The 56,707-nt window shown below is 69.6% G+C and carries 50 protein-coding genes (2 of these 50 running past the window's edge); 24 read left to right on the top strand and 26 right to left on the bottom strand.

The annotated features are described in order from the left end of the window. From FHT26_RS12480 to FHT26_RS12460, 5 genes are all read left to right on the top strand, one after another. Positions 1-618 carry the 3' portion of a ferritin-like domain-containing protein gene (locus FHT26_RS12480; RefSeq protein ID WP_168560439.1) on the top strand. The gene continues 1,386 nt to the left of window position 1, outside the view, so the window shows 618 of its 2,004 coding nt (coding positions 1,387-2,004); its start codon lies off the left edge, out of view; its stop codon occupies positions 616-618. 10 nt (positions 619-628) lie between these two features. Further along, the gene (locus tag FHT26_RS12475) at positions 629-1,657 is read left to right on the top strand and encodes an MBL fold metallo-hydrolase (RefSeq protein ID WP_246867846.1); all 1,029 of its coding nucleotides are present in this window, start codon (positions 629-631) and stop codon (positions 1,655-1,657) included. 19 nt (positions 1,658-1,676) lie between these two features. Beyond that, complete coding sequence (locus tag FHT26_RS12470; protein ID WP_168560437.1) at positions 1,677-2,207, top strand: SRPBCC family protein; 531 nt, start codon at positions 1,677-1,679, stop codon at positions 2,205-2,207. Positions 2,208-2,292: 85 nt separating this feature from the next. Further along, complete coding sequence (locus tag FHT26_RS12465) at positions 2,293-3,153, top strand: alpha/beta fold hydrolase (protein WP_168560436.1); 861 nt, start codon at positions 2,293-2,295, stop codon at positions 3,151-3,153. Positions 3,154-3,210: 57 nt separating this feature from the next. Next, the gene (locus tag FHT26_RS12460) at positions 3,211-4,044 is read left to right on the top strand and encodes an alpha/beta hydrolase (RefSeq protein ID WP_168560435.1); all 834 of its coding nucleotides are present in this window, start codon (positions 3,211-3,213) and stop codon (positions 4,042-4,044) included. Here FHT26_RS12460 and FHT26_RS12455 read toward each other — a convergent pair whose 3' ends face one another. Continuing rightward, entirely contained in the window at positions 4,045-4,839 is a 795-nt protein-coding gene (locus FHT26_RS12455; RefSeq protein ID WP_168560434.1) for a DUF4399 domain-containing protein, read from the bottom strand. It lies immediately after the preceding gene. 103 nt (positions 4,840-4,942) lie between these two features. Here FHT26_RS12455 and FHT26_RS12450 point away from each other — a divergent pair, with 103 nt between their 5' ends. Together FHT26_RS12450 and FHT26_RS12445 are read left to right on the top strand one after the other, a co-directional pair. After that, positions 4,943-6,418, top strand: a complete 1,476-nt coding sequence (locus tag FHT26_RS12450) for a M20 family metallopeptidase (protein ID WP_168560433.1) — start codon at positions 4,943-4,945, stop codon at positions 6,416-6,418. 4 nt (positions 6,419-6,422) lie between these two features. Beyond that, positions 6,423-7,760: an amidohydrolase gene (locus tag FHT26_RS12445; protein ID WP_168560432.1), complete on the top strand. Its 1,338-nt coding sequence runs from the start codon at positions 6,423-6,425 to the stop codon at positions 7,758-7,760. Positions 7,761-7,790: 30 nt separating this feature from the next. Here the strand turns inward: FHT26_RS12445 and FHT26_RS12440 are convergent, their stop codons facing one another. From FHT26_RS12440 to FHT26_RS12430, 3 genes are all read right to left on the bottom strand, one after another. Next, positions 7,791-9,446, bottom strand: a complete 1,656-nt coding sequence (locus FHT26_RS12440; RefSeq protein WP_168560431.1) for an NAD(P)/FAD-dependent oxidoreductase — start codon at positions 9,444-9,446, stop codon at positions 7,791-7,793. A gap of 5 nt (positions 9,447-9,451) precedes the next feature. After that, the gene (locus FHT26_RS12435) at positions 9,452-11,398 is read right to left on the bottom strand and encodes an ABC transporter ATP-binding protein (RefSeq protein ID WP_168560430.1); all 1,947 of its coding nucleotides are present in this window, start codon (positions 11,396-11,398) and stop codon (positions 9,452-9,454) included. 167 nt (positions 11,399-11,565) lie between these two features. Further along, positions 11,566-12,000, bottom strand: coding sequence for a DUF4148 domain-containing protein (locus FHT26_RS12430; protein WP_168560429.1), 435 nt, complete (start codon positions 11,998-12,000; stop codon positions 11,566-11,568). A 197-nt stretch (positions 12,001-12,197) separates the two neighbouring features. Between FHT26_RS12430 and FHT26_RS12425 the strand changes: the two genes are divergently transcribed. Continuing rightward, on the top strand, positions 12,198-13,148 hold the full coding sequence (locus FHT26_RS12425) for a LysR family transcriptional regulator (protein ID WP_056813480.1): 951 nt from the start codon (positions 12,198-12,200) through the stop codon (positions 13,146-13,148). Between the two features lie 6 nt (positions 13,149-13,154). Here FHT26_RS12425 and FHT26_RS12420 read toward each other — a convergent pair whose 3' ends face one another. Beyond that, a complete protein-coding gene (locus tag FHT26_RS12420; protein WP_168560428.1) occupies positions 13,155-14,222 on the bottom strand; it encodes an aminoglycoside phosphotransferase family protein in 1,068 nt (355 codons plus the stop codon). A gap of 115 nt (positions 14,223-14,337) precedes the next feature. On the opposite strand from FHT26_RS12420, the gene FHT26_RS12415 reads away from it, so the two are divergent. The 3 genes from FHT26_RS12415 to rsmA are packed head-to-tail and all read left to right on the top strand — an operon-like array spanning position 14,338 to position 18,921. Then, on the top strand, positions 14,338-16,752 hold the full coding sequence (locus FHT26_RS12415) for an LPS-assembly protein LptD (RefSeq protein WP_246867845.1): 2,415 nt from the start codon (positions 14,338-14,340) through the stop codon (positions 16,750-16,752). Further along, positions 16,749-18,137, top strand: coding sequence for a peptidylprolyl isomerase (locus FHT26_RS12410; RefSeq protein ID WP_246867844.1), 1,389 nt, complete (start codon positions 16,749-16,751; stop codon positions 18,135-18,137). The genes FHT26_RS12415 and FHT26_RS12410 overlap by 4 nt, the downstream gene beginning before the upstream one ends. Positions 18,138-18,156: 19 nt before the next feature. Further along, positions 18,157-18,921 (top strand): 16S rRNA (adenine(1518)-N(6)/adenine(1519)-N(6))-dimethyltransferase RsmA, encoded by a 765-nt coding sequence (gene rsmA, locus FHT26_RS12405; protein WP_168560427.1) that lies wholly within the window; start codon positions 18,157-18,159, stop codon positions 18,919-18,921. A 1-nt stretch (position 18,922) separates the two neighbouring features. Here rsmA and FHT26_RS12400 read toward each other — a convergent pair whose 3' ends face one another. The 4 genes from FHT26_RS12400 to FHT26_RS12385 form a co-directional block, all read right to left on the bottom strand. Continuing rightward, entirely contained in the window at positions 18,923-19,516 is a 594-nt protein-coding gene (locus FHT26_RS12400; protein ID WP_168560426.1) for an outer membrane beta-barrel protein, read from the bottom strand. 303 nt (positions 19,517-19,819) lie between these two features. After that, a complete protein-coding gene (locus FHT26_RS12395; RefSeq protein WP_210427355.1) occupies positions 19,820-20,215 on the bottom strand; it encodes a barstar family protein in 396 nt (131 codons plus the stop codon). Positions 20,216-20,258: 43 nt separating this feature from the next. Next, positions 20,259-20,606: a guanyl-specific ribonuclease gene (locus FHT26_RS12390; protein WP_168560583.1), complete on the bottom strand. Its 348-nt coding sequence runs from the start codon at positions 20,604-20,606 to the stop codon at positions 20,259-20,261. Between the two features lie 371 nt (positions 20,607-20,977). Further along, complete coding sequence (locus tag FHT26_RS12385; protein WP_168560424.1) at positions 20,978-23,272, bottom strand: NADP-dependent malic enzyme; 2,295 nt, start codon at positions 23,270-23,272, stop codon at positions 20,978-20,980. 155 nt (positions 23,273-23,427) lie between these two features. Here FHT26_RS12385 and FHT26_RS12380 point away from each other — a divergent pair, with 155 nt between their 5' ends. Together FHT26_RS12380 and FHT26_RS12375 are read left to right on the top strand one after the other, a co-directional pair. Next, the gene (locus FHT26_RS12380) at positions 23,428-25,470 is read left to right on the top strand and encodes a sensor histidine kinase (RefSeq protein WP_168560423.1); all 2,043 of its coding nucleotides are present in this window, start codon (positions 23,428-23,430) and stop codon (positions 25,468-25,470) included. Between the two features lie 56 nt (positions 25,471-25,526). Beyond that, the gene (locus tag FHT26_RS12375) at positions 25,527-26,150 is read left to right on the top strand and encodes a response regulator transcription factor (protein ID WP_168560582.1); all 624 of its coding nucleotides are present in this window, start codon (positions 25,527-25,529) and stop codon (positions 26,148-26,150) included. A gap of 39 nt (positions 26,151-26,189) precedes the next feature. Here the strand turns inward: FHT26_RS12375 and FHT26_RS12370 are convergent, their stop codons facing one another. Beyond that, positions 26,190-26,783: a hypothetical protein gene (locus tag FHT26_RS12370; protein ID WP_168560422.1), complete on the bottom strand. Its 594-nt coding sequence runs from the start codon at positions 26,781-26,783 to the stop codon at positions 26,190-26,192. Positions 26,784-26,797: 14 nt separating this feature from the next. Beyond that, positions 26,798-27,367: a hypothetical protein gene (locus tag FHT26_RS12365; protein ID WP_168560421.1), complete on the bottom strand. Its 570-nt coding sequence runs from the start codon at positions 27,365-27,367 to the stop codon at positions 26,798-26,800. A gap of 135 nt (positions 27,368-27,502) precedes the next feature. Between FHT26_RS12365 and FHT26_RS12360 the strand changes: the two genes are divergently transcribed. The 5 genes from FHT26_RS12360 to FHT26_RS12340 are packed head-to-tail and all read left to right on the top strand — an operon-like array spanning position 27,503 to position 31,251. Beyond that, entirely contained in the window at positions 27,503-28,342 is an 840-nt protein-coding gene (locus tag FHT26_RS12360; protein WP_168560420.1) for an SPFH domain-containing protein, read from the top strand. A gap of 17 nt (positions 28,343-28,359) precedes the next feature. After that, positions 28,360-29,316, top strand: coding sequence for a thiamine-phosphate kinase (thiL, locus tag FHT26_RS12355; RefSeq protein ID WP_168560581.1), 957 nt, complete (start codon positions 28,360-28,362; stop codon positions 29,314-29,316). Next, on the top strand, positions 29,313-29,885 hold the full coding sequence (locus tag FHT26_RS12350) for a phosphatidylglycerophosphatase A family protein (protein ID WP_168560419.1): 573 nt from the start codon (positions 29,313-29,315) through the stop codon (positions 29,883-29,885). Before thiL ends, FHT26_RS12350 begins: the two co-directional genes overlap by 4 nt. Then, positions 29,882-30,364, top strand: a complete 483-nt coding sequence (locus FHT26_RS12345) for a CinA family protein (RefSeq protein ID WP_349238135.1) — start codon at positions 29,882-29,884, stop codon at positions 30,362-30,364. The genes FHT26_RS12350 and FHT26_RS12345 overlap by 4 nt, the downstream gene beginning before the upstream one ends. Further along, positions 30,361-31,251, top strand: coding sequence for an NAD(P)-dependent oxidoreductase (locus tag FHT26_RS12340; RefSeq protein ID WP_168560417.1), 891 nt, complete (start codon positions 30,361-30,363; stop codon positions 31,249-31,251). The genes FHT26_RS12345 and FHT26_RS12340 overlap by 4 nt, the downstream gene beginning before the upstream one ends. Before the next feature lie 23 nt (positions 31,252-31,274). On the opposite strand, the gene holA is transcribed toward FHT26_RS12340, so the two are convergent. From holA to leuS, 3 genes are read right to left on the bottom strand one after another with little or no spacing between them, the layout of a single operon-like run. After that, positions 31,275-32,387 (bottom strand): DNA polymerase III subunit delta, encoded by a 1,113-nt coding sequence (gene holA / locus FHT26_RS12335; protein ID WP_168560416.1) that lies wholly within the window; start codon positions 32,385-32,387, stop codon positions 31,275-31,277. 39 nt (positions 32,388-32,426) lie between these two features. Further along, positions 32,427-32,924, bottom strand: coding sequence for an LPS-assembly lipoprotein LptE (locus FHT26_RS12330; RefSeq protein ID WP_210427354.1), 498 nt, complete (start codon positions 32,922-32,924; stop codon positions 32,427-32,429). 2 nt (positions 32,925-32,926) lie between these two features. Continuing rightward, the gene (gene leuS, locus FHT26_RS12325; RefSeq protein WP_168560415.1) at positions 32,927-35,545 is read right to left on the bottom strand and encodes a leucine--tRNA ligase; all 2,619 of its coding nucleotides are present in this window, start codon (positions 35,543-35,545) and stop codon (positions 32,927-32,929) included. A 175-nt stretch (positions 35,546-35,720) separates the two neighbouring features. On the opposite strand from leuS, the gene FHT26_RS12320 reads away from it, so the two are divergent. Further along, on the top strand, positions 35,721-36,155 hold the full coding sequence (locus FHT26_RS12320) for a hypothetical protein (protein WP_168560414.1): 435 nt from the start codon (positions 35,721-35,723) through the stop codon (positions 36,153-36,155). A gap of 4 nt (positions 36,156-36,159) precedes the next feature. Here the strand turns inward: FHT26_RS12320 and FHT26_RS12315 are convergent, their stop codons facing one another. From FHT26_RS12315 to FHT26_RS12305, 3 genes are all read right to left on the bottom strand, one after another. After that, positions 36,160-37,065 carry a LysR family transcriptional regulator gene (locus FHT26_RS12315; protein ID WP_168560413.1) on the bottom strand — a complete coding sequence of 302 codons (906 nt, stop codon included), beginning with the start codon at positions 37,063-37,065 and terminating at the stop codon, positions 36,160-36,162. 21 nt (positions 37,066-37,086) lie between these two features. Further along, a complete protein-coding gene (locus FHT26_RS12310; RefSeq protein ID WP_168560412.1) occupies positions 37,087-38,130 on the bottom strand; it encodes a glycosyl hydrolase in 1,044 nt (347 codons plus the stop codon). Between the two features lie 210 nt (positions 38,131-38,340). Further along, positions 38,341-39,348, bottom strand: a complete 1,008-nt coding sequence (locus FHT26_RS12305; protein ID WP_168560411.1) for a LacI family DNA-binding transcriptional regulator — start codon at positions 39,346-39,348, stop codon at positions 38,341-38,343. A 251-nt stretch (positions 39,349-39,599) separates the two neighbouring features. On the opposite strand from FHT26_RS12305, the gene FHT26_RS12300 reads away from it, so the two are divergent. The 5 genes from FHT26_RS12300 to FHT26_RS12280 all read left to right on the top strand — a co-directional run bounded on the left by FHT26_RS12300 (position 39,600) and on the right by FHT26_RS12280 (position 45,393). Beyond that, the gene (locus FHT26_RS12300) at positions 39,600-40,979 is read left to right on the top strand and encodes a GH1 family beta-glucosidase (protein WP_349238134.1); all 1,380 of its coding nucleotides are present in this window, start codon (positions 39,600-39,602) and stop codon (positions 40,977-40,979) included. A gap of 128 nt (positions 40,980-41,107) precedes the next feature. Next, on the top strand, positions 41,108-42,310 hold the full coding sequence (locus FHT26_RS12295) for an ABC transporter substrate-binding protein (RefSeq protein ID WP_246867869.1): 1,203 nt from the start codon (positions 41,108-41,110) through the stop codon (positions 42,308-42,310). Between the two features lie 102 nt (positions 42,311-42,412). Continuing rightward, positions 42,413-43,309 (top strand): carbohydrate ABC transporter permease, encoded by an 897-nt coding sequence (locus FHT26_RS12290; protein ID WP_168560408.1) that lies wholly within the window; start codon positions 42,413-42,415, stop codon positions 43,307-43,309. Continuing rightward, positions 43,309-44,226 carry a carbohydrate ABC transporter permease gene (locus FHT26_RS12285; RefSeq protein WP_168560407.1) on the top strand — a complete coding sequence of 306 codons (918 nt, stop codon included), beginning with the start codon at positions 43,309-43,311 and terminating at the stop codon, positions 44,224-44,226. The genes FHT26_RS12290 and FHT26_RS12285 overlap by 1 nt, the downstream gene beginning before the upstream one ends. 18 nt (positions 44,227-44,244) lie before the next feature. After that, positions 44,245-45,393, top strand: a complete 1,149-nt coding sequence (locus FHT26_RS12280) for an ABC transporter ATP-binding protein (RefSeq protein WP_490362783.1) — start codon at positions 44,245-44,247, stop codon at positions 45,391-45,393. 173 nt (positions 45,394-45,566) lie between these two features. Here the strand turns inward: FHT26_RS12280 and FHT26_RS12275 are convergent, their stop codons facing one another. From FHT26_RS12275 to aceB, 9 genes are all read right to left on the bottom strand, one after another. Next, positions 45,567-46,325 carry a class II glutamine amidotransferase gene (locus tag FHT26_RS12275; RefSeq protein WP_168560406.1) on the bottom strand — a complete coding sequence of 253 codons (759 nt, stop codon included), beginning with the start codon at positions 46,323-46,325 and terminating at the stop codon, positions 45,567-45,569. A 7-nt stretch (positions 46,326-46,332) separates the two neighbouring features. Next, complete coding sequence (locus FHT26_RS12270) at positions 46,333-47,577, bottom strand: NAD(P)/FAD-dependent oxidoreductase (RefSeq protein ID WP_168560405.1); 1,245 nt, start codon at positions 47,575-47,577, stop codon at positions 46,333-46,335. A gap of 72 nt (positions 47,578-47,649) precedes the next feature. Beyond that, on the bottom strand, positions 47,650-49,806 hold the full coding sequence (locus FHT26_RS12265; RefSeq protein WP_168560404.1) for a xanthine dehydrogenase family protein molybdopterin-binding subunit: 2,157 nt from the start codon (positions 49,804-49,806) through the stop codon (positions 47,650-47,652). Between the two features lie 10 nt (positions 49,807-49,816). Then, positions 49,817-50,287 carry a 2Fe-2S iron-sulfur cluster-binding protein gene (locus FHT26_RS12260; RefSeq protein ID WP_168560403.1) on the bottom strand — a complete coding sequence of 157 codons (471 nt, stop codon included), beginning with the start codon at positions 50,285-50,287 and terminating at the stop codon, positions 49,817-49,819. 114 nt (positions 50,288-50,401) lie between these two features. After that, positions 50,402-51,841 carry a DHA2 family efflux MFS transporter permease subunit gene (locus FHT26_RS12255; protein WP_168560402.1) on the bottom strand — a complete coding sequence of 480 codons (1,440 nt, stop codon included), beginning with the start codon at positions 51,839-51,841 and terminating at the stop codon, positions 50,402-50,404. Between the two features lie 25 nt (positions 51,842-51,866). After that, the gene (locus tag FHT26_RS12250) at positions 51,867-53,789 is read right to left on the bottom strand and encodes a M13 family metallopeptidase (RefSeq protein WP_168560578.1); all 1,923 of its coding nucleotides are present in this window, start codon (positions 53,787-53,789) and stop codon (positions 51,867-51,869) included. Positions 53,790-54,013: 224 nt separating this feature from the next. Then, positions 54,014-54,970, bottom strand: coding sequence for a lipase secretion chaperone (locus FHT26_RS12245; RefSeq protein ID WP_168560401.1), 957 nt, complete (start codon positions 54,968-54,970; stop codon positions 54,014-54,016). Continuing rightward, positions 54,967-55,980: an esterase/lipase family protein gene (locus FHT26_RS12240; RefSeq protein ID WP_168560400.1), complete on the bottom strand. Its 1,014-nt coding sequence runs from the start codon at positions 55,978-55,980 to the stop codon at positions 54,967-54,969. The genes FHT26_RS12245 and FHT26_RS12240 overlap by 4 nt, the downstream gene beginning before the upstream one ends. Positions 55,981-56,310: 330 nt before the next feature. Further along, on the bottom strand, positions 56,311-56,707 hold the 3' portion of the coding sequence (gene aceB, locus FHT26_RS12235; protein WP_168560399.1) for a malate synthase A. The gene runs 1,187 nt beyond the window's last position; 397 of the gene's 1,584 nt are visible here — the last part of the coding sequence; its start codon lies beyond the right edge, outside the window; its stop codon occupies positions 56,311-56,313.

Genomic DNA, 56,707 nt, shown 5'->3' with positions numbered 1-56,707 from the left:
CTGCTCTTCGACACGCAGCGCTGCATCCATTCGCGCCACTGCGTGCTCGGCGAGCCGGCGGTGTTCCTCGCGAACACGCCGGGCGAGTGGCTGTACCCCGACCAGGCGACGCCGGAGCGCATCGCGATCGTCGCGCACAGCTGCCCGTCGGGCGCGATCACCTACGAGCGCCTGGACGGCGGCCCGAATGAGGCGCCGCCGCTCGTCAACGTCGCCCGGCTGCGCGAGAACGGGCCGCTGGCCTTCCATGCCGACCTGCAGCTGTCGGCCGCGCCGCCGAACGGCGGCTCGCGCCTGCGCGCCACGCTGTGCCGCTGCGGCCAGTCGGCCAACAAGCCGTATTGCGACGGCTCGCACAATGCCGCCGGCTTCAGGGCGACCGGCGAGCCGGCGACGCGCGAATCGCAACCGCTGGCGCTGCGCGGCGGCGCGCTGCGCGTCGACCCGCTGCGCAACGGCCCGCTCGAAGTCAGCGGCAACCTGGAGCTGTGCGCCGGCACCGGCCGCACCGTCGACCGGCTGACCAGCACCCGGCTGTGCCGCTGCGGCCAGTCGCAGAACAAGCCGTTCTGCGACAACTCGCATGCGGTGGTCGGCTTCGTCGCCGACGGCGTCTGACGCCCGCGCGATGACCTTCCGCAACAACTACGCCGGCTTCGAACCGAAGAGCCTGGCCGACGTGCTGCGCTGGCGCTGGGCGGCCCACCGCAACGGCGTGCCGCGGCCGCCGCGCGGGCCGATCCCGCAGGTCGCGCCCGATCTCGCGTTCCTGCAGGCCAACGCGCGCGCCGGCGCGGCGATGCAGCCCGCCGTCACCTGGATCGGCCACGCGACCGTGCTGGCCCAGCTCGGCGGCCTGACGCTGCTGACCGACCCGGTGTTCTCCGAGCGCGCCTCGCCGGTGCCGTTCGCCGGCCCGAAGCGGCACCAGCCGCCGGGCGTCGCGCTGGCCGACCTGCCGCACATCGACCTGGTGCTCGCGTCGCACAACCACTACGACCACCTCGACGGCGCGTCGGTCGATGCGCTGCAGCGCCAGCCGGGCGGCGCGCCGCTGTTCATCGTTCCGCTGGGCGTGAAGGCCTGGCTGGCCGAACGCGGCATCGCGAACGCGGTCGAGCTCGACTGGTGGACCTCGCACACCGTGCCGTCGCCGACCGGCCCGGTCGAGGTGACGCTGGTGCCGGCCCAGCACTGGTCGGGCCGCGGCCTGGCCGACCGCATGAAGACGCTGTGGGGCGGCTTCGCGGTGTTCGCGCCCGACTGCCACCTGTTCTACGCCGGCGACACCGCCTACTCGCGCGATTTCATCGATATCCAGGCGCACTTCGCCGAGCGGCAGTCGGCCGCCAACGGCGGCGGGTTCGACGTCGCGCTGCTGCCGATCGGCGCCTACGAGCCGCGCTGGTTCATGGCGCCGCAGCACGTCGACGTGGAGGAGGCGATCCGCATCCACCGCGACCTGCGCGCCAAGCGCTCGCTCGGCGTGCACTGGGGCACCTTCCAGCTGTCCGACGAGGCGCTCGACGACCCGCCGCACGCGCTCGCCGAGCAGCGCCGCTCGCAGGCGCTGTCCGACGAAGAATTCTTCGTGCTGGCGATCGGCGAGACACGACAATTCCCGCCTCGCCGGCCCGCAGCCGGTGGGCTCGGCTGACCTGCGGAGGACACACCCCATGTGGATGACCATCGCCCTCGTCGTGCTGCTGCTGATCGCGGCGGTGCTGTTGTTCGCGACGACGCGGCCCGACCGCTTCCTCGTCGAGCGCTCGCTCGCGATCAAGGCCCCGGCCGATCGGATCTTCCCGCTGCTCGACGATTTCCACCGCTGGCCCGAATGGTCGCCATGGGAGAAGCTCGACCCCGCCATGGCGCGCACGCACAGCGGTGCGGCGCACGGCGTCGGCGCCATCTACGAATGGCGCGGCAACGCGAAGGTCGGCCAGGGCCGCATGGAGATCACGCAGAGCACGCCGGCCCGGGCGCTCGCGATCAAGCTCGATTTCATCAAGCCGTTCGAAGGCCACAACATCGCCGAGTTCACGCTGAAGCCGCAGGACAACGCGACGCTGGTGCACTGGGCGATGCACGGACCGACGCCGTATGTGTCGAAACTGATGGGCCTGTTCCTGAGCATGGACACGCTGATCGGGCGCGATTTCGAGACCGGGCTCGCGAACCTGAAGGCGACCGCCGAGCAGGCGTAACGAATGAATCAATCGGCGCCGTCCGACGACACGGCGCCGATACCGCCACCGCGCATCCTGACCGCTCCGATCCGCTGGAGACGTCATGAAAGCGCCCCATCCCCATCCCGGCCGCCTGGTCGCCCGCTCGCAGGGCGACGGCCCGGTCGTGCTGTGCCTGCATTCGTCGACCGGCACGCATGCGCAATGGAACGGCCTGGCCGATGCGTTGAGCGCGCGCTGGCAGGTCGTCGCGCCGGACCTGCACGGCCATGGCCGCAGCCCGGCCTGGCCGTCGGCCGCGCTGGACACGCTGCACGTCGATGCGAACGCGGTCACGCAACTGGTGCAGCCGGCGTGGGGCCTGGTGCGGCGCGGCATCCACCTGGTCGGCCATTCGTATGGCGCAGCGGTCGCGATGCAGATCGCGCTGCGCCACCCGCAGTGGGTGCGCTCGCTGACGCTGTACGAGCCGGTCGCGTTCGGCATCGTCCGCCGTACGGCGCCGCAGGACCCGTCGCTCGCCGAGGTGCGCGAGATCGCGGCCCGCGTCGCGCGGTGGCTGGCTCAGGGCGACGCGCTGGCGGCGGCACGCGCGTTCACGAGCTACTGGGGCGGCGATGCGGCGTGGGACGGCCTGGGCGCGGCGCGCCGCGAGGCCATCGCGGCGCGCATGCCGGTGGTGCCGCATCACTTCGACGCGCTGTTCTCCGCCACCTGGGGCCCGCAGGTGCTGTCGCGGCTGACGATGCCGGTGCTGCTGATCCACGGCCAGCGCACCCGCGCGCCGGCGCGCCGCATCGTCGAGTTGCTGGCGCAGGCATTGCCGCAGGCGCAGCGCTGCGAGCTGGCCGGTGCCGGCCACCTCGGGCCGATCACGCATGCGGCCGAGGTCGTGCGCTGGATGGCGACGCACCTCGATCCGGTGGCAGCGTCGCGGCTCGACCTGCAACCCGAGGCGGCCTGAGTCGATCCTGGCAAGCCCGGTGGCCGGTGTCGCGGACACTGCCTAGACTGGCTCGCCATGGACACCTCGCTGCACACGACCGACGGACTCAAGCTGCACCTCTCCCACCACCCGGCGGGCACCGCGGCGCATGGCGTCGTCGTGCTGGTGCACGGCCTGGGCGAGCACCTCGGCCGCTACGCGCATGTGATCGCGCACCTGAACCGCTGGGGCTGGCATGTGCTGGCCTACGACCAGCGCGGCCACGGCCGCAGCGAGGGCGGCCGTGGGCAGCTCGCGACCGCGCACGACCTGCTGGACGACCTGTCGCACGTGGTCGACGCGGCGCGCAGCGCGCACCGCGGCCCGCTGGTGCTGCTCGGCCACAGCATGGGCGGGCTGGTGGTCTCGCGCTTCGCCGCCGACACGAAGGCGCCGTGGTGGCGGCCGGTCGACGGCTTGGTGATGTCGTCGCCTGCGCTCGACCCCGGCATGAACGGCGCGCAGAAACTGCTGCTCGCGCTGCTCGGCCCGATCGCGCCGTCGCTCGCGGTCGGCAACGGGCTGAAACCGGCCTGGATCTCGCGCGACCCGGCCGTCGTCGCCGCCTACGTGGCCGACCCGCTGGTGCACGACCGCGTGACGCCGCGGCTGGTGCGCTTCATCGTCGACGGCGGCGAGTGGGTGCGCGCCCGCGCCGCCAACTGGACCGTGCCGACGCTGCTGCTCTACGCCGGCAGCGACCGCTGCGTCGCGCCCGCCGGCAGCCGCGCGTTCGCGGCGGCGGCACCGGCGCAGGTCGTCACCGCGCAGGCCTTCGCACCGCTGTTCCACGAGATCTTCAACGAGCCCGAGCAGGCGCAGGTGTTCGCCGCGCTGCAGGCCGGGCTGCGCCGCTTCGCTCCGGTGTGATCACTTCGGCAGCACCGTGACCTCCTGCGGTGCCGCCGCGGCCAGCACCTTGGCCGGTGCCAGGTTGTCGACGAACTCCAGCTTCAGCTGGTAGCGGCCGGGCGGCGGCTTGATCCACGCCTCGGTCTGCCCACCGGGGAAGTCCAGCGTCTCGGGCTTCGCGCCGTCGCGCAACGCACTCAAGCGGAAGTGGCCGGTGCCCTTCTCCTGCAACGCGATGTGCGACACGTTGAGCCGCGACGCATGGAACTGCAACTGCAGCGGCTTGCCGGCCGCCGCCTCGGCCACCGGCAGCATCAGCTCGACGCCCGGCTGGCTGACGCTGGCCGGGTCGACGTCGGCATTCTTCTTCGTCACCGTGATGCGCATCGGCTTGCTGTAGACGAAGTTCGGGATGTGCTTGTCGTCGGCCAGCACCAGCCGCAGCTCGTAGTCGCCGGGCGCCAAGGTCAGCACCGTCTCCATCTGGCCCTTGCCGAAGTGCACGTACTGCTCGTTGAACGGCAGCGGCTTCGAGAAGTCGAGCGGCAGCTCGCGGTTGATCAGCAGGTGGTGGTGCCCGGTGCGCGCCTGCGGCCTGGTGATCGGTGCCAGCCCCATGCCGCTGAGCCCGAACTTCAGCAGGAACGGCGTCTCGATGCGCGCCCCCGAGCCCAGGTTGCTGAAATAGGTCTCCTTGCCCGCGCGCGGTGACGGAACCACCCACGGGTGCTGCGCCTCCTCGGCCTGGCCGGCGGTGGCGCCCAGCAGGACAACCGCAACCAGGCCTGCGGCCCGTGTGACGCCGTGGCGCATCTCCGTCTCCTCGTGTGTCTTGTGAAGCGGATCAGCATAGCCCGGGGCGGTCGGTTCTACACTCTCGGATTCCCCACAAGGGATTCCTTCCAGGAGAACCGGCATGAACGCTCGCGACCCCAACCTCCCGCTGCAACCCGACGAAGCCACCGCGATCGCCGAGTTTGCGAACCGCACCTGGGACGAAGAGATCGTTCCGGCGCTGACCGACTACATCGCGATCCCGGCGAAAAGCCCGATGTTCGATGCCGACTGGCAGCAGAACGGCCACATCGAGCGGGTGATCCGCGACGCCGCGAGCTGGGTCGAGGGCCGCAAGCTCGCCGGGCTGAAGCTCGAGGTGGTTCGACTCGAAGGCCGCACGCCGGTGATCTTCTTCGAGGTGCCGGCCACGAAGCCTGGCAGCACCGACACCATCTGCCTGTACGGCCACCTCGACAAGCAACCCGAATTCAACGGCTGGCGCAACGACCTCGGCCCGTGGACGCCGAAGTACGAGAACGGCCTGCTGTACGGCCGCGGCGGCGCCGACGACGGCTACGCGGTCTACGCGTCGCTGACGGCGATCATGGCGCTCGACCGGCAGGGCATCCCGCGCCCGCGCTGCGTCGGCATCATCGAGGCCTGCGAAGAAAGCGGCTCGTTCGACCTGCCGGCCTACCTCGACGTGCTGCGCGAGCGGCTGGGCAACGTCAGCCTGGTGGTCTGCCTCGACAGCGGCGCCGGCAACTACGACCAGCTGTGGCTCACGACCAGCCTGCGCGGCATGGTCAGCGGCGTGCTGAAGGTCGAGATCCTGACGGAGGGCATCCACTCGGGCGATTCGAGCGGCCTGGTGCCGTCGAGCTTCCGCATCCTGCGCCAGGTGCTCGACCGGCTCGAGGACAGCAAGACCGGCCGGCTGCTGCCGGACAGCTTCCATTGCGAGATTCCCGGCGACCGGCTCGCGCAGGCGCAGACCACCGCGCAGATCCTCGGCGACGAGGTCTGGAAACGCTTCCCGTGGGCCTGCGGCGCGGACGGCGGCCCGACGCTGCCGACCACGACCGACCCGACCGAGGCGCTGCTGAACCGCACCTGGCGTCCGACGCTGAGCGTCACCGGCGCCGACGGTTTCCCCGAGCTGAAGAACGCCGGCAACGTGCTGCGGCCGTACACCGCGTTCAAGCTGAGCCTGCGCCTGCCGCCGCTGATCGACGGCAACGAGGCGGCGCAGCGCCTGAAGACACTGCTCGAGGACAACGCGCCGTACAACGCGCGCGTCACGTTCGCGGCCGATGGCCGCGCCGGCGCGCATGGCGCGAGCGGCTGGAATGCGCCGAGCCTCGCGCCGTGGCTGGAGGATGCGTTGAACGGCGCGTCGCAGGCGCAGTTCGGCGCTCCCTGCGGCTATGTCGGCCAGGGCGGCACGATCCCGCTGATGAGCCTGCTGCAGAAGGGCTTCCCGAAGGCCCAGATGATGGTCTGCGGCGTGCTCGGCCCGAAGAGCAATGCGCACGGCCCGAACGAATTCCTGCACGTGCCCTACGGCAAGAAGCTGACGGCCGCGGTCGCGCAGGTGATGGCCGCCTGCCCGTGACGCGGTGAGTGCCCCCGCCCGCACGGCGGCCTGGTTGTTTGCCGCGTGCTGGGCGCTGCTGGGCGCCGGCGCGGCCGCGCAGCCGCAAGGCAGCGACCTCGCACCGCTCGACGCACGCCTCGCCGCGATCGCGCCGCACGTGGTCGCGTGGCGGCGCGACCTCCATGCCCACCCCGAGTTGTCGGGCCAGGAAGTGCGCACCGCCGCGCTCGTGGCCGGGCACCTGCGCCGGCTCGGCCTCGAGGTGAAGACCGGCGTCGGCGGCCTCGGCGTGGTCGGCCTGCTGCGCGGCGGTTTGCCGGGGAGCAAGGTGGTCGCGTTGCGCGCCGACATGGACGCGCTGCCGGTGGCCGAGGCGACCAACCTGCCGTTCGCGTCGCAACAGACCGGCCGCTACCAGGGCGCGCAGGTGCCGGTGATGCACGCCTGCGGGCACGACGGCCACACCGCGATGCTGATGGGCGTGGCCGAGCTGCTGGCCGGGCTGCGCGCGCAGCTCCCCGGCACGGTGAAGTTCATCTTCCAGCCGGCCGAGGAAGGCCTGGCCGACCTGCCGTCGACCGCCGCCGACAGCTGGGGCGCGCGGGCGATGGTCGAGGAAGGCGTGCTCGAGCGGCCGAAGGTCGACGCGGTGTTCGGCCTGCACCTGTCGCCGAACCTGGCCTCGGGCCTGCTCGGCGTGCGGGGCGGGCCGATGCTGGCCGGCGCCGATTCGCTGCGCATCACGGTGCGAGGCCGCGGGACGCACGGCGGCGCGCCGTGGGCCGGGGTCGACCCGATCGTCGTCGCGGCGCAGATCGTCACCGGCCTGCAGACCATCGTCAGCCGTCAGCTCAACATCAGCCACGAGCCGGCGGTGCTGAGCATCTCGTCGATCCACGGCGGCAACCGCGAGAACGTGCTGCCCGACAGCGTCGAGATGCGCGGCACGCTGCGCAGCTTCGACGAGGAGATGCGCGAGGATGCGAAGCGCCGCATCGTGACGACCGCTGAATCGATCGCCGCGGCCAGCGGTGCGCAGGCGAGCGTCAGTTTCGGGCCGACCACCTATGCGGTCACCGACAACCCGCGCGAGCTGCTGGCGCGGATGATGCCGTCGCTGCAGCGCGCGAGCGGCGACCGGGTGATCGAGCTGCCGAAGATCAGCGCGTCGGAGGACTTCTCGGAGTACCAGAAGCAGGTGCCGGGGCTGTTCTTCATCCTCGGCGCGACGCCGCCCGGCAAGACGCCGCAGAACGCGCCGCCGAACCACGCGCCGGAGTTCGACTTCGACGAAGGCGCGATGCGGTTGGGCGTGAAGGCGCTCGCGACGCTGGCGCTGGATTTCCTGGTGCAGCCGTAGCCCGGATGCCAATCCCGGATTGGCATCCGGCTACGAAAGCAGCGACGCTCCCAGCGCCTCGGCGACCTCGATGCCATCGACGCCGGCCGACATGATCCCGCCGGCATAGCCCGCGCCTTCGCCCGCCGGGTACAGGCCCTTCACGTTCAGGCTCTGGTAGTCCTTGCCGCGCGTGATGCGCAGCGGCGACGAGGTGCGCGTCTCGACGCCGGTGAGCACCGCATCGGGCATCGAGAAGCCCTTGATCTGCCGCTCGAAGGCCGGCAGCGCCTCGCGGATCGCGTCGATCGCATAGCCGGGCAAGCTGGGGTGCAGGTCGCCGAGCAGCACGCCCGGCTTGTACGACGGCTGCACGCTGCCGAGTTCGCGCGAACGCCGGCCGTGGATGAAATCGCCGACCAGCTGGCCCGGCGCCTCGTAGGTGCCGCCGCCCAGCTCGAAGGCGCGCGACTCGATCTGCCGCTGGAACGCGATGCCGTCCAGCGGCGAGACCGGGCCGGGCGCGTTCGGGTCCTGCGCGTAGTCCTTCGGCGCGATGCCGACCACGATGCCGGCGTTCGCGTTGCGCTCGTTGCGGGAGTACTGGCTCATGCCGTTGGTGACGACACGCCCGACCTCAGACGTCGCCGCGACGACCGTGCCGCCCGGGCACATGCAGAAGCTGTAGACCGAGCGGCCGTTCGCCGCATGGTGCACCAGCTTGTAGTCGGCCGCGCCGAGGATCGGGTTGCCGGCGTTCGGCCCGAAGCGCGCGCGGTCGATGATGGACTGCGGGTGCTCGATGCGAAAGCCCACCGAGAACGGCTTGGCTTCCATGTAGACGCCGCGCTCGTGCAGCATCGCGAAGGTGTCGCGCGCACTGTGGCCGAGCGCGAGCACGACGTGGTCGGCGCGCAGCTGCTCGCCGGACGCAAGCGTCACGCCGCGGATGTGCCGCCCGTCGGGCCCGGGCTCGATCAGCACGTCGGTGACGCGCTGCTCGAAGCGGATCTCGCCGCCCAGCGCCTCGATGTCGGCGCGCATCTTCTCGATCATGCCGACCAGCCGGAAGGTGCCGATGTGCGGCTTGCTGACGAACAGGATCTCGGCCGGCGCGCCGGCCTTGACGAACTCGGCCAGCACCTTGCGCGTCAGGTGGCGCGGGTCGCTGATCTGGCTCCACAGCTTGCCGTCGGAGAAGGTGCCGGCGCCGCCTTCGCCGAACTGCACGTTCGATTCGGGGTTCAGCACGTTCTTGCGCCACAGGCCCCAGGTGTCCTGGGTGCGCTGGCGCACTTCCTTGCCGCGCTCCAGCACGATCGGCCGCAGGCCCATCTGCGCGAGGATCAGCGCGGCGAACAGCCCGCACGGGCCGAAGCCGACGACCAGCGGACGCGGCCGGCCCGAGGCCTGGAAATCCGCCGGCGCATGGCCGACGAAGCGGTAGGCGGTATCGGGCGACGGCTTGACGTGCGGATCGGCCGCGAAGCGCTGCAGCAGCGCGGCCTCGCCGGCCGGGTCCGCGAGTTCGCAGTCGACCGTGTAGATCAGCACGATGGCGGCCTTCTTGCGCGCGTCGTAGCTGCGCTTGAAGACGGTGAAGGCCTTCAGCGCGGCATCGGCCAGGCCCAGGCGCTGCAGCACGGCCGGGCGCAGCGCGCCTTCGGCATGGTCGAGCGGCAGCCGCAGTTCGGTGATTCGGAGCATGGGCGCTATTGTCCCGCGGGCTCGGGCTGCTGCGCCGAGCGCAGCTCGTCGACCGGTGCGTCGTCGATCACGGCCTCGTCGTCGGCCACCGGCTCCCCGCTGGCACCTGCAGCGGCAGGCTGGTCGTACGGCAGGAAGCCGCCGGACTGGTGCTTCCACAGCATCGCGTAGTGGCCGTCGAGCCGCAGCAGCTCGTCGTGCGTGCCCTGCTCGACGATGCGGCCCTGCTCCAGCACGATCAGGCGGTCCATGCGGGCGATCGTCGACAGCCGGTGCGCGATCGCGAGCACCGTCTTGCCTTCCATCAGGTTCAGCAGCTGGTCCTGGATCGCCAGTTCGACCTCGCTGTCGAGCGCCGACGTGGCCTCGTCCAGCACCAGGATCGGCGCGTCCTTCAGCACGACGCGCGCGATCGCGATGCGCTGGCGCTGGCCGCCGGAGAGCTTCACGCCGCGCTCGCCGACGTGCGCCTCGTAGCCGGTGCGGCCCTTCCAGTCCTGCAGCTCCTCGATGAAGGCATGCGCCTGCGCCTTGCGCGCCGCCGCCTCGATCTCGGCCGCTGTCGCACCCGGGCGGCCATAGCCGATGTTGGCTGCGATCGAGCGGTGCAGCAGCGAGGTGTCCTGCGTCACCAGGCCGATCGCGCCGCGCAGGCTCTCCTGCGTGACCTGGGCGATGTCCTGGCCGTCGATGCGGATGCAGCCCTGCTCGACCTCGTGGAAGCGCAGCAGCAGGTTCACCAGCGTCGACTTGCCGGCGCCCGAGCGGCCGACCAGGCCGACCCGCTCGCCCGGCCTCACGACCAGGTCCAGGTCGTCGAGCACGCGCTTGCCGTCGCTGCGACCGTAGGTGAAGGTCAGGTGCTCGAAGCGGATCTCGCCGCGCGGCACCTCCAGTTCGCGCGCACCGGGCCGGTCGACCAGCGTGTGCGGCACCGCGATCGTCTCCATGCCCTCCTGCACCACGCCGACGTTCTCGAAGATGCCGGTCACCTCCCAGCTGACCCAGCCGGCGACGCTCGCGATCTGCCAGGCCAGCGGCAACGCGGTGGCCACCAGGCCGGCGGGAATCTGGCCGTGCGCCCACAGCAGCACGCCGATCGTCGCGGTGCTGACGAGGAACAGCGCGTTCATCGTCGACAGCGTCGCCATGAACTGCGTGGTCAGCCGCATGTGCGCGGCGATCGCGACGGTGTGCTCGTCGAGCGTCTCGCGCACGTAGGCGTCCTCGTCGCGCGCCCGGGCGAACAGCTTGACGGTGAGGATGTTGGTGTAGCTGTCGACCACCCGGCCCATCACCGCCGAGCGCAGCTCGGACGCGGCACGTGCCCGGTCGCGCATGCGCGGCACGAAATGGCGCAGGAAGACGACGTAGCCGGCGAACCAGAACACGGTGGGCAGCGCGAGCCGCCAGTCGGCGCTGGCCATCAGCACGAGCGAGGTCAGGCCGTAGATGATGATGTACCAGATGGCGCGGATCGAGCTGACGACGCTCTCGCGCAGCGCATTGCTGGTCTGCATCACGCGGTTGGCGATGCGGCCGGCGAAGTCGTTCTGGAAGAACGGCCAGCTCTGGCGCACCACGTGCCAATGGCTCTGCCAGCGGATCAGGCTGGTGACGCCGGGGATCACCGCGATGTTGCGCACGGTGGCGTCGAGGATCATCGCGAGCGGCCGGCCGACCAGCACCAGCGCGGCCATGCCGAGCAGCAGCGGCGTCGCGGCGCCGAAGGCCGCGGCGCGGTCGGGCGCCTGCATCAGCGTGACCAGCCGGCCGATGAAGACCGGCACCAGCGTGTCGATCAGCGCGACCGCGAGGCCGGTGACGAACATCGCGGCATAGAGCGGACGCGTCTGCCGGATGAAGTGCCAGTAGAAGGCCAGCAGGCCGGTCGGCGGCTCGCCCTGGGGCACGGCGGTCGGACGGATGCGGTTCACGAAGAAGGCTGACATGGCGGCGCCAATGGCAACGCGGCGCAGGCTGGTGGCGTGCGCCGCGTTGGGAGGGTGGGGGATGCGCCATTCTCGCGCGGAAACGACGGAAGCCGCCCGGAGGCGGCTTCTGCGGTGTCCCTCAACCGATGCGCCCCGACGGGCGCGTCAGCGATCCGTCGCGGCGATCAGTAGCCGGTCGACAGCGCGCCGTAGTTGGCGTCGCTCTTGTGCGTCTTGGCGGCTTCGATCGCCTCGGCGCGCACTTCGGCACGGGTACGGCTACCGGCACCGGCGACGACCGGCGTGGCGTAGCCATAGCTTTCCGAGTTCGGGACCAGGGTGCCGTCGACGCGGGCCCGGGCCAGTTCGGCGCGCACTTGCTCGCGGGTCTTGCCGCCGTCAGCGGTCGCTGCAGCCTGTGCCTTCGGCAGCGTGACCGACGCGTTGTTGTAGCCGTAGCTTTCCGAGTTCGGCAGCAACTCGCCGCTGGCACGGGCACGGGCCAGTTCGGCACGCACCTGCTCGCGGGTCAGGCCGGCATCGGCAGCGAACGCGGTGACGGAGGCACCGGCCAGGGCCAGCGCGACGGTGGCAAGGGCGGCGAAGTTCTTGGTGGTCATGATGAATTCCTTCAGAGGGTTGACGTTTCCAGGCAGGGCGGCTTCAGGGGTTGGTTCGAGCCGTCTTGTCCAGCCTCGGTGAGTCACTGTTGCGTTGGCCTCATCGATGGAGTGAACTGTAGACATTGCGCTTGAATCAATAAACAGCACGTGCTTCAATGCCCCATTGTCAAAACAGAAACAATGAGGGCGAAAGAATGGATCGGCTGCATTCGATGCGGGTGTTTTCCCGGGTGATTGAAGAAGGAAGCTTCGCGTCGGCGGCACGCCGGCTGAACCTGTCGCCGGCCGTCGTCACGCGGCTCGTCGCCGACCTCGAAGAGCACCTCGGCGCCCGGCTGATCAACCGCACGACGCGCCGCCTCGCGCTCACCGACACCGGCGAGCTCTACCTCGAACGGGTGCAGCAGATCCTGACCGAGGTCGAAGAGGCCGAGGCGCTCGCGAGTGCCGCCACTTCCGAGCCGCGCGGCCACCTGCGCGTGCTGGCGCCGCCGGCCTTCGCGGTGCACCAGATCGCCAAGCACCTGCCGAAATTCCGCACGCTGTTCCCGAAGGTCACGATCGAGCTGTCGTGCCCGGGCCCGGTGGAGGCGGTCGACGAGAACTTCGACGTCAGCATCCTGTCGGTCGGCGACCGCCCGCTCGACGGCGATTTCGTCGCGCGGCGGCTGGCGCGCTCCGAGGTCATCACCTGCGCATCGCCCGACTACCTGAACCGCCGCGGCCGCCCGGTGCACCCGTCGGAGCTGGCCGGCCACGAGGCGATGGTGCCGACCTTCCTGCGCGAGCTGACCTTCCACGAAGGCGTGTGGGGCGACGACGAACCGTCCGGCGAGTCGTACACGCTGACGCCCGGACGCCCGGCGCTCGGCACGACGCACATCGACACGATGTACGCCGCGGCGCTGGCCGGCATGGGCATTGCCGGGCTGCCGTCGTTCGTCGTCGAGGATGCGCTGATGGAGCACGCGCTCGAACGCGTGCTGCCGCGCTGGCACCTGCTGACCACCACGCTGTATGCCGCGATGCCGACGCGCAAGCACGTGCCGGCGCGCACGCGGGCGTTCATCGACTTCCTGCTGGAGACCTTCGGCGGCGCCGACGCCGACCCGTGGCTGGCGGCCGCGGGTTGCGAGACGAGGTGATCCGGGCTACCTGAAGACGTCCTGGCGCGTCTCGCCGACGAGGCGCTCCAGCAGCCGCGCCAGTGCGCCCAGCCCGTTGTAGCGGCTCGCGGTGCGGTGTGCATAGCGCCACACCCGCGGCAGGTGCGGCAGGTAGGCGTCCTTGCCGTCGCGGTGGTACAGCCGCGCGAAGATGCCGAGCACTTTCAGGTGGCGCTGCAGGCTCATCCACTCGAAATCGCGCCAGAACTCGCCGAAGTCCGCGTGCACCGGCAGGCCGGCCTTGCGGGCGCGTTCCCAGTGGCGCACCGCGAGGTCGATCTGCACGTCTTCCTCGAGCTCGACGTAGGCGTCGCGCAGCAGGCTGGCCAGGTCGTAGGTGATCGGGCCCCAGACGGCGTCCTGGAAATCGAGGATGCCGGGGTTGGTGGCCGCGCCTGCCGCCGGGCAGACCATCAGGTTGCGCGAGTGGTAGTCGCGGTGCACCAGCACCATCGGCTGGGCCAGGTTGTTCTGCACGATGCGCTCGACGCAGTCGGCCCACTGGCCCTGCTCTTCGGCCGTCAGCGCCTGGCCGGCGTGCTTCACGTACCAGTCGGGGAACAGCTGCATCTCGCGCATCAGCAGCGTGCGGTCGTAGGCCGGCAGCTGCGATGCCGCCTCGATGCCCTGCAGGCGCACCAGCGCCTGGCTGGCGTCGGCGTACAGCGCCGGGGCGCTGCGGTCGTCGAGCTGCGACAGGTAGGTGTGATCGCCCAGGTCGGACAGCAGCATGAAGCCGTCGTCGGCATGCCAGTCGAGCACCTCCGGCGCGTTCAGGCCGGCAGCGCGCAGCAGCGCGGCGACCTTCACGAACGGCCGGCAATCCTCTTTCTCGGGCGGCGCGTCCATCACGATGCGCGTGCCGGCCTCGGTGTCGACCCGCAGGTAGCGGCGGAAGCTCGCATCGGTGCTGGCCGGGCGCGCGCCGCTCGCATGGATGCCCCGGCCCGCCAATTGCCTGAGCCAGCTTTCGAAGGCGACGCGGCGGCTGTCGTCGGGCCAGGCGAGCTGGGGAGCGGTCGGTTCGGAGACCAGATCAGGAGTCGGGGGCATGTGGGGATACTGCTCGTGGATAATCGATTCTACAAATCGCCCTGGGCGCGCCGCCTGTCGTCGTGCCGGTGCCGCGGCGCCGAGCCGTCCCTCCGCCCTTGATGCCCTCGCTCCCTTGCTGCCGCCGTTCCCACTTCGACTCTGCGTCTGCGCGATCCGCCTGAGCCTCGCGGCCTCGGCCGCGGGCTGGCTGTCGAGCGGCTGGGCGCAGGCGGTGGTGCCGCCTGCCTCGCCGGCTTCAGCGGCTTCAGCGGCTTCGGCAGCCTCCGCGGCGTCGGCCGCCGCGGCAGCCCCGGCCGCATCCGCCGCGTCCGCGCCCGACAACACGATGGTGCTCGAAGCCGACGAGGTTCGCGCCCGCCCCGACCAGGACGTCATCGCCGAGGGCAACGCCAGGTTCCAGCGCGGCCCGATGCAGATCAGCGCCGATCGCATGACCTACGAGCAGGCGAGCGACCTGGCCCATGCCACCGGCAAGGTGCGCGTCACCCGCGACGGCAACGTCTACAGCGGCCCCGAGTTGCAGCTGAAGGTCGAACGCTTCGAAGGCTTCTTCCTGCGGCCGACCTACTTCTTCTCGCGCACCCAGGCCGGCGGCAGCGCCGAGCGGCTCGACTTCCTCGGCGACCAGTTGACGGTCGCCACCGGTGCCACCTACACCAGCTGCCGCGTCGACGACACCGACGGCAGCACGCCGGCGTGGATCCTGTCGACCGACCGCGTGAAGCTCGACTTCGCGAACAACGAAGGCATCGCGCAGGGCGCAGTGCTGCGCTTCTACGGCGTGCCGATCCTCGCGGCGCCGGTGCTGAGCTTCCCGCTGAGCGACGACCGCAAGTCCGGCTGGTTGCCACCGAGCATCGACATCGACAACAAGAGCGGCCTGCAGGTGGCCGTGCCGTATTACTGGAACATCGCGCCGAACCGCGATGCGACGCTGACGCCGGCCATCGTCTCCAAGCGCGGCGCGGCGCTCGACACCGAGTTCCGCTACCTCGAGCCGGGCCACGAAGGCCGCGTCGACCTGAACCTGCTGCCCAACGACCGCCAGGCCGGCATCACCCGCAGCGCGTTCAACCTGGAACAGGAAGGCGTGCTGCTCGGCAACACGCGCTACAGCACCAACGTCATGCGCGTCAGCGACGACGATTACTGGAAAGACCTGCCGCGCGGCATCAACAGCCTGACACCGCGCCTGCTGCTCGGCGACGCGCGGGTGGCCAGCGATTTCGGCCTGTGGACGACCTACGCGCGCGTCGAGCGCTGGCAGGTGCTGCAGGACGTCGACAGCCCGCTGGCGACGCCCTACGACCGGCTGCCGCAGGTCGGCGTGCGCACCTGGCAGCCGCTGGTCGGCGGCCTCGAGTTCGGCATGGAGGCCGAGGCGAACCGCTTCGTCAACCCGGAAGGCCACCGGGTCGGCATCGCGCCCGACGACACGGTGGCGAACCCGCGGCCGGTCGGCTCGCGGCTGCACGTGCTGGGCTCGCTCGCGTGGCCGTTCGGCACGCCCGGCTGGACGCTGACGCCGAAGGTGCTGGTGAACGCCGCCAGCTACCGGCTCGATGCCCCGATGGCCGACGGACGCGACCGCTTCCACCGCGTGATCCCGACCTTCAGCCTCGACAGCGCGTGGGTGCTGGAGCGCGACACGCAGCTGTTCGGCCGCCCGGCGCGCCAGACCATGGAGCCGCGCCTGTTCTACACGAAGACGCCGTACCGCGAGCAGAACGACCTGCCGAACTTCGACTCGGCCGAGAAGGACTTCAACTTCGATTCGATCTACACCGAGAACAGCTTCTCGGGCGTCGACCGGGTGTCGGATGCGCACCAGCTGACCGCCGGCGTCACCACCCGCATGCTCGACTCGGGCGACGGCTCCGAGCTGCTGCGCCTGGGGCTGGCGCAGCGCTACCTGTTCGAGGACCAGCGCATCACGCCGGACAAGCAGCCGATCTCGCAGAGCGTGTCCGACCTTCTGCTGACCGGCTCGTCGGGCCTGCTGAAGCACTGGCGCTTCGACGCCGCCGTGCAGTACAGCCCCGAGCAGCACCAGACGGTGCGCTCGATCCTCGGCGTGCGCTATGCGCCGGGTCCGTACCGCACGATCAACACCAACTACCGCTTCAACCGCAACGACAGCGTCACCGGGCTGCCGAGCGAGCAGTTCGAGGTGGGCTGGCAATGGCCGCTGTACGGCCGGCCCGGCCAGAGCAGCGACCGCGGCGGGCGCTGCACCGGCGCGTGGTACAGCGTCGGGCGCATGAGCTACAACGTGTCCGAGCGGCGGCTCACCGATTCGGTGGTGGGTTTCGAGTACGACGCCGGCTGCTGGATCGGCCGCGTGATCGCCAAGCGGCTGTCGACCAGCCAGCAGGAAGCGACCACGCAGCTCGGCTTCGAGCTGGAGCTGATCGGCCTGTCGCGCCTCGGGACCAACCCGCTGAAGGTCTTGAAGGACAATATCCCCGGTTACCGCCTGCTGCGCGACGATTCTGTCGCGCCCGCTGCGAGCCCCACGACACCATGATTGCATTCCAACGCCTTGCTTCCCGCGCGCTGATGTCGCTGCTGTCCGCGACCATCGCGACGCCGGCCGTGCAGGCCCAGACCACCCCGGCCGCTGCGGCCGCCTCTGCACCAGCACCAGCACCCGCACCAGCGCCCTCGCCGTCGTCGCGCTCTCGCACGCAGACCGCCGACTACATCGTCGCGATCGTCAACCAGGAGCTCGTCACCGCCGGCGAGGTGCAGCAGCGCATCGACCGCCTGCGCGAGGAGGCCCAGCGCAGCCAGGCCAAGCTGCCGCCGGACGACGAACTGCGCCACCAGGTGGTCGAGGCGCTGATCGACGAGCGCGTGCAGATCACCAACGCCCGCGACGTGGGCCAGCGCGTCGACGACGTCGAACTCGAGCGCGCAGTGGCCAACGTCGCGGCGCAGAACCAGCTGACGCCGGCCCAGCTGCGCGAGCGGCTCAAGAAGGAAGGCATCGACTACGTGCGATTCCGCAACAACGTGCGCGACCAGCTGCAGGTCGAGCGGGTGCGCGAACGCGAGGTGCAGGGCCGCATCAAGATCACCGACGCCGAGATCGACGCGGTGCTCGACAAGCAGCGCGCCGCGGCCGGCAGCGCGACCGAATACAACATCGCGCAGATCCTGGTCACGGTGCCCGAGAACGCGAGCGAGAGCCTGGTCGCCGAGCGCCGCACCAAGGCCGAGGCAGCGCTGAACCGGGTTCGCAGCAGCGCCCCGTTCGACGTGGTCGCGAAGGAAGTTTCGGAAGACGGCAACAAGGCGCGCGGCGGCGAGATCGGCATGCGCCCGGCCGACCGGCTGCCCGACATCTTCGTCGAGGCGGTGCGCGGCCTGAAGCCGGGCGAGATCGCGCCGACGCTGCTGCGCTCCGGTGCCGGCTTCCACGTGATGAAGCTGATCGACAAGCGCGAAGGCGGCGCCTTCTCGGTCACGCAGACGCGGGCCCGCCACATCCTGCTGCGTCCGTCGGCGCAGCTGTCGCAGGAGGCCGCGGTGCGGCGCCTGCAGGAGATGAAGCGGCAGATCCAGAGCGGCTCGCGCAATTTCGACCAGCTGGCACGCGACAACTCCGAAGACGGCAGCGCGGCGCAGGGCGGCGACCTCGGCTGGGTGTCGCCGGGCGGCTTCGTGCCGGAGTTCGAGGAGGCGATGAATGCGCTGCCGATCAACGGGCTGTCGGAGCCGGTGGTCTCGCGCTTCGGCGTGCACCTGATCCAGGTGATCGAGCGGCGCAAGACCTCGCTCGACCTGCGCCAGCAGCGCGAGCAGGCCCGCAACATCCTGCGCGAGCAGAAGTTCGAGGAGGCCTACGCCGAATGGGCGCGCGACCTGCGCGCGCGGGCCTACATCGAGATGCGCGAGGCACCGCAGTGAACAGGGCCCCGCCGGCCCCATGAAACACATTCCCCGCAAGCGCTTCGGGCAGCATTTCCTGTCCGATGGCGCGGTGATCGGCGCCATCGTCGACGCGATCGATCCGCGGCCGGGCCAGGCGCTGGTCGAGATCGGGCCGGGGCTCGGCGCGATGACCGATCCGCTGGTCGCGCGCAGCGAGCGCCTGACGGTGATCGAGCTCGACCGCGACCTGGCGGCGCGGCTGCGCAAGCGCGCCGAGCTGAACGTCGTCGAATCCGACGTCCTGAAGGTCGACTTCGCGGCGTTGGCCGCACAGGCCGGCCAGAAGCTGCGGGTCGTCGGCAACCTGCCGTACAACATCTCGACGCCCATCCTGTTCCACCTGCTCGATGCCGTCGACCAGGTGCAGGACCAGCATTTCATGCTGCAGAAGGAGGTCGTCGACCGCATGGCGGCATCGCCCGGCAACAAGGACTACGGCCGGCTGACCGTGATGCTGCAATGGCGCTATGACATCGAGTCTGTGCTCGACGTGCCGCCCGAATCGTTCGACCCGCCGCCCCGGGTCGATTCGGCGGTGGTGCGCATGCAGCCGCTGCCCGACGCCGCCGGCGTGCCGCAGGCGCTGCTCGGCGAGCTGGTGACAGTGGCGTTCTCGCAGCGTCGCAAGTTGCTGCGGCACACGCTGGGCCGTTGGCTAGACGAACGCGGCTTCGGCGGCAGCTTCGACGTGCAGCGCCGCGCCGAGGAGGTGCCGGTCGCGGACTACCTGGCGCTGGTTCAGGCCGTCCGGTCGCGTTAGCTCAGAAGCGGTAGCGCAGCGACAGCGTCGTCATGTTGGCGCCGCGCGTCTCATCGAAGACGTATTTCAGCTGCGATTCATACGATTCGACTTCCAGCAACGCCGACAGCTGCGGCTGCAGGTACCACTCGACACCGATCCCCAGCGTGGGTTCAGTGCCTTTCTCGTCCTGGTCGCGGGCGTCGAAACCGAAGAACGATTCGCTGCGGGCGGTGCGCCGGTAATAGGCCCCGATGCGGCCGAGCAGCGCGACATGGTCGCCGAGGTGAATGGCGCCTACCAGCGCGATGGCCGGGCCTGTTCGCCAGTCGGAGCCGAGCGACACGGCGCCGGCCTCCAGCCGCAGCGAACGGCGGAACTGGTACCCCAGCATCAGCTTGCCACCGTGTCCGGTCAGGGTCTCGTGGCCGTCCTGCCCGTTCGACACGCGGTACCGGCTCACACCGACGCCGCCGGACACATACCACCCGGAGGCCGACACGGCGACCGGCAGTTGCCCGGCGGCCGCGCCGCTCTCTTGTGCGCCTGCCGCGGCGGCGATGCCGAGCGTCAATGCCGTCGCGAGCCACGCTCGCGCACCACGACCGAATGCCATCGTTTCCCTCCCTCTCGTTGTGTGCGGCGCATTGTGTCGTCTCCGACACTGAAAGCAACCTCAAGGCTGACGATGAACGCGCATAAAAAAAGCCCGCCGAAGCGGGCTGTTGCCAGGGGCTCGATCGATCAGCTCAAGCTGCGTTCAGCCACATCGATGTGTCGAACGCGCTGCTCATCATCGGCATGTTCATTCCGAAGTTCGCGTTGGCCGCGCTCTTCGCCGCCGGCTTGGCCGGCTTGTTCTCTGCAATCTGGGCCGTTTCCGTCGCCCGCTCCCATGACCCTTGTTCCTGGGAGCGGGCTACTGAAAAGAATAGAAGCACCTGAATGGTATTTTTCGCTCCGCCCAGAAATCGGCGGCATCGCGGAAAACGTCGAGCAGTTGTTCGCGGGCCTCGCGGTCGAAACGCGGGTTGTCGGGCAGCTGCTCCAGCACCACGACGAAGCCGGGCTGCGTGCCCGACTTGTGCACCAGGTCGGTCATGCAGTCATACAGCGCATCGAGGTTCTTGCCGAAATGCGACGGGAACAGGAAGGACTCGGCAATGCTGTCCAGCACGTCCTGCTTGGACTGGGCGTGGGTCAGGTTCGCATAGAGGAAATGCTGGCCCACGCCTTGCGCGGCTTCCTGCAAATCCTCGACGCGGTAGGCGCGTATCGACTGGACGATGTTTGGACGGACGGTCTGCAAGAGCATGGTCTCGTTCCTCCTTGGTTCAAAAGAATCCATCAGCTGACCTTCACTTCACGATGCGGCGAAAACTCGCGTAGTGGTCGTCGGTGTAGTAACACGCCTGCGGTGTCGTGACCTGGTAGCCACCGCAGACGATGCGCTTGGCAGCGCGGTTCCTGGCCCCCGGGGTCGGCACGGTGTACTCGCGGTAGTAGCCGCGGCGCTGTGCCGGTAGCTGGCGCTCGCGGTTGCCGAACACACTGCCATCCTTCGGATACGGAAACGGGCCTCCGGTTCTGATCAGCCGCTCTGTCGCCTGGGCTTCGGCCGGCAGCGCCGCCAGGGCCACCGTGGCCAACTCGTCGGCGGCCGGCGGTGCTTCTTTTGCAGGCACCGACACCACGCTGGCCGCCATGACCGCCACCACGATCGCCGCGCGGCCCCAGCGGGCCCGGCCATCGAACTGACTTGCAAAACCGGCCAGCACACCGGAGAGAGACACGGGTTATCCCTGAATTCGGAAACCAGGATGGTACCGAATCAACCCGCAAAGCTCAAGCCGCTGCCTCAATTTGGGGCAGGGTGAGCTGAAAATCAGTAAATGCTCGCATTCGTCCAGGGCCATATGAGTCGGCACATCCGGACAGACTTCGGAGTCTCAAGCACCCCTGGCGGATCGATGACAAGGGCGTCACATGCCCGTGCAGGACCCCCGGGCATTTTTGGCGCACGCACCAAGCTGTGCTTGGTGCGTGGCCGGCGACCGTTCTTGTCAGATCGCCTCGCTCAGCGGGCCGCGTTCGCGTCGGCGACCGTCAGCGCGGTCATGTTGACGATGCGGCGCACGGTGGCCGACGGCGTCAGGATGTGCACCGGCTTGGCCGCGCCCAGCAGCACCGGGCCGATCGCGATGCCGCCGCCGGCAGCCGTCTTCAGCAGGTTGTAGCTGATGTTGGCGGCGTCGATGTTCGGCAGCACCAGCAGGTTGGCCTCGCCGGACAGCGTGCTCGTCGGCATCAGCTCGGCGCGGTAGCCGGGGTCGAGCGCGGCGTCGCCGTGCATCTCGCCGTCGACCTCCAGCCACGGCGCCTGCTCGTGCAGCAGCGCGAGCGCCTCGCGCATCTTGATCGCCGACGGCTGGTTGCTCGAGCCGAAGTTGCTGTGCGACAGCAGCGCCGCCTTCGGGCGCAGGCCGAAGCGCTTCATCTCCTCGGCCGCCATCACGGTGATCTCGGCCAGTTGGGCCGCGGTCGGGTCGTAGTTGACGTGCGTGTCGACCAGCATCACCTGCCGGTTCGGCAGGATCAGCCCGTTCATGCAGGCGTAGGTCTTGGTGCCCTTGCGCAGGCCGATCACCTGGTCGATGTACTGCAGGTGCATCGCGGTGTTGCCCCAGGTGCCGCACAGCATGCCGTCGACCTCGCCCTTGTGCAGCAGCATCGCGCCGATCAGGGTCAGGCGGCGGCGCATCTCGATCTTTGCGAGCTGCGCGGTCACGCCCTTGCGCGCCATCATGCGGTGGTAGGTCTGCCAGTAGTCGCGGTAGCGCTCGTCGTGCTCGGTGTTGACCAGGTCGTAGTCGTTGCCGGCCTTCAGGCGCAGCCCGAACTTCTCGATGCGCTGCGCGATGACCTCGGGCCGGCCGATCAGCGTCGGGCGGGCCAGGTTCTCGTCGACCACCACCTGCACCGCGCGCAGCACGCGCTCTTCCTCACCTTCGGCGAAGACCACGCGCTTGTGCTGGGCGCACTTGGCGAGCGTGAAGATCGGCTTCATCGTCGTGCCGGAGGCGTAGACGAAGCTCTGCAGCTTCTCGCGGTAGGCGTCCATGTCCTTGACCGGGCGCGTCGCGACACCGGAGTCGACCGCGGCCTGCGCCACCGCCGGCGCGATCTTCATCATCAGCCGCGGGTCGAACGGCTTCGGGATCAGGTACTCGGGGCCGAAGCTCAGCGTCGCGCCGGCATAGGCCGCCGCCACCACCTCGCTCTGCTCGGCCTGGGCCAGCTCGGCGATCGCGTGCACCGCGGCGATCTCCATCTCGATCGTGATGGTGGTCGCGCCGCTGTCGAGCGCGCCGCGGAAGATGTACGGGAAGCACAGGACGTTGTTGACCTGGTTCGGGTAGTCGGTGCGGCCGGTCGCGATGATCGCGTCGGCGCGCACTTCCTTGACCTCTTCCGGCAGGATCTCCGGCGTCGGGTTGGCCAGCGCCAGGATGATCGGCTTGGCCGCCATCGACGCCACCATCTCCTTCTTCAGCACGCCGCCGGCCGACAAGCCGAGGAAGATGTCGGCGCCTTCCATCACCTGGGCCAGCTTGCGGTGCGACGTTTTCTGCGCGAACTGGATCTTGTCCTCGTCCATCAGCTCGGTGCGGCCTTCGTAGACCACGCCGGCCAGGTCGGTGACCCAGATGTTCTCGCGCGGCACGCCGAGCTTGACCAGCAGCCCCAGGCAGGCGAGCGCCGCGGCACCGGCACCGGAGGTCACGAGCTTGACCTTGTCGATGTCCTTGCCGACCACCTTCAGCGCGTTCAGCACGGCCGCGCCGACGGTGATCGCGGTTCCGTGCTGGTCGTCGTGGAACACCGGGATGTGCATGCGCTCGCGCAGCTTGCGCTCGACGTAGAAGCAGTCCGGGGCCTTGATGTCCTCGAGGTTGATGCCGCCGAAGGTCGGCTCGAGCGCGGCGATGATGTCGACCAGCTTGTCGAGGTCGCGCTCGGCGAGCTCGATGTCGAACACGTCGATGCCGGCGAACTTCTTGAACAGCACGCCCTTGCCCTCCATCACCGGCTTCGACGCCAGCGGCCCGATGTCGCCGAGCCCGAGCACCGCGGTGCCGTTGGTGACGACGGCCACCAGGTTGCCGCGCGCGGTGTAGCGGAACGCGTTGGCCGGGTCGGCGACGATCTCTTCGCAGGCGGCGGCCACGCCGGGCGAGTACGCGAGGGCCAGGTCGCGCTGGTTGATCAGCTGCTTGGTCGCGGCGATCGCGATCTTGCCGGGCACCGGGAACTCGTGGTACTCCAGAGCCGCTCGGCGCAGTTCGGCATGCTTGTTGTCTGATGGGGCCATGGCGTGATCTCGTGGGTCCTCGAAGGGGAAAGCATTGTAGGAGGGCGCGAACCCCGCAGTGTTGCGCAGCGCGCCGCCGGCCCCCATGCGCGAAACTGCGTACCTCCGCGGCCGGCCCATTCGCAATACTGCAGGGTGGTCCCCGCGCCCGAGTGATGCTTTCGCCCCTGCTCCCACCGCCTGCCGCCCCCGAGTCCCTGCCGCCGCGGCGCTGGCGGCGCGCGCTGCCATGGGCGACGCTGGTGGCGCTGCTGCTGGTCGCCCAGTCGCTGCTGGTGTGGCTGACGCTCGGCTACGAGAGCAGCCGTGCGCAGGAGCAGGTCGACGCCACCGCCACCGCGGCGGCCGGCGACATCAAGCAGGCGCTCGGCCGCGACCTGCAGAGCCTGCAGGCGCTGCTGTGGAACAACCCGTCGATCCCGCTGTGGCGGCAGGATGCGGCTGCGCTGCTGCGCTCGCGCCGCGAGCTGCTGCGCATCGAGCGCCGCGATGCGCAGCTGGAGATCACCGACTCGGTCGACTCGCCGCTGCACGGTTCGGCCTTCACGCAGATCCACCGCGACGACATCGACCTCGAGACCGAGCTCGCGTGCACCACCGCGCGCCGCCAGGGCAGCCCGTCGTACTCGCGCAGCTACTTCGTGCCGCTGCCGGGGGGGCTGGGCCTGGAGGTGATGGACGTCTGCATCCCGATCGCCGGCAGCGGGCAGAACCTCGGCTTCATGGCCGCCACCTTCGCGCTCGGCCGGCTGCTGGACGAAACGGTGGGCAGCGAGGTGAAGCGGGTGCACGAGCTGTCGTTCATCGAAGGCGACGGCACGCGGCTCGCGCGTGCGGGCCTGCCGCGCGGTGCGGGCGCCTTCATCGCCGAGCGGCTGGTCGACCTGCCGGGCCTGAGCCTGCAGCTGCGGGTCGACAGCAGCGCCGGTCGCCCGCGGCTGATCCCCAACCTCAGCACCGCGCTGGTGCTCGGGCTGTCGCTCGCGCTCGGCGGCGTGGTGGTGCTGCTGGCGCGCGATGTGCGCAAGCGCGCCGGCGCCGAGGCGGCGCTCGCCGAGGCGCTGAGCTTCCGCAAGGCGATGGAGGATTCGCTGGTCACCGGGCTGCGCGCGCGCGACCCGCACGGCCGCATCACCTACGTGAACCCGGCCTTCTGCGAGATGGTGGGCTTCAGCGCGACCGAGCTGGTCGGGCAGACGACGCCGCCCTACTGGCCGCCGGAGCTCACGTCGGAATACACCAAGCGCCAGCAGGTGCGGCTGGCCGGCACGGTGCCGCCGCGCGAGGGCTACGAGACGGTGTTCATGCGGCGCAACGGCGAGCGCTTCGCGGTGATGATCTTCGAGGCGCCGCTGGTCGACGGCGCCGGTCGCCACACCGGCTGGATGAGCGCGGCGCTCGACGTCAGCGCGCAGCGCAAGATCGAGGAGGTATCGCGCCAGCAGCAGGAGCGGCTGCAGGCGACGGCGCGGCTGGCCACCGTCGGCGAGATGGCCTCGCTGCTGAGCCACGAGCTGAACCAGCCGCTGGCGGCGATCGCGAGCTATGCCGCCGGCTCGCTGAACCTGATGAACGACACCGAGGGCGACTGCGCCGAGACGCTGCCGCTGCTGCGACAGGCCTCGCAGCGCATCGCCGAGCAGGCCGAGCGGGCCGGCCGCGTGATCAAGAGCGTGCACGACTTCGTGCGGCGGCGCGAGCAGGCGCGCGAGCCGGTGCGCGCCGACCTGCTGATCGACGCGGTGCTGCCGCTGGTGCGGCTGCAGGCGCGCAAGAGCGGCGCGCGCATCGAGCTCGACCTGCCGAAGCCGATGCCGCGCGTGGTCTGCGACCGCACGATGCTCGAGCAGGTGCTGCTGAACCTGACGCGCAATGCGATCCAGGCAATGGAGTCGCACACCCCGGCCGCCGAGCGCGAACTGACCATCCGCGTGCGCCCGGTGGACGCCCGCTGGGTCTCGTTCGGCATCGTCGACCGCGGCACAGGCGTCGCCGACGAGGTCGCGCCGCGGCTGTTCACGCCATTCTTCACGACCCGGCCCGAGGGCATGGGGCTCGGGCTGAGCCTGTGCCGCACGGTGATCGAGCAGCACGGCGGCCTGCTGGTGTTCGAGAACCGCTTCGACGCCGGGCGGCGCGTGATCGGCGCAGAATTCAGGTTCACGCTGCCTGCCGACAGCAAGAACACCAGCCCATGAACAGCAGTCCCTCCCACGGCGGCACGCCGGCCGCACCCCCCCACCTCGGCCTGCCGATGGTCTACCTGGTCGACGACGAGGACGTCGTGCGCGAGGCGCTGGCCTGGCTGCTGCGCTCGCGCCGGCTGCTGTCCGAAGGCTTCGCGAGCGCCGAGGCCTTCGAGGCGATGCTGGCGCCGCGCCTGGCCGCCGCCACCGCCGCCGGCTGGCCGACGTCGCCGAGCTGCCTGGTGCTGGACGTGCGCATGCCCGGCACCAGCGGCCTCGCATTGTTCGAACGGCTGGCCGAGCGCGGGCTGCTGCAGGCGCTGCCGGTGATCTTCCTGACCGGCCACGGCGACGTGCCGACCGCGGTGGCCGCCGTCAAGCGCGGCGCGTTCGATTTCGTCGAGAAGCCGTTCTCGGACAACGCACTGGTCGACCGCGTGGAGCAGGCGCTCGCTCAGAGCACGCAGGCCATCCTGCGCCGGCGCGACCGCGTCGCGCTGCAGCAGCACCTGGCCGAACTCACCGAGCGCGAGCGCGAGGTGATGGAGCGGGTGATCGACGGCCGGCCCAACAAGCTGATCGCCGACGAGCTGAACATCAGCGTGCGCACGGTCGAGGTGCACCGCGCGCGGGTGTTCGAGAAGATGGACGTGAAGTCGGCGGTGGAGCTGGCCAACCGGATGCGAGACTGAAGCGCGGACGCGCCACGCTCCAGTCGCTCGCCGCGGCGCCTAGCGGCGCAGCGCCGGATCGGCCTCGAGGGCCTTGACGAGATTCACCAGCGCTTCCTGTGTCGCCCGGTTGGCCGACAGCGAGTGGTTGTTCTTGAACTCGTCGTACTCCGCGTGCCCCTTGCCGATGCCCTTGACTTCGGTGACGACCGCGCCGGCCGGGTCGGTGACCTTGCAGACCAGTTCGATCGAGAAGTCGGTGGGCGGCCAGGTGAGGGCGCTGCTCGACGACGAATTGGTGAAGATCTTCGGCAGGATCACGAGTCGCAACGGGCTGCCGGGCACGGCGGCCTCGTTGGCCGACTTCATCTTCGTCACGTTCGCGAACACCTCGGACAAGGCGCGGTACAGGCCGGGGTCGAGGTCGGCGTAAGGCTTGTAGCTCACCTTGTCGCCGCCGCCGCCGCCGGTGGTCACCTCGCGCTGCGCGTCTTCCGGCGCCACGAAGTAGCCGACCGACTTGCCGATGCGGGACGTGCCCGAGGCCTTGATCTGGCTCGCGTCGACCGGACCCACCGTGATCGGGTGGGCGCAGCCGGTGAACAGGGCCGAGACGCCGAGGGCAAGGGCCAGCAGGATCTGTTGGATGCGCATGGAACGGCTCCCGGTCAGCGGATGGCCGCCACGAAGTCGGCGTCTGCGTACAGCGCCGCCAGCATGTTCTGCACCAGCACCGGGTACTGTTGCGCGGCCTTCGGGATCGCGGTCGCACCGGCGAACGAGCCTTCCCATTCGGCCGTGCCGCGCTTGGTCTTCTCGTACTTCACCTGGCCGTCGCGACGCACGATGAAGCGCGCCTCGACCTCGCCGCTGTTGGTCGAGAAGCCGCCGGCAGCGATGTCGTTCTTCAACAGCACGCCGGTGATCTCGATCGTGGCCTTCGGGTCGAGCCGCTTGGCGAGGTCGAGTTCGGACTTCAGCGCGTCGGCGAGGTACTGGGCGTAGCTGCCCTTGTCCGTCGTCATGTCGGCAGCGCGCAACTGGATCGACGTGGCGGTCTTCAGGCCGGCCTGCACCGTGAAGGCGCCGACCGCCACCGGCGTGCTGCCGGCGGCCTTCAGCGTGCTGACGTTGGCGATGGACGGCTGGAACGTCGGGGCGGTCGTCGAACAACCGCTGACGAAGACGGCAACGGCGGCACTGGCCGCCAGCACGAATGCGGAACGAAACAAGCTCATGGGACTGCTCTCTGGTTGTGATGGATGGCGCGCGCCCTCCGACGCGCGGGCGGATTTTCACAGCGAACGCCGCTTCCGCCGCGATAATCGCGACCCGGGGCAAACCCGCATCACGCCACCCACAGGAGATCCACCGTGATCGTTCGCGTTGTTCTGGCTGCCATCGTCGTGCTGGGGCTGGTGTTCGCCGTGTCCAGCTGCGGCACCATCGAATCGGGCAACGTCGGCATCCGCACGACGCTCGGCAAGGTCAGCGCCGACGAGGTCGAGCCGGGCATCTACCTCGGCGTCCCGGGCATCAGCCGGGTGCAGGAGTTCTCGGCCAAGGAGATCGGGCTCGACCTGAACGACCTGACGCCGAAGGCCCGCGACAACCTGTCGCTGCGCGACCTGGACGTGACGGTCTACTACCGCGTGATGCCCGGCTCGGTCGCCGACCTGTACGTGAAGTACGCCGGCCAGCACACCCGCGACGAAGGCAGCCGCGTCTACCTGCCGGCCTACGCGTTGCTGCAGCGCGTCGCGCGCAACGCGATCTACCAGCAGGCTTCGCACATCGACAGCCTGGTGATGCACACCCAGCGCGAGGAGCTGGCGCAGGCGGTGCGCAAGTCGCTGCAGGGCGAGCTCGACGCCAACGACAAGGGCGTGTTCCAGATCACGCGCGTCGTGATCCGTTCGCTGACCACCGACCCGGCGATCGAGAAGGCGATCCAGGATTCGGTCGCGGCGCAGAAGCAGCTCGAGACGACGAAGCAGCGCATCGCGATCGCCGAAGCCGAGGCACAGGTCGAGGTCAAGAAGGCCGAGGGCATCGCGCGCGCCAACCAGATCATCAACCAGAGCCTGACGCGCGAGTACCTGCAGCACGAGTCGAACCTCGCGCTGCTGAAATTCGCCGAGAAGGGCGGCACGACCACCGTCGTGCTCCCGGCGAACATGCAGACGGCGCCATTGATCAACATCGGCAAGTGAGCGCGCCGATGTCGGTGATCGGCGAGTTCGACCTGATCGCGCGTTGGTTCACGCGGCCGGCGCGGCGCGCGGCGCTCGGCGTCGGCGACGACTGCGCGCTGCTGAACCTGGCGCCCGGCATGCAGCTCGCGACCTCCAGCGACATGCTGGTCGAGGGCCGGCACTTCCTGTCGACGGTCGCGCCGCAGCGGCTCGGCCACAAGGCGCTGGCCGTCAACCTGAGCGACCTCGCTGCCTGCGGCGCACAGCCGCTCGCGTTCACGCTGGCGCTGGCGCTGCCGCGCATCGACGAGGCGTTCCTCGAAGGCTTCTCGCGCGGCCTGCTGGCGCTGGCCGATGCGCACGGCTGCGAGCTGGTCGGCGGCGACACGACGCAAGGCCCGCTGAACCTGTGCATCACGGTGTTCGGCGAGGTACCGCCTGGCCAGGCGCTGCTGCGCTCGGGCGCGCGCGAGGGCGACGAGATCTGGGTCAGCGGCACGCTCGGCGACGCGCGGCTCGCGCTGGAGGTCTTTCGCGGCAGCGTCGCGCTGGCCGGCGACGGCTTCGAGCAGGTGCGCGCCGCGATGGAGCTGCCGACGCCGCGCGTTGCCCTCGGCACCGCGCTGCGCGGCATCGCGACCAGCGCGATCGACGTTTCCGACGGGCTGCTCGGCGACCTCGGCCACATCCTGAAGCGCTCGAACGCCGGCGCCACGCTGCAGGTCGATGCGCTGCCGCGCAGCGCGGTGCTGGCCGCACAGCCGCTCGCGCTGCAGCGCAACTGCACGCTGGCCGGCGGCGACGACTACGAGCTGGTGTTCACCGCGCCACCGTCGCAGGCCGCCGCCGTGCGCGCCGCCGCACAAGGCGCCGGTGTCGCGGCGACGCGCATCGGCCGCATCGAGCCGGCCGCGCACGGCCTGCGGCTGGTGGACGGCGACGGCGCGGCGGTCGACCAGCGCTTCGCGGCCTTCGATCATTTCAAGTCATGACGCCCGAGCCCCATCCTGATCCCGCTCGCGCGCCCGAACCGCCGCCGCTACGCCCGGCGCCGCGCCGCGCGACCATCGGCTTCATGTTCCGCCACCCGGCGCACGTCATCGCGCTCGGCTTCGGCAGCGGCTTGTCGCCGGTCGCGCCCGGCACGGTCGGCACGCTGTGGGCCTGGCTCGCGTTCGTCATCCTGCAGCCGCACCTGGGCGACCTGCAGTGGCTGCTGCTGCTGACGGTCGGCACGGGGGTCGGTTGGTGGGCCTGCACGGTGACCGCGCGCAACCTCAATGTCGCCGACCCGGGCAGCATCGTCTGGGACGAGGTGCTGGCGTTCTGGGCCGTGCTGTGGCTGGTGACGCCGGCTGGCCTGCTCGCGCAGGCGGTGGCCTTCGGCCTGTTCCGCTTCTTCGACGCGGTGAAGCCGGGCCCGGTCGGCTGGGCCGACGGCCGCTTCAAGCTGCGCCGCGGCCAACCGATCGGCTGGGCGCAAGGCTTCGGCATCCTGTTCGACGACTTCGTCGCGGCGCTGTGCGCGCTGCTGGTGATCGCGCTGTGGAGGTTCCTGTGAACGAGTTCGAGCCGGCGGTGCTGGCGCTGGCGCGCGTGCTGCGGCAGCGCGGCGGCTCGATCGCGACGGCCGAGTCCTGCACCGGTGGGCTGATCGCCGCGGCCTGCACGTCGGTCGCCGGCTCGAGCGACTGGTTCGAGCGCGGCTTCGTGACCTACAGCAACGACGCGAAGACGCAGATGCTCGGCGTGCCGGCGGCGCTGATCGCGCAGCACGGTGCGGTCAGCGAAGAGGTCGCGCGTGCGATGGCCGAAGGCGCGCTGCGGCACTCGCCGGCGCGCTTCGCTGTCGCGGTGACCGGCATCGCCGGCCCGGGCGGCGCGGTGCCGGGCAAGCCGGTCGGCACCGTGTGGCTCGCGTGGGCGCAACGCGACGGGGCGACGCAGGCCGAGCGGCTGCTGTTCGCCGGCGACCGCACGGCGGTGCGCGGACAGACGGTGTCGCAGGCGCTGATGCGCTTGCTGCAGGCGGCATCGTGAGCATCTTGCTGGCCGCCGACTTCGATGCCTCGGAATGGGCCGCCTGGCTGCCGGCGCTGCAGGCGGCCTTGCCCGGCGAGACGCTGCTGCGCGAGCGAACCGGCGACGACATCGACATCGCGATCGTCGCCAACCCGCCGGCCGGTGCGCTGCACGGCCTGCCGGGGCTGAAGCTGGTGCAATCGCTGTGGGCCGGTGTCGACAAGCTGCTGCGTGACCCGACGCTGCCGACCGGCGTGCCGCTCGCGCGCATGGTCGATCCGGCGATGAATGCCGCGATGGCCGAGACCGCGCTGTGGGCGGCGCTCGCGCTGCAGCGCGGCTTCTTCGACTACGCCGCGCAGCAACGCACCGGCGTCTGGCGGCAGCACGGCCAACGACGTGCCGACGAGACGCGGGTCGCGGTGCTCGGCCTCGGGCAGATGGGCCAGACAGTGGCCGCGCGGCTGGCGCAGCAGGGGTTCATCGTCAGCGGTTGGCGCACGGGCAGCGGCCCGGTCGACGGCGTGCTGGCCGAGGCCGACGTCGTGATCAGCCTGCTGCCGTTGACGCCGGCCACCAGTGGCTTTTTCGACCGCGCACGCTTCGCGCAGATGCGCCGCGGCGCGAGCTTCGTGAACCTGGCGCGCGGTGCGCAGGTGGTGGAGGCGGACCTGCTGTCAGCGCTCGACGACGGGCAGCTGTCGCGCGCCGTGCTCGACGTGTTCGCGACCGAGCCGCTGCCGACGACGCATCCGTTCTGGCAGCACCCGAAGGTGACGGTGTTGCCGCACGTCGCGGCGCAGACCGATCCGCGCAGCGCGGCCCAGGTGGTGGCGGCCAACATCCGCGCGCTGCGCTCAGGGCAACCGCTGCAGCACCTGGTCGATCGAAGCCGCGGGTATTGAATTCGTAGCCCGAGGATCGTCATTCACGCGCGCAGGACGAGCGACACCTTCGTCGCCGGCCCGCCACGCACCGTCCCCGGGGCCGGCGCCGCCTGCTGCGTGACCTGCTGCATCACCATCAGCACCAGCCGCCGCAGGCCCTGCCACGGCTCGAACGGCCAGTCGGCGTGCTTCAGCCCCTTGACCAGGCCGTCGCAGACCTGCGCCGCCTCGACCAGCTGCGACAGCCCGTCGTCGCTCAGCAGCGGCGCGGCGCGTTCGAACAACCGCTCCTTCGCCCCCCAGACCCGCGCATCGCGCAATGCGAGCGCGAGCGGCTTGCCGGCGTTCATCGCGTCCTTCACGCGGCGCAGCGCCAGGATGTCGTTGGCCAGCGTCCAGTGCACCAGCACCGCCGCCTCGCCCTCGGCCTCCAGCCCGTCGAGCATGCGCAGCGCGCGGCCGACCTGGCCGGCCAGCACCGCCTCGCCGAGCTTGAACACGTCGTAGCGCGCGACGTTCAGCACCGCCGATTCGATCTGTTCGAAGCCCAGCTCGCCCTGCGGGTACAGCAGCCCGAGCTTCTGCACCTCCTGGTGCGCGGCCAGCAGGTTGCCTTCGACACGGTCGGCGAAGAACGCCAGCGTCTGCTGCCCGGCCTCGCCGTCCTGCACGCGCTGGCCCTGCGCCGCGAGCCGCTGCGCGATCCAGGCCGGCAGTGCGCGGCGCTCGATCGGGTCGACGCGCAGCGTGACGCCGGCCGCATCGAGCGCGACGAACCAGCCGCTGGTCTGCTGCGTGCGGTCCAGCTTGGGCAACTGCACCAGCGTGACCACGTCGTCCGACAGCGTCTCGCAGTAGCGTTGCAGCGCTTGCGAGCCGTCCTTGCCCGGCTTGCCGGACGGGATGCGGATGTCGATCAGCTGCTTGTCGGCGAACAGGCTCAGCGCCTGCGAGGCCCCGAGCAGGCTGCTCCAGTCGAAGTGCGCCCCGGCCACGGTGTGCACCTGGCGCTCGGTATGGCCGGCCGCGCGCGCGGCGGCGCGGATCAGGTCGGCAGCTTCCTGCGCGAGCAGCGGCTCGTCGCCGTGGATCGTGTAGATGCGCTTCAGGCCCTGGCGCAGGTGGGTGGGGAGTTGGTCAGCGCGCAGCTGCATCGGGATCGCGAGTCAAGAGGCCGGGGGCAACGCCGGGGTTCACAGGGACTGGACCGACGCCAGCCGGCGCAGCACCTGCGACGCGATGTCGGTTTCCATCGCGCGGTAGAGCAGCGTTTCTTCATGCTCCTTCGCCAGCGCGATGCTTTCGTTGTAGGTCATGTCGCGCGCCAGCAGGATCTCGCTCGCCGGGATCAGCTCCTTGCCCATCGGCGTGCGCAGCCGGAAGCTGAAGCGCGAGCGCAGCTGCACTTCGAGCACCTGGCCGGCGGTGCCGGACGACACGACGCCCTTCTCGCGCACGTCGTTCAGCGACTCGAGCACCACCTCGGCCTGCGACGCGGCCTCGACGACGCGCGTCGCGTTGACCGACTGCAGCGCACGGCGCAGGTCGGCGGCCAGCGGCGACTGCGGTTTGAAGCCGGTCAGCTGGATGGCCTTGAAGTGCAGTTCCGGCGCTCGCCGCAGCTCGAAGCCGCAACCGGCGAGCGCGGCGACGAGCGTGGACAGCAGGACCGTGCGGCGCTGGATCGGCATGCTCAGACGACGACGTTGACGAGCCGGCCCGGCACCACGATCACCTTCTTCGGCGGCTTGCCCTCCGAGAACTTGACGAAGTCCGGGCTCGCGACGGCGGCAGCCTCGATCACGGCCTTGTCGGCAGCGGCTGCCACGGTGATCGCACCGCGCGTCTTGCCGTTGACCTGAAGCACCAGCTCGATCTCGTCCTGCACCAGGGCCGCCTCGTCGACCTGCGGCCACGGTGCGTCGAGCAGGTCGCCCAGGCCCTTCGCATAGCCCAGGTCGGACCACAGCTTCCAGGTGATGTGCGGGCAGGCCGGGTACAGCGCGCGCAGCAGGATGCCGAAGCCCTCGCGCACGACGGCCGGTGCATCGCCCTTGAAGCCTTCGAGCGCATTCAGCAGCTTCATCGCGCCGGAGGCCACGGTGTTGTACTGCATGCGCTCGTAGTCGTAGCTGACCTGGCGCAGCAGCGTGTGCACCTCGCGGCGCAGCGCCTGCGCGTCCTTCGCGACGGTGCCGGAGACCTCGCCGGCGCCGAGGATCGCGTCGGCATGCTTCGCGCCGAACGCCCACAGGCGGCGCAGGAAACGGTTCGCACCCTCGACGCCCTGGTCGTTCCATTCGAGCGTCTGCTCCGGCGGCGACGCGAACATCACGAACAGCCGCGCGGTGTCGGCACCGAACTTCTCGATCAGGTCCTGCGGATCGACGCCGTTGTTCTTGGACTTGGACATCGTCGTCCAGCCCTCGTAGACGACCGGCTTGCCGCTTTCCTTGTGCACCGCCGACAGCACGTGCGCATGGTCGTCGCGCTGGATGTCGAGCTCGTGCGCCCAGAAGTAGTCCTTGCCGGCGCCTTCGTGAGTCAGCGAGAAGGCTTCGTTCAGCACCATGCCCTGGGTCAGCAGCTTCGTGAACGGCTCGTCGACCTTGACCAGGTGCAGGTCGCGCATCACCTTGGTCCAGAAGCGGGCGTACAGCAGGTGCAGGATCGCGTGCTCGATGCCGCCGATGTATTGGTCCATCGGCATCCAGTACTGCGTGCCGGCGCCGACCATCGCCTTGTCGTTCGACGCATCGCAGTAGCGCATGAAGTACCACGAGCTGTCGACGAAGGTGTCCATCGTGTCGGTCTCGCGGCGCGCCGGCTTGCCGCAGGTCGGGCACGCGACGTTCAGGAAGTCGGCACGCTTGTTCAGCGGGTTGCCGCTGCCGTCGGGCACCACGTCTTCCGGCAGCACGACCGGCAGGTCCTTCTCGGGCACCGGCACCGCGCCGTGCTCGTCGCAATGGATGATCGGAATGGGCGTGCCCCAGTAGCGCTGGCGGCTGACGCCCCAGTCGCGCAGGCGCCAGGTCGTCTTCTTCTCGCCCAGCCCCTTGTGGGCCAGCGCCGCGGCCACCGCGTCGACCGCCTTCGCGTGGTCGAGCCCGCTGAAGTTGTCGGAGTTGATCGTGATGCCGCGCTGCTTGTCGGCGTACCACTCCTGCCAGTGGTCGTAGCTGAAGTGCTCGCCGTCGATCGTGACGACCTGCAGGATGCCCAGGCCGTACTTCTTCGCGAACGCGAAATCGCGCTCGTCGTGCGCCGGCACGCCCATCACCGCGCCGTCGCCGTAGCTCATCAGCACGTAGTTGCCGACCCACACCGGCACGTCTTCGCCGGTGATCGGGTGCTGCACGACCAGGCCGGTCGGCACGCCCTTCTTCTCCTGCGTGGCGAGCTCGGCCTCGGTGGTGCCGCCGGCCTTGGTTTCGTCGATGAAGGCGGCGACCGCCGGGTTCGTGGCCGCGGCATGCGTGGCCAGCGGGTGCTCGGGCGCGACGGCGCAGAAGGTCACGCCCATGATGGTATCGGCACGCGTCGTGAAGACGTAGAGACGGCCGCCGCCGATCGGCTGGCCGTCAGCCCCGGCGATGCGGTGCGGGAACGCGAAGCGCACGCCCTCGCTGCGGCCGATCCAGTTCTCCTGCATCAGCTTCACGCGCTCGGGCCAGCCGGGCAGTTGCTCCTGCACATAGTCGAGCAGTTCGCCGGCGTACTTCGTGATGTTCAGGTAGTAGCCGGGGATCTCGCGCTTCTCGACCGGCGCGCCGGAGCGCCAGCCCTTGCCGTCGATCACCTGCTCGTTGGCGAGCACGGTCTGGTCGACCGGGTCCCAGTTGACGACCTGGGTGCGGCGCTCGGCGATGCCGGCCTTCAGCATCTTCAGGAACAGCCACTGGTTCCAGCGGTAGTAGGCCGGCGAGCAGGTCGCGATCTCGCGGCTCCAGTCGATGGCCAGGCCCATCGCCTGCATCTGCCGCTTCATGTACGCGATGTTGTCGTAGGTCCACTTCGCCGGCGGCACCTTGTTCTTGATCGCCGCGTTCTCGGCCGGCAGCCCGAAGGCGTCCCAGCCCATCGGCATCAGGACATTCATTCCCTTCATGCGCAGCTGGCGCGTCAACATGTCGTTGATCGTGTAGTTGCGCACATGGCCCATGTGCAGTTTGCCGCTCGGGTACGGCAGCATCGAGCAGGCGTAGAACTTCGGCTTGCTGGCGTCTTCCGTCACGCGATAGGCATCGGCGGCGGTCCACGCGGCCTGAGCGGCGCGTTCGATCTCGGTGGGCTTGAAGTCGGGAGTCATCGGTGTCGGCGCCGTGGGTGGCTCGGGGGGCGAGGGGCGATTATAGGAACCGACCCCGGCGCGCGCCGGTATGTTCGTCTTGGAATCATTCGGGCGTCCCGGCCACTCATCCAGCGACGCGCTCCGTTCCTCCGGGGCCCTCGCCTCCTCCCTTCAACCTCGCGAAGCAGTCACCATGACCACGATTCAGCGCCCCGCCTCCAGTTCGCCGTCTGGTGTCGTGCTCGGTGCACCGAAAGCGTCCGACGGCGCCGTGCCGCTCGAGCAGAAACTGCTTGCGGAGAAACTGCTGGCGGTCCGCCGCGAAGCCCGGCTGTCCACGCCGGCGGCATCGGGACCGCTGCGAATCTTGTGTGCCGAAATCGACAACCTCAAGCTGCGGCTGTCGAGCGCGATCGAGACGCCTGGGGACCCGCAAGAATGGGCGACCCTGCTCGACACGGTGCGCAACAGCATTCCGCCCGATCACGGCAGCCTCGGGCTGGCCTTCACGAAGGCCTTGTCGCTGGCCGAAACATCGGCCTCGAAGGGCGACAAGGCGAACTACCTGCTCGGCGTGCGTCGCCTGTGGACTGCCTTCTCGATGCTGCAGTTGACCCTGTCGCTCTAGCGCCCTAAGCCCGGTCCGCCTCGGCCTGCTTCAGCCAATCCAGGAACCAGCGCGCGGCCGGCCCCGGCGGCGCATCCTTGCGGTGCACCGAGCGCATCGAGAACGACGGCGGCGCGAACGGCAGGCCTTCGACCTCCAGCGTCACCAGGCTGCGCTGGGCCAGGTCGGCCTCCACCTGCGGACGCGGCATGTGGCCCCAGCCGAAGCCGGCGCGCAGGAACGCATGCTTGGTGCCCAGGTCGGCCAGCCGCCAGGTGATCGGCGACACGACACCGTAATCGCGCCCGTCCGTCATGCGCGAGCGGTCGGTCAGCACCAGCTGCACATGCTGTTCGATCACCGCGCGCGGGATCGGCCCGTCGTGCGATGCGAGCGGGTGCGTCGGCGCCACCACCGTGACGGCGGCCACGTCCAGCAGCGGCTGCGATTCGAGCGTGTCGGGCACCTCCGGCAGGCTGCCGATCACCGCGATGCGGCACTGGCCGTCGAGCACCGGCTGCAGGATCGCCCCCATCGCGTCGACGTGCAGCCGCAGCGGCGTGCCGGGGAATTCGTGGCGGAACGCGCCGACCGCCTGGGTCAGCCAGTCCATCGGGAACAGCGCATCCATCGCGACCGACAGCTCCGGCTCGAGCCCGTCGGACAAGCTCTTGGCGCGCGCCTTGAACCCATCGACGCCGCGCGCGACGATGCGCGCGTCGGCCAGCAGCGCGCGGCCTTCGTCGGTCAGCGTCGGCAGGCGGCCGCTGCGGTCGAACAGCGTCACGCCGATCTGGCGCTCCAGCTGCGCGATGGCCTGGCTCACCACCGACTGGGTGCGGTGCAGCTTGCGCGCCGCACCTGAAAAACTACCTCGTTCGACGCAGGCGATGAAGATCTTCAGCTGGTCGAAGGTGACGGGGTCACGCATGGGACGGCAAGGCTCCGGGGATCAGAACGGCAACGACAGGTAGTACTGGCCGAGTTCGGTCAGCTTGCCGTCCTTCTTGCCGTCCGCGTTCGTGACGAGCAGGCTGCTGTAGTGGGTGTCGTTCTCCCAGCGGCCGGTGAACCACGCGTAGCGGAAGACGTCGGCGCGGCTTTCGAGCATCGCGACCATTTCCGCCATCTGCGCCTTCTGTTTGGCCACGGTGTCGATCTGCGCCGAGCCGTCGCCGTTGTGCCAGTTCGCGAACTCGGTGACCCAGAAGGTCTTGCCGTACTTCTTCAGGCGATCGAGCTGCGCCGCCAGGCCGTAGTCGTACCAGTGGAACGACAGCATGTCGATGCGCGGATCGCGCCCGCCGTTGGCGTTGCGGTAGGCGGTGTAGAAGGCATCCATCCAGACCACCGGGTCCGTGAAGCCGGTCAGGGTGCCCCAGGTGATCTGGGGGCCGACGATCTTCACGCCGGTCTTCGCCGCCAGCGCCTCGAGACGCGGCCAGGCCGCCGCCGCATCGGCCGGCGTCGTCGTCGCCTGGCCATAGAGGTTCGGCTCGTTGATCACCAGCAGGTACTTGTACTGCTGGTTGGCCTTCAGCAGCGCCTCGATCTCGGCGTCGTCGAACGCGAAGTTCCACACCATCGGCACGAAGTCGGTGCCGGTGGGCGGGGTCACCGCCGGCCGGGGCGACCAGTTGTACCACCACGACACGCCCGGCACGAGCGCGTTCAGGTCGGCGGTGGTCGACAGGTCATAGGCGATGCCGCGCTTGAAGCTCTTGGCAGCGGGCGCCGGAGCCGGGGCAGGCGACGGTGCGGGGCTCGGCGACGGCGAAGGACTCGGTGCGGGCGCCGGGGCCGGCGAAGGCGACGGAGCGGGGGACGGCGAGGGCGCAGGGGCCGGGGCCGGCGGCGTGCCGCCGACAGGCGCCGGCGACGGCGACGAATCGCTGCCACCGCCGCAAGCGGCCAGCGCCGCGGTGGCTGCGGACGCCAGGCTGGCGCCGATCAGGCGCCGGCGCAGCCGGCTGTCGAGGTCAGGGTGATCGTTCATCGAAGACTTTCGCTTGTTCCAACGGTGCAGGCAGGCGGTCGCCCATGGGGGAAACCGCGTTGCAGTTCGCATGCCACGGCCGCCGAACCCCGAAGTGGAACCGTTTATCACTTCCATCTGACGCAAACCGTCGATGCGCAGGCCAAACTTTGTCGGGCACCTCGCGCCGCGCCGACGCAATGCGCATCCCTCTTCGGAGGGCGGTGTATTTCAGGGAACTTTCACGACCGAGTCACGCCACACGAAGGTCGGCTCGAACATGTGGGTCACCGGCAGAGCACTGCCGTAGCAGGCGTTCAACAGGTAGCGCGACGCGTTCGACACCACGTCCTGGATCGGGATGCGCACGCAGGTGAGGCGGGGGTTGCTGTACGACGCCGGCTCGGAATCGTCGTAGCCGACCACCGACACCTGCTCGGGCACGCGCAGCCCGGCGTGCTGCAGGCGCGAGATCGCCGCGATCGCCATCACGTCGTTCGCGCCGAACAGCCCGGTGAACGGCACGCCCCGCTCCAGCAGCTGCGAGGCCGCGCGCCAGCCGCTTTCGGAACTGAAGTCGCCCTCGACCTGCGGCACCGTGTCGCGCGCGATGCCGTGGGCCGCCAGCTCGCCGTAGAAGCCTGCCAGGCGTGCCTCGTTGTCGGGCGCGGAATTCGGCCCCGAGATCACCGCGATCTGCCGGTGGCCGCGGCTCAGCAACGCCTGCGCCGCAAGCTGCCCGCCCACGCGGTGGTCGGCCGAGAAGCACTGCGCCTCGAGCGTCGGCACCCGCCGGTTCAGCACCGCCAGCCGCGGCTGCAGCCGGTGCAGCGCGAGCAGGTCCTCGTCGAGCAGCTCATTGCTCTGCAGCATCAGGCCGTCGCATTCGCGCTGGATCAGGAACGCGGTACCGTCCAGCGCCTGCTGGCGGCGGTCGCCGTGGCCGCAGCCGTTGGCGGCCACCATGTGGCGGTCGAACTCGCGCAGCTCGGCGTCCATCGTCTGCAGGATGCGGCCGAAGAACGGGCCGCTGAAATCGGGCACGAAGACGCCGATCATCCCTAGGGTGCGCGACGACAGCGCACGCGCGAGGCTCGACGGCCGGAAACCGAGCTGGCGCACCGCGCCCTGCACCCGCTCCACCGCCGCCGGCGACGCCGAGCCGCGGCCGGAGATCACCCGCGAGGCGGTGCCGACCCCCACACCCGCCAGCCGCGCCACGTCCTTGATGGTTGCCATTCGTCGCCCGTGAAAGAACCCGTCGCCGGAGAACCGCTCCCCGAACCGGGAATCATAGAAGCCGCACGGGACCGGGTTTCAAGCCTTTGTCTTTACGCTCCCGATTCGTCATCTGACCGGGTTTTCCCCAATGTTGGATGGCGGCGGAGATGCTGAAATGCGATCCGCTCTTTGGAACCGGTTCCAATTGGGCTGGCATTGTAGTGCCTGGACGATCCGTCAAGTCAAGCAGCAGTTGCGAAAGGTGTGGAGTGAGTACGAATTCGGCGAAGTACAGTGCAGCGCAGTTGGAGATTCCCGCGGATTCCAGGCTCTGGTCGCCCGACTTTCTGTTCGGTACTGCCACGGCGTCTTATCAGATCGAAGGCGCCATTCATGAAGACGACCGCATCCCGTCGATCTGGGATACCTATTCGAACACCCCCGGCATGGTATTGAACGGGGACACCGGCGAGTTTGCCTGCGACCACTACCACCGCTGGCCGCAGGACCTGGAAATCATCGAGGAACTGGGCGTGCAGGCGTATCGCCTGTCGATCGCCTGGCCGCGCGTAATGGACGCGAACAACCGGCCGAACCCGAAGGGCCTGGCCTTCTACAAGCGGCTGCTGGAGGCGCTGAAGGCCAAGGGCATCCAGACCTACGTGACGCTGTACCACTGGGACCTGCCGCAGTGGATCGAGGACCGCGGCGGCTGGACCAACCGCGAGGTGGTCTACCACTTTGCCGAATACGCCGACCTGGTGAGCCGCGAGTTCAAGGGCCTGGTGACCGCCTGGGCCACGCTGAACGAGCCGTGGTGCTCGGCCTTCCTGGGCTACGCCGTCGGCCGCCATGCGCCGGGCCGCCAGAACCTGCGCTACGCGACGCAGGCGATGCACCACCTGCTGCTGGCGCACGGCACCGCGGTGGCCGTCCTGCGCCGCAACGACCCGGGCGCGCAGGTCGGCATCGTCGCCAACGTCGGCGCCGCGGTGGCCGAGACGCCGTCGCCGCAGGACCAGGACGCCGCCTACCTGTTCGAGGTGCAGCACAACCACTGGATCCTCGACCCGCTGCTGAAGGGCAGCTACCCGGCCGACCTGTGGCGGCTGTGGCCCGGCGCCGAGCCGCTGGTGCTCGACGGCGACATGCAGACAATCGCCGCGCCGCTCGATTTCCTCGGCATCAACTATTACTTCCGCACGCAGGTGAAGAGCGACGGCCGGCATGGTTTCATCGAAACCGACATGCCCGGCGTCGAGCGCACGCAAATGGGCTGGGAGGTGTATCCGCAGGGGCTGGCCCGCTTGCTGAAGGGTTTCCACGCCAGCTACCGGAACCTGCCGCCGATCTACATCACCGAAAATGGCATGGCGTCGGACGACAAGGTCGTCGACGGACGCGTCGCCGATCCGTCGCGCATCAGTTTCATCGGCCGCCACCTGCTGGCGGTCGACGACGCGATGCGCCACGGCGTGGATATTCGCGGGTATTTCATCTGGTCGCTGCTGGACAATTTCGAATGGGCGTATGGGTATGAACGCCGCTTCGGCATCGTCCACGTCGACTACGAGACCCAGGCGCGCACCTGGAAGGACAGCGGCCGCGTCGTGCAGGCTTTCATGAAGGCGAGACAGTCGTCCGCTTGAATCGAGGCTGCAGCGTTTCACCGAGTCACCCGGGGAGCCGGGTTGTTCACCCCCCAATGAGCCGGAGTGCTCGAGTTTCACCACAGGAGACAGACATGGCGTTTCAATTGAAGGCAGTTCTCGCCGGCATGGTCGTGGGCTTCGGCGCACTGGGCACCGTTCAGGCCCAGGTCAAGGCCGAGGTGATCCACTGGTGGACCTCGGGCGGCGAATCGGCCGCCATCAAGGAATTCGCGAACGCCTACAAGGCGGCCGGCGGCACCTGGGTCGACAGCGCCGTGGCCGGCGCCGACAACGCGCGCGCCGCGGCCATCAACCGCATCGTCGGCGGCAACCCGCCGACCGCCGCGCAGTTCAACACCTCGAAGCAGTTCCACGACATCGTCGCCGAAGGCAAGCTGGCCGACCTGGACGAGGTCGCCGCGAAGGAGAACTGGGACAAGATCCTGCCGCAGCCGGTGCTGAACACCGTCAAGGTGAAGGGCCACTACTACGCGGTGCCGGTCAACGTGCACATGCCCGCCTGGTTCTGGTACTCGAAGGCCGCGTTCGCGAAAGCCGGCATCAAGGACGAGCCGAAGACCATCGACGAATTCTTCGCCGACCTCGACAAGCTGAAGGCCGCCGGCCTGGTACCGCTGGCACTGGGCGGCCAGTCGTGGCAGGAGCGCATCACGTTCAACGCCGTGCTGGCGCACGTCGGCGGCCCGGAGATGTTCCTGAAGTTCTACCGCGACAAGGACAGCGCGCTGGTCACCAGCGAGCCGTTCAAGAAGGTGCTCGCCACCTTCAAGCGCCTGCACAACTATGTCGACGCCGGCTCGCCGGGCCGCAACTGGAACGACGCGACCGCGATGGTGATCTCCGGCAAGGCCGGCGTGCAGATCATGGGCGACTGGGCGAAGGGCGAGTTCCAGGCCGCCAACCAGACGGCCGGCAAGGAGTTCGGCTGCTTCCCGGGCTTCGGGCCGAAGTCGCCGTACATCGTCGCCGGCGACGTGTTCGTGTTCCCGAAGACGACCAATGCCGATGCGATCAAGGCGCAGAAGCTGCTCGCGACGACGATGACCTCGCCGGCCGCGCAGGTCGCCTTCAACAACAAGAAGGGCTCGATCCCGATCCGCACCGACGTCGACACCTCGAAGATGGACATCTGCGCGCAAACCGGCGTTGCCATCATGAAGGACGCCTCGCGCCAGCTGCCGGATTCGGAAATGCTCGCGACGCCCGACACCATCGGCGCCGTGCAGGACGTGCTGACCAAGCTGTGGAACACCAACCAGTCGGTCGACGACGCCGCGAAGGCACTCGCCGTCGCGCTGAAGACCTGACCCGGCGGGTCGATCCGACCCAGGCGTCATCCCACGGTGGGCTGCGGCCCACCGTTTTTTTGTCTACCCTTGCCGCCTTGGCAAGGTTTTGAGGATTCCACGATGGAAGTCGGGCGCAGCCGACTGCGGCAACACTGGTCGGTCTACGCGGCGCTGCTGCCGATGGCCGCCACGGTGCTGTTCGCCTACATCGGCACGGTGCTGTGGTCGGTGCGCATCTCGCTGAGCAACTCGCGCACCTTCCCGAGCGACAGCTTCGTCGGGCTCGCGCAGTACGAGCGGTTGTTCGCCAGCGAGCGCTGGATGGTCTCGGTGCACAACGTGCTGATCTTCGGCGTGCTGTTCATCCTGGCCTGCCTGGTGATCGGCTTCCTGCTGGCGGTCTTCATCGACCAGAAGGTGGCCGGCGAGAGCGTGCTGCGCACCGTCTTCCTCTACCCCTACGCGATGAGCTTCGTCGCGACCGGGCTGGTGTGGCAGTGGATCCTGAACCCGGAGCTCGGCCTGCAGACCACGGTGCGCGGCTGGGGCTTCGAGAACTTCAGCTTCGACTGGATCGTCAGCCAGGACAAGGTCATCTACACCGTGGTGATCGCCGCGGTGTGGCAGGCCTCGGGCCTGGTGATGGCGCTGATGCTGGCCGGGCTGCGCGGCGTCGACGAAGAGATGTGGAAGGCCGCGCGCATCGACGGCATCCCACGCTGGCGCGTCTACGCGAGCATCGTGCTGCCGCAGCTCGGGCCGTCCTTCGCGACCGCGCTGGTGCTGCTGTCGGTCGGCGTCGTGAAGGTCTACGACGCGGTGATCGCGATGACCCAGGGCGGCCCCGGCATCGCGAGCGAGGTGCCGGCCAAGTTCATCATGGACTACCTGTTCGGCCGCGCCAACATCGGCCTCGCGTCGGCCGCGAGCACGGTGATGCTGCTGACGGTGCTGGCCGTGATCACGCCGTGGCTGTATGCACGCAGCCGCGCCAACCGCAACGCCCGGGAAGCCTGATGTCGACACCCTCCTCTGCCCTGCCCGCGGCGGCCGGCCTGCCGCGCGTGCGCTCGAAGCGCCCGCCGCGCGTCACGCCGGCACGCATCGGCGTCTACGCCTTCCTGCTGACCGGCGCAGCGTTCTTCCTGCTGCCGCTGTACGTGATGCTCGTCACCTCGGTGAAGCCGATGGGCGAAATCCGCCTCGGCAACCTGTTCGCGCTGCCGAACGCCTGGACCATCGAGCCGTGGATCGCCGCCTGGTCGCAGGCCTGCACCGGCCTCGATTGCAGCGGCATCCAGGTCGGCTTCTGGAACTCGGTGAAGATCGTGCTGCCGAGCACGGTGATCTCGATCTTCTTCGGTGCGCTGAACGGCTACGCGCTGTCGTTCTGGCGCGCGCGCGGTGCGAACCTGCTGTTCGGCGTGCTGATGATCGGCGCCTTCGTGCCCTACCAGGTGGTGATGTTCCCGCTGGTGCGCGCGTTCGCGGCGGCCGGCATCTTCAGCAGCCTGCCCGGCATCGTGCTGATCCACACCATCTTCGGCATGCCGGTGATGACGCTGCTCTTCCGCAACTACTACGCGTCGGTGCCGGGCGAGCTGTTCAAGGCGGCGCGCATCGACGGCGGCGGCTTCTTCCGGATCTTCTTCCAGCTGATGCTGCCGATGGCCACGCCGATCATCATCGTCGCGGTGATCATGCAGGTGACGGCGATCTGGAACGACTTCATCCTCGGGCTGGTGTTCGCCGGCCGCGACAACCTGCCGATGACGGTGCAGCTGAACAACGTGATCAACACGACCACCGGCGAGCGCCTGTACAACGTGAACATGGCGGCCACCGTGCTCACCTCGCTGGTTCCGCTGGCCATCTATCTCATTTCAGGCCGCTGGTTCGTGCGCGGCATTGCGGCTGGTGCCGTGAAGGGTTGATCCGTGTCTGCCATTGCCGTGAACTCCTCCGTCGAACCGTCTCCCGCATCGTCCGCCGCGTCGCCGGTGTCGCACGTGGCCTCGGCCAACGTCGACATCCGCCAGCTCGAGATCCGCCTGGGTGGCGTGCCGATCATCGCCGCGATGGACCTGCACGTGCAGGCCGGCGAGTTCCTGGTGCTGCTCGGGCCGTCGGGTTGCGGCAAGTCGACGCTGCTGCATTCGATCGCCGGCCTGCTGGACGTGCATGAAGGCAGCATCGAGATCGGCGGGCGCGACGTGACCTGGGCCGATCCGAAGGACCGCTCGATCGGCATGGTGTTCCAGTCGTACGCGCTGTACCCGACGATGAGCGTCGAGCGCAACATGTCGTTCGGGCTGCGGGTGAACGGCACGCCCCGGGTCGAGATCGAGAGGCGCGTGGCGCGCGCCGCCGAGATCCTGCACCTGCAGGAGCTGCTGAAGCGCAAGCCCTCGCAGCTGTCCGGCGGGCAGCGCCAGCGGGTCGCGATCGGCCGCGCGCTGGTGCGCGACGTCGGCGTGTTCCTGTTCGACGAGCCGCTGTCGAACCTCGACGCGAAGCTGCGGGCCGAGCTGCGCCGCGAGCTGAAGCAGCTGCACAAGAACATCGGCACGACGATGGTCTACGTCACGCACGACCAGGTCGAGGCGATGACGCTCGCAACGCGCATCGCGGTGATGAACAAGGGCCGCATCCAGCAGATCGGCGCGCCGGGCGAGATCTACAACCGGCCGGCCAACGTGTTCGTCGCCGGCTTCCTCGGCTCGCCGAGCATGAACTTCGCCGAAGGCACGCTGCAGGTGGCGGGCGGTGCGGTGATGTTCCGGCGCGCCGGGCTGTCGGTCGACGTGACGCGCTACGCGTTCGCGCAGGCGCCGCGCGACGGGCAGCCGGTGCTGCTGGGCATCCGCCCGGAAGACATCGCGCTGCACCTGGACGGCGCGGCTGCCGGCGACGGCACCGGCACGGTCGCGCTGGTGGAGCCGATGGGTGCGCAGACCATCGTCTGGATGGACGTGCAGGGCCAGCAGATCAGCGCGATGCTGAGCGGCCATGCGGAGCCGGTGGTCGGCCAGCAGGCGCCGTTCCGGATCGCGGCGGAGAAGGTGTCGTTGTTCGAGCCGGGGTCGCAGGAGCGGCTTTGAGCATCCCAAGCCCATGACCGCGCGCGACGTTCACGAAGAAAACCGTTCGGACTGAGCTTGTCGAAGTCCCGTGCGCCTCTGAAAACACCCTTCGACGGACGGGCCCTCGACAAGCTCGGTCCCTGCTCAGGGCGAACGGATGTGTGCGACGCGCCCGGACAGTTGAGGCTCGTTCAGCGCTCCACCACCGCCCCGTTCACGAACACCTTCAACTCCCCCGGCGCGAACGCCCGCCACGCCTCGTCCGCCGTCAACGGCTCGGTCACCACCACCGCGACGCGATCGGCCTGCGTCGTCAGCTCGGCGAAGTCGACGCTGATGTCTTCGTCCTGCAGCCGCGCCTTGCGGAACGGGTGCTCGCGCACCAGCCAGCTCAGCTTCGTCGAGCAATGCGCCCACAGCGCCTGGCCGTTGCTCAGCATGAAGTTGAAGCTGCCGTGCGCCGCGATGCGCGGCACCAGCTCGGCCAGCGTCGCCGTCAGCTCGCCGACCGGCGGCAGGTCGGCATGCGCCTTCGAGAGCTCCTGCATCAACCAGCAGAACGCGCGCTCGCTGTCGGTGCTGCCCACCGGGTGGAACGCCGCATGCAGCCGCGGCTGGTAGTCCTTCAGGTCGCCGTTGTGGGCGAATACCCAGTAGCGGCCCCACAGCTCGCGCACGAACGGGTGGGTGTTCTCCAGCGCCACCACCCCCTGCGTCGCCTTGCGGATGTGCGCGATGACGTTGTGGCTGCGGATCGGGTAGTGCCGGACCATCTCGGCCACCGGCGACAGCCGCGCGCTCTGCGCATCGACGAACAGCCGCGTGCCCGCACCTTCGAAGAACGCGATGCCGAAGCCGTCCTTGTGCTCCTCCGCCCGCGTCGAGAAGCCGGTGAAGCTGAACATCAGGTCGGTCGGCACGTTGGCATTCATGCCCAGCAGCTGGCACATAACGTTGCTACTCCAGGAACAGTCGCTTGACGCCCTTCAGGCTCAGCAGGGTACCTGGATTGCTGGTCTCGTTCAGCACGCCGCTCATGCGCTCGCGCAGCCGAGCACTGCGCTGCGCGCGCCAGATCACGAGGTCGGCCAGCCACGGGTGGGCGTTGATGCCGTTCGCCCGCTCGTACAGCGCGAAGCGCGGCTGCAGCGCGCGCAACGCCGCCTCGTAGCGGTCGCGCACCGCGGCATCGTCGGCGCGCCGTCCGGCCAGCACCGATTCGGCCGCCAGCAGGCCGGTCTCCATCGCCTTGCCGATGCCTTCGCCGGTGAACGAATAGGTGCTGCCGGCCGCCTCGCCGGTCACCAGCAGGCCGGGGCGCGAGAACGCCGATCCCTTCAGCGTGCAGCGCAGCGGCGCGCCCTTCAGCGGGCCCTGCAGCTCGCCGCCGGCCAGCAGCTCGCGGGCCGGTTCGTAGAACTCGCAGAAGCTCGCGAACATCTGCCGCAGGTTCACGTCGAGCTTGTGGTGCCGGCCGTCGGCCCCGCTGCGGTGGCTGTTCGCGACCCCGACACCGATGTTGAACACGCCGTCGCGGCACGGAAAGATCCAGCCGTAGCCGGGGCGCAGCCGGCGGTCCCACACCACATCGAGCGCGCGCAGCCGCTCGGCCATCGCCGGGTTGCGGATGTAGGTGCGCATCGCGATGCCGCTCGGCGTCTGGCGCTCGCAGACACCCGCGGCGATCAGCGCCTGCGGCACCGCGCCGGTGGCCAGCAGCACCCAGCGGGCGCGGATCTCGCGCCGGTCGGAGCCGTGGCTCAGCGTGGCGCCGCTCACGCGGCCCTGCGCATCGTTCAGCGTCGCCTCGAAATGGGCCGGGGCAAACATCTTCGCGCCAGCCCGCAGCGCGGCCCGGCACAGGATCTGGTCGAGCTCGCGGCGCGGCAGCACCGCCAGCGTGCCCGGCACGTCGACGCGCCCGCCGCGCGGACCGATGCAGCCGACATGCTGCGCCGGTTGCGCCTGGTCCATCACCTCGTCGAGCACGCCGAGCCGCGCGAGCGCCGCGTGCGCATCGGGGATCAGCCCGTCGCCGCAGACCTTGTCGCGCGGGAAGCGGTGCTGGTCGACCAGCACCACGTCGACACCGGCCCGCGCCAGCCACTGCGCCGCCGCACTGCCGGCCGGGCCCGCCCCGACGACGAGCACCTCGCAGCGTTCGGGCAGGTCGGTCAGCGGGCGGTTCTGGATCGGCGACATCGGGCGGCAGGCAGGCTCGGAAGAGCCCGCAAGGATACCCGCGCCCCCGCCCGCACCCCGTTGCTCGCGCGCTCAGGCGCTTTGGATGTTCTCCGGCGTGAACGGCATCCGGCGCAGCCGCTTGCCGGTGGCCGCGAACACCGCATTGCCGACCGCCGGCCCGATCAGCGCGGTCGCCGGCTCGCCGATGCCGCCCGGCTTCTCGGTGCTCGGCACCAGCGTGATGTCGATCGCCGGCGCCTCGTTCAGCCGCAGCAGCCGGTATTGGTGGAAGTTGGTCTGCTGCACCCGCCCCTTCTCGAGCGTGATCTCGCCGAACAAAGCGGCCGTCAGCCCGAACACGATGCTCGACTGGATCTGCGCCTCCACCGTGTCGGGGTTGACCATGCGCCCGAGGTCGGCGGCCACCGTCACCTTGTGCACCTGCACCTCGCCGTTGGCGACCGAGATCTCGGCGACCTGGGCCATGTAGGTGTCATAGCCCTCCATCAGCGCAATGCCGCGGAAGCGCCCGGCCGGTGCCGCACTGGCCCAGCCGGCCCTGTCGGTCGCGATCTTCAGCACGTTGGCGAAGCGCGGCTGGCCGGCCAGCAGCGACATCCGGTAGGCGAGCGGATCCTGCCCCGCCGCGACCGCCAGCTCGTCGATGAAGGTCTCGTTCGCAAACGCGTTCAGCGCATGGCTGACCGAGCGCCAGTAGCCGACGCGCAAGCCCGCATCGTGCTTGACGATGTCGTGCCGCGAGGCCGGCACCGCGTAGCCGGCCACTGCCGCCTCGGTCATCAGCGGGTCCTGCACGTCGGCCGGCAGCCCGAACACCCGGCCGGTGACCGACTGCGAGCTCATCCGGAAGGTCATCGCGGTCGGCTTGCCGTCGGGTCCGATCGCCGCCGCCAGCTGGTGCACCGACTGCGGCCGGTAGAAGTCGTGCGTCATGTCGTCTTCGCGCGTCCACAGCAGCTTCACCGGCTTGCGGACCGCCTTCGAGATCTGCGCTGCCTGGATGATGAAGTCGATGTCGATGCGCCGGCCGAAACCGCCGCCGAGGAAGGTGGTGCGCAGGCTGACGTTCTCCGGCGGCACACCGACCACCTTGGCGACCGTCGCGGCCGCGGCGTCCTGCCACTGCGTCGGGCCGATCAGGTCGACCCGGTTGTCGTGCACGTGCGCGGTGAAGTTCATCGGCTCCAGCGGCGAGTGCGACAGCAGCGGCATCATGTACTCGGCGCGGATCACCTTGCCGGACGCCTTCTCCACCTTCGCGATCTCGGCATCGGCATCGCCCACCGCCTTCAGAGGCAGCACCTTGCCCGACGACAGCGCGGCGCGCGTGCCCTCGGTCATCGCTGTGTGCGTCAGCGCCGCGCCGGGGCCTTCGTCCCAGACGACGGCGAGGCCCTCGCGCGCTTTGCGGGCATGCCACCAGGTGTCGGCGACGATCGCGACGCCGTCCGGGATCTGCACCACGTCGATCACGCCGGGCATGGCCTTCGCCTTGCCGGCGTCGAAGCTCTTCACCGTGCCGCCGATCACCGGGCACTGCTCGAGCGACGCGTAGACCATGCCGGGCAGCTTCACGTCGATGCCGAACTCGGCTGTGCCGTTCACCTTGGCCGGCGTGTCGAGCCGGCGCGTCGGCTTGCCGACGATCTTGAAATCCTTCGGGTCCTTCAGCACCACCTTGTCGGGCACCGGCAGCTTCGAGGCCGCCGCGGCCAGCTGGCCGTAGGTCGCCTTGCGACCCTTCGGGCCGACGATGCGGCCGTTCTCGGCGCGCAGCTGCGACTCCGGGATGTTCCATTTTTGAGCAGCCGCGCTGATCAGCATCATGCGCACCTGTGCGCCGGCGATGCGCAGCTTCTCCCAGCCGTCGCGCACCGAGCTCGATCCGCCGGTGAGCTGCGGGCCGCCGAGCAGCGCGTTGCCGTAGAGCTTCTGGTTCGGCGGCGCGATCGAGACCTTGATCGCGCGGATGTCGACGTCCAGTTCCTCGGCGATCAGCATCGGCATCGAGGTGTAGACGCCCTGGCCCATCTCGGAGCGGGCCGACAGCAGCGTGATGGTGTTGTCGTCGGCGATGTGCACCCAGGCATTCGGCGTGTACAGCATGCCGGCGGCGTTGGCATCGGAGACGGCACCGGGCAGCGCGATGCCGAGCATCAGGCCGCCGCTGGTCAGCGCCGAGCTCTGCAGGAAGCCGCGCCGGGTGAGGTCGGTGGGTTGGGTCATCGCGGTCTCCTCAGGCCTTGTGGTGCTGCATGTCGGCCGCCGCGCTCTTGATCGCGGCGCGGATGCGCGGGTAGGTGCCGCAGCGGCAGATGTTGCCGCTCATCGCGGCGTCGATCTCGGCATCGCTCGGGTTCTTGTTCTCCTTCAGCAGCGCGGCCGCGCTCATCAGCTGGCCGGACTGGCAGTAGCCGCATTGCGGCACGTCGTGCTTGATCCACGCGACCTGCAGCGGATGGCTGTTGTTGCGCGACAGGCTCTCGACGGTCGCGACCGACTTGCCGGCCACCGCCGACACCGGCGTCTGGCAGGAGCGCACCGGCTGGCCGTCCAGGTGCACGGTGCAGGCGCCGCACAGCGCCATGCCGCAGCCGTACTTGGTGCCGGTCAGGCCGATCTCGTCGCGGATCACCCACAGCAGCGGGGTGTCGGGCTCGGCCTTCACGTCGACCGCCTTGCCGTTGATCTTGAAACGTGTGCTCACGGGCGTCTCCTGGGGTTCGAGTGCAAGAGCACCCAGGATCCCGCCGCGCCCGGTCGCCGTCTGCCCGCGGGAAACCCGTAGCCCGGAGGCCAGTCCGGGAGCAGCGGACCCGTGTCAACCCGGATCGGCATCCCGGCGGCGAGGCGCCATCCGCCACGCGGCGACCACCGCCAGCGCGCTGATCGCCCCCAGCAACCCGAAGGTCTCGTGGAAGGCCCGCAGCGGTGCATCCGCATGCACCCCCAACCGCCACTGCAGCACGATGCCGACGATGCTGATGCCGACCGCGCCGCCGAGCTGGCGCAGGAAGTTGATCGTGCTCGACCCGTGCGAGATCAGCTCGGTCGGCAGCCCGCGCATCGCGCCGAGGTTCAGCGACGGCAGCACCAGCCCGAGCCCGATGCGCCCGACCACCGCCCACAGCGTGATCACCCACAGCGCGGTCGCGAAGCCGACCGTCAGCATCAGCCAGAACGACGCCGCCAGCAGCAGCACGCCGGCCGCGACGACGCGGCTGACCGGCAGCTTGTCGGCCAGTCGCCCGGCCAGCGGGATCGTGATCGCCAGCACGATGCCGGCCGGCAGCAACACCGCGCCGGCCTGCGACGGCGGCAGCTTCAGCGCGAGCTGCATGAACACCGGCACCAGGTAGGTCGAGCCGAACAGCGCCATGCCGTAGATGAACGCGACCCAGCCGCCCATCGAGAACGAGCGGAAGTCGAACAGCGCGAGCCGCATGATCGGGTTGGCGCTGCGGCGCTGGCGCACGACGAACACGAGGCCGGTGCCGATCGCCAACGCCAGCAGCACGACCGCCGCCCCGTGCGCCGCGTCGTGCAGGTGCACGAGGCCGTTCAGCAGCGCGAGCACCGCCACCGTCAGCAACGCGAGCCCGCCGACGTCGAGCGGGCGGCCATGCCGGTTCACCTGCGTGCCGCCCGGCGAGCTGTGCGGCAGGTAGCGCCAGGCCATCGCGAGCGCCGCAAGGCAGAACGGCACGACGACGAAGAAGATCGAGCGCCAGCCGAAGGCCTCGACCAGCACACCGCCGATGCTCGGTCCGATGGCCGGCGCGAGCACCACGCCGAAGCCGAAGATGCCCATCGCCTTGCCCTGCTCGTGGCGCTGGAACGCATGCAGCACGATGATCGCGGGGATCGGCTGCAGCACGCCGGCCGACAGGCCTTCGAGCACCCGCATCGCGAGCACCCAGTCGAAGCTGGTGCCGAGCCCGCCGCCGATGCCGCCGAGCATCAGCAGCAGCACCGCGCCGATGTAGCTGCTGCGGTAGCCGAAACGGTCGAGCACCCAGGGCGTGACCAGCATCGACACCGTCATCGCGGCCATGAAGCCGGCCGACAGCCACTGCGCGCGCTCCTGGCCGAGCCCGAAGCGCTGGCTGATGTCGGGCACCGCGACGTTGATGATGGTCGACGCCATGATCGACGCCATCGTTCCGATCATCACCGTCAGCAGCACCCTCCACCGGTAGCGCTCGCCGAAGCGCTCCCTCAGCTGGACCAGGGAGATGGGCGCATCGGGAGGGCTGCTCATGCGCCCCAGTGTCTCACCGGCGGAATCACCAGATCGAGACGCGCTTTTCCGGCGGCAGGTACATCTTGTCGCCGGCCTTCACGCCGAAGGTCGAGTAGTAGCCCGGGTGGTTGCGCACCGTGCCGTTGGCGCGGATCTCTTCCGGCGAGTGCGGGTCGGACTTCAGCTGCTGGATCATCGCCTGCTCGCGCGCCTTGCCGCGCCACACCTGCGCGAAGCCGAGGAAGAAGCGCTCGTCGCCGCTCAGCCCGTCGATCGCGAGCGGCGGCTGGCCGTTCAGCGACAGGTGGTAGGCCTTGTAGGCGATCTCCAGGCCCGAGTTGTCGGCGATGTTCTCGCCCAGCGTCAGTTCGCCGTTGACCTTGTAGCCGGCCACCGGCTCGAACGCGCCGTACTGCTCGACCAGCACCCGCGTCTTCGCCTCGAAGCGCTCGCGGTCTTCCTTGGTCCACCATTCGCGCAGGTTGCCCAGCCCGTCGAAGCGGCTGCCCTCGTCGTCGAAGCCGTGGCTGATCTCGTGGCCGATCACCGCACCGATGCCGCCGTAGTTGGCCGCGTCGTCGGCGGTCGCGTCGAAGAACGGCGGCTGCAGGATCGACGCCGGGAACACGATCTCGTTCATCGCCGGGTTGTAGTAGGCGTTGACGGTCTGCGGCGTCATGAACCATTCGTCGCGGTCGACCGGCTTGCCGAGCTTGGCCACCTCGCGTGCGTCGGCCAGCAGGCGCGCGCGCATCACGTTGCCGACCAGGTCATCGCGGCTGATCTGCAGCCGGCTGTAGTCCTTCCACTTCTTCGGGTAGCCGATCTTCGGCGCGAAGGTCGCGAGCTTGGCCTGCGCCTGCTTCTTGGTGTCGTCGCCCATCCAGTCGAGCGTGTCGATGCTCTGCTTGTAGGCGGCCAGCAGGTTGCCGACCAGCTTCTCCATCTTGTCCTTCGACTCGGGCGGGAAATACTTCGCGACGTAGACCTTGCCGAGGCTCTCGCCGATCGAGCGCTCGACGATCGCGACGCCGCGCTTCCAGCGCGGGCGGTTCTCGGTGGTGCCCAACAGCACCGTGCCGTTGAAGGCGAACTGGGCGTCGACGAAGTCCTTGCTCAGGTACGGCGCGAACGAGATCAGCAGCCGCGTCTTCGCATAGGCCTTCCAGGTCGACAGCGGCTGCGACTGCAGCAGCGCGCTCATGCCCTTGAAGTAGCTCGGCTGGCGCACGATCACGTCGGCGGTCTTGCCGGCGATGCCGGCATCGGCGAGCCAGGCCTTCCAGTCGACAGCCGGCGCGAGCTTCGGCAGGTCTTTCTGCAGCACCGGGTTGTAGCTCTTGACCGCATCGCGGTTCTCGACGCGCGTCCATTGGACGCGGGCCATCTCGGTCTCGAGCGCGAGCACCGCGCGAGCGCTGGCCTCGGTGTTCGATTCGCCGGCCAGGCTCAGCAGTTTCGCGACCAGCTCGACGTACTTCGCGCGCGCTTCCTTGAAGCGGGCGTCGTCTTCCTTCAGGTAGTAGTCGCGGTCGGGCAGGCCGAGGCCGCCCTGGCTCAGGTAGGTGACGTAGCGGGTCGAGTCCTTGGCATCCTGGTCGATCTCGCCGTTCACCGCCGACGGGATGCCGAGCCGGCCATGGCGGGCCATCAACACGCTGAACTGCTTGCGGGTGCGCACCGCGTCGATCGCGGCCAGTTCGCCGGCCAGCGGCTTCGCGCCCAGCGTCTCGAGCGCGGCTTCGTCCATGAAGCTGGCGTACAGGTCGCCGATCTTCTTCGCATCGGCGTCGCCGCCGTTCTTCGCGGCGTCTTCGATCAGGCCGCGCAGCTTCGCGAGCGTGCCTTCCTGGATCTGTTCGAAAGCGCCGATGTAGGCCTTGTCGGCCGGCATCGGCGTGTCGCGCAGCCAGGTGCCGTTCATATGGCGGAACAGGTCGTCCTGCGGACGCACGGCGTTGTCCATGCCGCTGCGGTCGATGCCCGAACGGGGGGCCGCGGTCTGGGCATGGACGGCGCCGGCCAGCAAGGTGGCGGCGACGGCGACGAGGGCGGCACGCGAGGCGGCCCGTCGGGGACGGTGAGGCAGAAGATGCAAGTGAAGCTCCTGGCGGCCGGATGGACCGCGGTGGTCGAGGGGGCGCCCGATCGGCGCTGCCGTACTCTACAGGCGCCCCATCGTTCCCGGGCTCACGGTGCGACGGACAGCAGGATGGCGTGGGCGCGTTGCAGTTCCGGACCGCTGAAACGCCGGGCCAGCTCGTCGAGCCGTGCCTGTTCGCGCTGCGGCGCCGACAGCTCCGGGCGCTGCGCGATCGCCTGCAGCGCGGCACGGGCGTCGGCGATCTGCTGTTCCCAGCGGGCCCACGCGAGATCCTCGGCGCGCAGCCGCTCGGCGCCTTCCGCGCCGAACCGGGCCGTGCGGGCGGCCTGCAGTTCCGGCGTCTGGCGGACCGCGTCCGGGGTCAGCAGCGAGGGCGGCGGCGCCGCCCCGTCGGTGGGCGGCGCGCCGCGCCGCGCGGCCAGCGCCGCGAGATCGCGCTCCTCGTCGGCGTAGAAGGCCTGCGCCCACGGCGCGCCCAACACGTCGCGGCGCACCTTCGAGCGTTCGGCCATCACGCCGGCCCAGCTGGCCGGGTCGTCGGGCTTCCACGCGGTCTCGAAGCGGCGCTGCTGCAGCGACAGGTAGCGGTCCCAGATGTCGAGCACCTGGCGCGCGGCGTCGATGCCGCGTTCGAGCGTCAGCTGCTGTTCGATCCAGTGGCGCAGCTCGGCCGGCTCGACCTCGCCGGTGCCGGTCAGCAGGTAGTCGAAGCGGCGGCGCAGCGACAGGCCGGGCTGCAGCCGGTCGCCGGCCCAGGTGCCCCAGTCGCCGTCGAGGTCGGTGCCGCGCAGCGAGCCATCGACCCACAACCGGGCGACGCGCGCGGCCGCAGCCTCCGCCTCGTGGCTCGCAGCCTCGTTGTAGGCGGCGGCGTCGCTGGGCACGCCGGCGGCGAACGGGTTGTCGCGCCATTCGGTGAAGCGCGGCTCGGCCGGCCGCGCGACGTGGGTCGCCGATGGCGCGAGCCGCCACGCGACGATGCCGACCAGCAGGCACAGCCCCGCGACCGACACCACGAAAAGGGAGGCCGGCCGGTCGCTCACAACCCCGCTGCCTTCAGCCGGTTCGCCTGGCTGCGGTAGAACGCCACCGGGTCCTGCGCGAACAGGCCGCGCAGGCCGAACGCCTGGTTCACCTCGTCGAGGTGATTCCATGCGTAGTTGTCCTTCAGCACGACGCCCCAGTGGCTCGAACACTGGCTGACGAGACCGTCGTTCTGCTCGAAGCCGAAGAACACGCTGGTGGCGGCGAGCAGGCCGTCGCTGACGTCGAACCCGTTGGTCAGCACGCTGGTGCCGCCGACCGACCAGTAGCGCACGCCGTTGACGACCGCCGCACCCTGGCCGCAGGGCGTGCTCGGCGCGGCCTGCGGGAAGCGGCGGTTGAAGTCGGCGGCGCCGGCGCTGTTCAGCGACTGCAGCGCGCCGAGCGAGTCCTGCGGCAGGCTCGGCGAGCCGGACAGGAACGAGATCGTCGCCGCCAGCGTGTTCGCGATCGCCGCGACGGCGCCGGTGGTGCCGGTCCATGAGGTCACGCCCTGGATCGCATCGGCCGTCTTGCTGCCGGTGTGCGGCGCGCCGACCGTCGTGACCGACGCGATCAGCTCGGGCGCGACGGCGGCCACGTAGCGGATGGTCGGGCCGCCGTGGCTGTGGCCGATCAGGTTGAACTTCTGGTAGCCATAGGCCGCCTTCATCGCCCTCAATTCGCGCAGCAGCTGTTCGCCGCGTGCTTCGCTGGAATTGGCGGCCGACACGCTGGGCGTGAACACCGTCGCGCCGCCGGCGCGCAGCGCCGACGGGATGCCGTAGAAGTAGTCGACCGGGCCGATCGCGTCGAAGCCGAGCAGGCCGTGCACCATCACGATCGGGTACTGCGTCTTCGTGTAGGTGTCGGCGGCCCGTGCCTCGGGTGCGGCACCGAGCGACAGCCCCGCGGCCAGCGCGAGCGCACCGAGCGCATGCGGAATCGGCGAGCGCCGCGCCGCGGTGCGCCACGACGGGATTCGCCAAATGAAAGGCAACCGCAGCACGCGGCAGGTCGGCAGGTTCATCGAGGTCTCCTGATGGTTCTGGGTAGGTCGTGCGCGCTGGCATCGATGCCAGTCGTCTGCGCACGCGGGACCGAACATCCTGCGAACTGCCTGCAAAACATGCGGCCGACGCGGAGTCTCGAACGAACGTTCGTCTTTTAAAAGAGGGTTGGCCCTGAAAACGTCACCGGAGTTTCCCGGAGGGCGTCAGATGACCCGGCAAGCTCGCTCGCGTGCCAACCCGGGGTCCCGGATTGGCATACGGGCTACGACTTCCGAGATGTGCGCGGCTCGAGCGCCGATCGAAGGCGACCACGGAGCAAGCGGCCGGCACCGCACACGCACCGCCGATCAGATTTCCTCGTACAGCGGCAGCGTCAGGAACTCCGCGAACTCCTCCTGCGTGCTCATCTGCGTGAAGATCTCTGCCGCCCGGTCGAACCTGCCTTCGAATCCACCCGCCTTGATCTTCGCGAGTTCTTCCGGCACCAGCGCACGCACCAGCTCGGCGGTGACCTTGCGGCCGTCGTCGAGCGTGCCCTTCGGCGAGCGGATCCACTGCCACACCTGCGAGCGGCTGATCTCGGCGGTGGCCGCGTCCTCCATCAGGTTGTGGATCGGCACGCAGCCGTTGCCGGCCAGCCAGGCGCCGAGGTAATGGATGCCGACGTTGATGTTCATCCTCAACCCGTGCTCGGTGATCGGCGCTTCGGGCTGGAAGTCGAGCAGGTCGGCGGCGTTGACCTTC

The organism is Rhizobacter sp. SG703, from assembly GCF_012275445.1.
In the GTDB taxonomy this organism is placed as follows: domain Bacteria; phylum Pseudomonadota; class Gammaproteobacteria; order Burkholderiales; family Burkholderiaceae_C; genus Rhizobacter.
This window is presented reverse-complemented; position numbering and strand designations above follow the sequence as displayed.

What these genes read in the sequence shown, in the direction of transcription:
- FHT26_RS12475 (WP_246867846.1), top strand. Translation starts at nt 629, where the DNA reads ATGACCTTCCGCAACAACTACGCCGGCTTCGAACCGAAGAGCCTGGCC.
- FHT26_RS12470 (WP_168560437.1), top strand. Translation starts at nt 1,677, where the DNA reads ATGTGGATGACCATCGCCCTCGTCGTGCTGCTGCTGATCGCGGCGGTG.
- FHT26_RS12465 (WP_168560436.1), top strand. Translation starts at nt 2,293, where the DNA reads ATGAAAGCGCCCCATCCCCATCCCGGCCGCCTGGTCGCCCGCTCGCAG.
- FHT26_RS12460 (WP_168560435.1), top strand. Translation starts at nt 3,211, where the DNA reads ATGGACACCTCGCTGCACACGACCGACGGACTCAAGCTGCACCTCTCC.
- FHT26_RS12455 (WP_168560434.1), bottom strand. Translation starts at nt 4,839, where the DNA reads ATGCGCCACGGCGTCACACGGGCCGCAGGCCTGGTTGCGGTTGTCCTG.
- FHT26_RS12450 (WP_168560433.1), top strand. Translation starts at nt 4,943, where the DNA reads ATGAACGCTCGCGACCCCAACCTCCCGCTGCAACCCGACGAAGCCACC.
- FHT26_RS12440 (WP_168560431.1), bottom strand. Translation starts at nt 9,446, where the DNA reads ATGCTCCGAATCACCGAACTGCGGCTGCCGCTCGACCATGCCGAAGGC.
- FHT26_RS12435 (WP_168560430.1), bottom strand. Translation starts at nt 11,398, where the DNA reads ATGTCAGCCTTCTTCGTGAACCGCATCCGTCCGACCGCCGTGCCCCAG.
- FHT26_RS12430 (WP_168560429.1), bottom strand. Translation starts at nt 12,000, where the DNA reads ATGACCACCAAGAACTTCGCCGCCCTTGCCACCGTCGCGCTGGCCCTG.
- FHT26_RS12425 (WP_056813480.1), top strand. Translation starts at nt 12,198, where the DNA reads ATGGATCGGCTGCATTCGATGCGGGTGTTTTCCCGGGTGATTGAAGAA.
- FHT26_RS12420 (WP_168560428.1), bottom strand. Translation starts at nt 14,222, where the DNA reads ATGCCCCCGACTCCTGATCTGGTCTCCGAACCGACCGCTCCCCAGCTC.
- FHT26_RS12410 (WP_246867844.1), top strand. Translation starts at nt 16,749, where the DNA reads ATGATTGCATTCCAACGCCTTGCTTCCCGCGCGCTGATGTCGCTGCTG.
- rsmA (WP_168560427.1), top strand. Translation starts at nt 18,157, where the DNA reads ATGAAACACATTCCCCGCAAGCGCTTCGGGCAGCATTTCCTGTCCGAT.
- FHT26_RS12400 (WP_168560426.1), bottom strand. Translation starts at nt 19,516, where the DNA reads ATGGCATTCGGTCGTGGTGCGCGAGCGTGGCTCGCGACGGCATTGACG.
- FHT26_RS12395 (WP_210427355.1), bottom strand. Translation starts at nt 20,215, where the DNA reads ATGCTCTTGCAGACCGTCCGTCCAAACATCGTCCAGTCGATACGCGCC.
- FHT26_RS12390 (WP_168560583.1), bottom strand. Translation starts at nt 20,606, where the DNA reads ATGGCGGCCAGCGTGGTGTCGGTGCCTGCAAAAGAAGCACCGCCGGCC.
- FHT26_RS12385 (WP_168560424.1), bottom strand. Translation starts at nt 23,272, where the DNA reads ATGGCCCCATCAGACAACAAGCATGCCGAACTGCGCCGAGCGGCTCTG.
- FHT26_RS12380 (WP_168560423.1), top strand. Translation starts at nt 23,428, where the DNA reads ATGCTTTCGCCCCTGCTCCCACCGCCTGCCGCCCCCGAGTCCCTGCCG.
- FHT26_RS12375 (WP_168560582.1), top strand. Translation starts at nt 25,527, where the DNA reads ATGGTCTACCTGGTCGACGACGAGGACGTCGTGCGCGAGGCGCTGGCC.
- FHT26_RS12370 (WP_168560422.1), bottom strand. Translation starts at nt 26,783, where the DNA reads ATGCGCATCCAACAGATCCTGCTGGCCCTTGCCCTCGGCGTCTCGGCC.
- FHT26_RS12365 (WP_168560421.1), bottom strand. Translation starts at nt 27,367, where the DNA reads ATGAGCTTGTTTCGTTCCGCATTCGTGCTGGCGGCCAGTGCCGCCGTT.
- FHT26_RS12350 (WP_168560419.1), top strand. Translation starts at nt 29,313, where the DNA reads ATGACGCCCGAGCCCCATCCTGATCCCGCTCGCGCGCCCGAACCGCCG.
- holA (WP_168560416.1), bottom strand. Translation starts at nt 32,387, where the DNA reads ATGCAGCTGCGCGCTGACCAACTCCCCACCCACCTGCGCCAGGGCCTG.
- FHT26_RS12330 (WP_210427354.1), bottom strand. Translation starts at nt 32,924, where the DNA reads ATGCCGATCCAGCGCCGCACGGTCCTGCTGTCCACGCTCGTCGCCGCG.
- leuS (WP_168560415.1), bottom strand. Translation starts at nt 35,545, where the DNA reads ATGACTCCCGACTTCAAGCCCACCGAGATCGAACGCGCCGCTCAGGCC.
- FHT26_RS12320 (WP_168560414.1), top strand. Translation starts at nt 35,721, where the DNA reads ATGACCACGATTCAGCGCCCCGCCTCCAGTTCGCCGTCTGGTGTCGTG.
- FHT26_RS12315 (WP_168560413.1), bottom strand. Translation starts at nt 37,065, where the DNA reads ATGCGTGACCCCGTCACCTTCGACCAGCTGAAGATCTTCATCGCCTGC.
- FHT26_RS12310 (WP_168560412.1), bottom strand. Translation starts at nt 38,130, where the DNA reads ATGAACGATCACCCTGACCTCGACAGCCGGCTGCGCCGGCGCCTGATC.
- FHT26_RS12305 (WP_168560411.1), bottom strand. Translation starts at nt 39,348, where the DNA reads ATGGCAACCATCAAGGACGTGGCGCGGCTGGCGGGTGTGGGGGTCGGC.
- FHT26_RS12295 (WP_246867869.1), top strand. Translation starts at nt 41,108, where the DNA reads ATGGTCGTGGGCTTCGGCGCACTGGGCACCGTTCAGGCCCAGGTCAAG.
- FHT26_RS12290 (WP_168560408.1), top strand. Translation starts at nt 42,413, where the DNA reads ATGGAAGTCGGGCGCAGCCGACTGCGGCAACACTGGTCGGTCTACGCG.
- FHT26_RS12285 (WP_168560407.1), top strand. Translation starts at nt 43,309, where the DNA reads ATGTCGACACCCTCCTCTGCCCTGCCCGCGGCGGCCGGCCTGCCGCGC.
- FHT26_RS12275 (WP_168560406.1), bottom strand. Translation starts at nt 46,325, where the DNA reads ATGTGCCAGCTGCTGGGCATGAATGCCAACGTGCCGACCGACCTGATG.
- FHT26_RS12270 (WP_168560405.1), bottom strand. Translation starts at nt 47,577, where the DNA reads ATGTCGCCGATCCAGAACCGCCCGCTGACCGACCTGCCCGAACGCTGC.
- FHT26_RS12265 (WP_168560404.1), bottom strand. Translation starts at nt 49,806, where the DNA reads ATGACCCAACCCACCGACCTCACCCGGCGCGGCTTCCTGCAGAGCTCG.
- FHT26_RS12255 (WP_168560402.1), bottom strand. Translation starts at nt 51,841, where the DNA reads ATGAGCAGCCCTCCCGATGCGCCCATCTCCCTGGTCCAGCTGAGGGAG.
- FHT26_RS12250 (WP_168560578.1), bottom strand. Translation starts at nt 53,789, where the DNA reads ATGGACAACGCCGTGCGTCCGCAGGACGACCTGTTCCGCCATATGAAC.
- FHT26_RS12240 (WP_168560400.1), bottom strand. Translation starts at nt 55,980, where the DNA reads ATGAACCTGCCGACCTGCCGCGTGCTGCGGTTGCCTTTCATTTGGCGA.